Below are 46,356 nucleotides of genomic sequence, written 5' to 3'. Positions count from 1 at the left end.
ACGGCGATGCGCGCTTTGTGGAAGCCGATCTTCTTCGACAGCCGCACGCCCCAGTCCTTAAGCGAACTGAACGTTTTGGTGGCCGCCATCATCACGGTGGCAGCGTTGACCAGGTGGGTGCGGGTCAGCCGGTTGCCCATTTTGCTGATCGAACCTCGGAAGAGGCTTTCACCCGACTGATAGATGCGTGGCGTGAGACCGAGATAGGCGGCGACGTCATCAGCGCGACGGAAGCGCTCGGGCTGCTCGATCGCGGTAAAGAACGACAAGGCCGTGATCGCCCCGACGCCAGGGATTTCCATGAAGCGGCGGCATACCGGGTTCTGTCGGGCCAGCATCTCGAGTTCGGCCTCCATCCGCTCGGCATCTTCGTGAAGACGGGCGCACAGATCGAGGATCGGCAGGATCCGCGGGCGCAGATTGATGTCGTCATTATCCTGGATCTGCAGGAGCTGCTCGATCACCCTCTCACGGAAAGTGGCGGGCACCTTAGCGCCTGCCTCGACACGGCCGCCGTAGACACGCAACAGCCCACGTACCATCGCCTCGTTGGCAATCCGCTGCTGAACCATGATCACCGACCCTGTCTATGAAGGCAAATCGATGCAGGGGCTGATCGACCTGGTGCGGAAGGGTTTCTTCCCCAAGGGATCACGAGTGCTGTACGCCCATCTCGGCGGCGCGCCGGCAATCAACGGCTATAGCTACACCTTCCGCAACGGCTGATCCGCGCCGTGGAAAGGCCGGGCGCGAAAGGCGTCTGGCCGCCGGCCCAGGCCGTTCGCTCGCCTCTCCGGAGATCTTGGGAAGGATGCACGGGATCATGCTCGCAAGCACAGTTCTTCTCATCCTGGCCGCAACGACGCCTTCGCCGGCGTCGGCTCGTTCCGCCGATCCCTATCGGACGGCTGCCGGAGCGCTCGTCGAAGGCGAGCAGTTTCGCTGCGCGAAAGCGTCGATTGACAAAGACTATGACCGTATCGTCGAAGATATCATCACGCTGACCGAGGTGCCCGCGCCACCATTTGGCGAGCAGGCCCGCGCCGCGTTGAATGGCATCGGAATTATCCGCATCGAAACCAGAAGGGGGTCGAAAACGATGATCCGTAACATCAGCGGCAGGCGGTTGCCGGTTATCGAAGGAGGCTCATGATGCGCGTCTTAATGTCTGCCGTGGCGCTGGTCGCTTGTGCGGCGCATGCACAGGATTTGATCAACCCGGCGCCAAGGGCGCAGGTCGAACCGTTCACGGAAACGCGATATGGCCAGACGATCGACGATCCCTATCGCTGGATGGAGGATCCCGCACGCAAGGGCGAGATGGTCGATTATGTCCGTGCGCAATCCCGGCAGACGGTCGCTAAGCTTGGGGCGCTCCCGCAGCGCGCCGAGCTGGCGAAGCTGGTAGACGAAGCCGCCCGGGCCGGAACGAGGATCTCGAATATCCGCATGGCCGGCGATCACCTGTTCTGGCGGCAGCTCGATCCGGCCGACCGGGTGCCCAAGCTCATGGTGCGGTCGGCTGCCGGCACGCGCCTGCTTTACGACCCCGCCCAGGAAAGCACCGATGCCGCCGGGCCGGCCGCGATCAACAGCTACAATGTCTCTCCCGACGGAAAGACCGTGGCACTGCATATCTCGTTCGGCGGCGCGGAGATCGGCGCCATCCGCTTCCTTGACAGTGACACGGGGCGCGAGAAACTCGCTCGCCTCGCACCGGTGTGGGGCGAGTTCACCGCACAATGGCTGACCCCGACCATGCTGACCTTCACGCGTATGGCGGAAAAGCGGCCGGGCGCCGACGATCTGGCGGGGATGGTCGCCGTCGCCGGCACGCCAGGCGGACGCTTCACCCCGATCCTGGGGCCCCAGGTGCCGAAAGGACCCGATTTCTCGCCATCGGCATTTCCCCTGATCGCAACGTCGGAAGTCAGCCAATGGGTGGTCGCACTCGCCGACAATGCCGGCGGCAACCCTCTCGTCTTCGTGGCGCGCCGCAGCGATCTTGCCACGGGCAGGCTCGCCTGGCGCAGGATCGCTACCGCGTCAGACAGGATCGACGAAGTCGCAGCCCTCGGTGACGCCATCTACATGATCTCGATGCGCGATGCCTCCGACGGACAGGTCGTTCGGCTCTCCGGCGCCGGTGGTGCGCGCCAGATCCTACCCACGCCGACGGGCTATGTGCTGTCGGGCATCGTGGCGGCACGCGACGGCATCTATTTTCGCGGGCGGCGCGACGGCGTGTCGCATCTCTTCTGGATGGCAGGGGGCAGAGCGCCGGCCAGGGAGATTCCGCTCCCGTTCGAAGCCAACCTCACGCGGCTCGCGGCCTCCGCCGATGGTGCCGCCGCAACATTCGCGCTCGCAGGATGGACGACCGCGCCACGCGGCTATGTCGTTCGCGGCGGCAAGCTGTCGCCGCTGAATGTCGATAGTGGAACCTGGTCCGAAGCCGCGAAGCTGGTCGTCCGGCGTGAAAGTGCGCGCAGTGCGGACGGAACAAGCGTGCCCATGGTCATCATCGACCATGGCCAAAAGGGCAAGGTGCGTCCCACGCTCATCGAAGCCTATGGCAGCTATGGCGATTCGACCACGGTGCCCGGCTATGACCCCTATTATCTCGCCTGGAGCGCGCGCGGAAACACGATGGTCTATTGCGGCACGCGCGGCGGAAGCGAGCGCGGACGCGCGTGGCACGATGGGGGCCGCAAGGAGAACAAGGCCAACGCCCAGGCCGACCTGATCGCCTGCGGCGAACGGATCGTGCAGCTCGGCATTGCTGACCCGAAGCGGCTCGCCATCACCGGTACCAGTGCCGGCGGACTGCTGGTGCCGATGGCGGCGCAAAAGCGGCCCGAACTTTTCGCGGCGCTTGTCTCCCGCGTCGCCATCCTGAACGCCACCCGTCTCGAAGTCGCGGAAAACGGGGCGAACAATTTTGGTGAGATGGGCGATCCGCGAACCGAAGCAGGCTGGCGTGCGCTTGCCGCGCAGGATTCCTATCTCAATCTCGCCCATGCGCGCGATCTGCCGGACACGCTATTGACCATCGGTCTCAACGATCATCGCGTCGCCCCCTGGATGAGCGCGAAATTCGCTGCACGGGCACAGGAGAAATTTGGTGACAAGCGGCTGATCCTGGTGCGGGCCGAAACCGAAGGCGGGCACGGCATCGGCTCGGCACGGGATCTCCAGGTCCAGGAGTTCGCCGACATCTACGCCTTCCTCGAACATCGCATGGCGACAGAGAAACCAGACTCGATCGAGGAATCGGCGAAGTGAAGCGAAACAGCGCGTGGGCCTGTCTCGGCCTGCTCGGGATAGCGTTGCTTGCGTCGCCGAACGCGACCGTAGCGGCCCCCGCACCGGCAAGCCATGCGGCCGTCCCTCATATCGTCGTGCTCGCCACCGGAGGCACGATCGCGAGCGGATCGGAGCGTGCGCTTTCGGGCGAGGAGCTGGTCGAGCAACTCCATCTCGACCGACAGGTGCGGGTGGAGGTGAAGGACGTCGCCAATGGCGGGTTGAGCAACCTGACCCGAGCGGACTGGTCGGCGTTGGTGACGGCGATCCGCGCCAGCTTCGCCGATCCGGGCGTAACCGGCGTCGTCGTCACCCATGGCACCGACACGATGGAGGAGACCGGGTTTCTCCTCGATCTGGTGATCGACGGACCGCGCCCAATCCCGCCAAGGCGAGGATGCTGACGATGGTCGCTCTCGCTGCCGGGGTACCGGTCGATCAGGCCCTGTTCGATGCATTCTGACCAAATGATGGGGGAGGTTCGGAAGGAACCAGGCATGCACCGTGCGACGGCATGTAAAGGCGCTGCTTCGGCTTTGGCCGCGCTGATAGCGCTTATATCCGCGCCTCTCGCAGCGAGGCCGCTGACGATCGACGACGTCGTCATGCTCAGCAGGATCGGCGCGCCGGTGGTGTCGGCGGACGGCCGCTGGCTCGTCTGGGCACAACGCGAAACCGACCTCGCCGCGAACAAGGGCCGCTACGACCTGTGGAAACTCGATCTGTCGCGGCGCGATGCCAGGCCGACCACGCTTGCGGCCGCCCCCGAGACCAACGAGAAGAATCCGCAGATCGTCGGCGAAACCGTCTATTTCAGCTCTGACAGCGGCGGCGAAGATGCGGTTTGGGCGGTGCCGATAACCGGTGGCACGCCGCATCGGGTGACCGATTTCATGGGCGGCATGAACGGGTTCAAGGTGGCGCCGACCGGCGACCGGATCTTGATCTGGGCCGATCGCAAAGCCGGCGCTCCGACACTAGAACCGGCCTTGGAAAAGAAGAGCCCCTATGCCGGCGATGCGCGCGTCTATGATCAGCTGTTCGTCCGACACTGGGATGCGTGGAGCAATCACGAGCGTCAGCAGCTCTTCGTCGTGCCGTTCGCCGGGGGAGCGGCGCCGGGTAATGGCCGCGCCATCGTCGGCGGCCTCGTCGGCGATACGCCCTCAAGGCCGTTCGGCGACAGCGAGGAACTGGCCTGGAGCCCGGACGGCCGCACCGTCTATTTCGCGATGCGCGAAGCGGGCCGGATCGAAGCGCTTTCCACCAATCTGGACATCTTTGCGGCGCCCGCCGATGGCAGCCGGGCACCGATCAACCTGACGGCCGGCAACAAGGCCACCGATACTCAGCCGAGCGTATCACCCGACGGACGCAAACTCGCCTGGCTCGCCATGCGTCGTCCCGGCTATGAAGCGGATCGCCAGGTGCTGACGGTACGCGACCTTGCAACAGGTCAGACGACGTCGCTCACCGAGCGGTGGGATCGCTCGATCGGCTCGATCGCCTGGGCGCACGATTCCGCGTCGCTCTACGTCACAGCGGGGGACACGCAGGAAACTCCGCTCTGGCGAGTCGATGCGCGAAGTGGCGCGGTCACCCGCCTGACGGGCGATGGCACCGTCGCCGCGGTCGCGGTCACGCGGTCGGGCGCGATCGTGTCGATGAACAGCCTGACGGCGCCGGACGATTTCTATCGCATAACCGACAGAAGGGCGGCACCGCAGCGGTTGACCGCCGTCAACGCCGGCAGACTCGCTGGCATCGATCTGCCGCAGGTCACCAAATTCCATTTCAACGGTGCCCAGGGCGATACCGTTTGGGGCTATGCGGTGAAGCCTCATGATGCGGCGGCCAAGGTGCCGATCGCCTATGTCGTCCATGGCGGCCCGCAGAGCACGAGCAACAACAGCTGGTCCTATCGCTGGAATCCGGCGTTGTTCGCAGGCGCCGGATATGGACTGGTCGCAGTCGATTTCCACGGGTCGACCGGCTATGGTCAGGCATTCACCGACAGCATCCGAAATAATTGGGGCGGCTGGCCGCTCGACGATCTGCAGAAGGGGCTTGCCGCCGCGGCGCAGCAATTTTCGTGGCTCGACGAGAAGAATGTATGCGCGCTGGGGCCCTCCTTTGGCGGCTATATGATGAACTGGATCGAGGGGCGTTGGCCGGATCGATTCAAATGCATCGTGCAGCATGACGGGATCTTCGACATGCGCGCCGTGGCCTATGAGACGGAAGAGCTGTGGTTTCCCGAATGGGATTATGGCGGCGTGGCCTATCATGAGGATCCGGCTGCATTCGAGAAATGGAACCCGGTGAACCATGTCGACAAGTGGAAAACTCCGCAGCTCGTGATCACCGGGGAAAAGGATTACCGCATCCCCTACAGCCAGGGGATCGCGGCATTCACGGCTCTTCAGCGGCGGAACATCCCGTCGCGCCTGCTCGTGTTTCCCAACGAGAACCACTGGGTGCTTACGCCCCAGAATTCGCGCCGGTGGTATGGTGAAGTGATCGGCTGGCTCGATCGCTGGACCGGTAAAGCGGCCCGCTAGGCATGTTGTCTGGAATCGCACGGGCCAGGAGCGCGGGAAGCCGCAAGAACAGGCGGGATAAGTCAATGAGCGTTCGAATGACGGACCTGGGCACCGCCCTGCCCACGATGATGTGTCGGCTGTGAATGTCGTGCGTGCCGCGGGCGGGGAGCTCACGCTGCGTGCGATCGTGCTGGGCGGTCTTATCACGCTCCTCTTCACGGCGGCTAACGTCTATCTCGGGCTGAAGGTGGGCCTTACCTTTGCGACGTCGATCCCGGCGGCGGTCGTCGCGATGGCGGTGCTCCGCTATCTGCCAGGCGCCAACATCCTCGAGAATAACATCGTCCAGACCATCGCCAGCGCGGCAGGCACGCTCGCGGCGATCATCTTCGTGCTTCCCGGCCTCGTGATCATCGGCTGGTGGCACGGCTTCCCCTATGTCACGACGGCCGCGATCACGATGCTCGGCGGTATATTGGGCGTCCTGTTCTCGGTGCCACTGCGACGGGCGCTGGTCGTGAATAGCGACCTGCCTTACCCGGAGGGAGTTGCCGCCGCCGAGGTGCTGAAGGTCGGTTCGGCTACCGAAGCGGGTGCCGAAGAGAGCCGCCATGGCCTCCGCCTCCTCGTCAACGCGAGCCTCGCATCGACGGGCTTCGCGATCCTCACCCAGACCAGATTGGTGGCCGGCGAAGCCGCCAACTGGTTCCGGGTCGGCGCGGGCGCCACCGGCATCTCCGGCGGGCTGTCTTTTGCCCTGTTAGGGGTCGGGCACCTCGTCGGTCTTTCGGTCGGGCTCGCACAGCTTCTGGGTCTGGTCACGGCGTGGTGGATCCTGCTGCCGATCCTCACCGCCCAGCAGCCCATGGCCGGCGATCTGGCGAGTTGGGTGACGACGGTCTTCCGTCAGGACATCCGCTTCTTCGGGGCCGGCGTGATCGGCGTGGGCGCGCTGTGGACGCTCATCAGGATCGCGCGGCCTGTCCTTGGCGGTATAGCCTCCGCCTTCGCCGCCAATCGGGCACGCGCCAGCGGCGCGACATTGCCACTGGAAGAGCGGGACATGCCGATCACCGTCGTCCTCGGCGGCGCGGCCGCCTTGATGATCCCGATCGCCTGGCTGCTCTGGTCGCTGCTCGCCGGCGGCCCGCTGGAGGGCTCCGCGATGCTTCTGGTTGCGGGCGCGCTGATCTTCGTCCTTGTCCTGGGGCTGTTGATCGCCGCCGTCTGTGGCTACATGGCGGGCCTCATCGGCGCATCTAACTCGCCGATCTCGGCGGTGGGCATCCTGGCGGTGCTGGCCGCGGCGCTGATGCTCGCGGGCCTGTTCGGCCGGGACAACCCGCCGGACACCCAACAGGCGCTCATCGCCTATGCGCTCATCGTCACCGGGGTCGTCTTCGGCGTCGCGACGATCTCCAACGACAATCTTCAGGATCTGAAGACCGGCCAGCTCGTCGGTGCAACGCCGTGGCGGCAACAGGTGGCGCTCGTCATCGGCGTGATCTTCGGTAGCCTGATCGTGGCTCCGGTGCTCGACCTCCTCAACACCGCCTTCGGCTTCGTCGGTGCGCCAAATGCGGGCCCGAATGCCCTGTCGGCGCCGCAGGCGGGGCTGATCTCCGCATTGGCGCAGGGCGGGCTGGGCGGGAATCTGAACTGGCCAATGATCCAATATGGCGCCGCCGCCGGCGTTGGCTTCGTGCTGCTGGACGAAGCCTTGGGGCGGGCAAAGCTGCTGCGTTTCCCGCCGCTCGCCGTGGGGATCGGCATCTACCTGCCCATGACGGTGATCATGCCCGTGGTCATCGGCTCGATCGTGGGTTGGTTCTACGACCGGCGGGCGGGGCGCACTCCAAATCCCGACATGGCGAAGCGCATGGGCATTTTGACGGCCACCGGCATGATCGTGGGCGAGAGCCTTTGGGGTGTCGCCTTCGCCGGGATCATTGCTTTCAGCGGATCGGGCGACCCGCTCGCGATCATGCCGCCGGCATTCTCCAGCGCCGCGCTGGCGATCGGCCTGCTGCTGTTCGCCGGCACCGCTCTCGCTCTCTATCGGAAAACGATACGATGCAGTTGTTGAAGAACCGGCCGCCGGCGGGATTGAGCCGCATGATGCTCGCCGAAGCTGCACCCCGCCGGCTGTTCGGGATCATCTTGCTCGCGCTCTTCGGCTGCCTGATCGCCGGTGCGCCCGTTCATGCGTCGTCGATTGCGAGCCATGGCGCCGACTCGAAGGTCGCGGAGGGCAAGCCGATAGGAACGCGTAGGCTCGACAGAGCCGATGTCGAGCCCTGGCTGGACGGCTTCATGTCGCTCGCTCTCCCCCGCAGCGATATCGCCGGTGCGACCGTCGCGATCGTCAGCAATGGCCAGATCGTCCTGACCAAGGGCTATGGCTATGCGGACGTCGCGCAGCGCTTGCCCGTCGATGCCGACCGCCATCTTTTCCGGATCGCCTCGATCTCCAAGCTGTTCACCTGGACCGCGGTTATGCAGCAGGTCGAGGCGGGAAAGATCGATCTCGATGCCGATATCAATCGCTACCTGGATTTCAGAATCCCGCCCTATCGGGGCAAGCCGCTCACGATGCGCAACCTGATGACCCATACAGCGGGTTTCGAACTCGTGATGCGCGATCTGTTCAGCGCCCGGGCAAATGGGACCGATCTTGGCGCCACTGTGAAGCGCTGGGTGCCGAGCCGGATCTACGCGCCGGGAACGACACCGACCTATTCGAACTATGCGACAGCCTTGGCTGGCTACATCGTCGAGCGCGTTTCGGGTGAGCCCTTCGACGATTATATCGAGCGTCACATCCTTCGGCCGCTCCAGATGACGCGATCAACGATTCGTCAGCCGATACCGGCGCAACTGGCGAAAGATCTCTCCAAAGCCTATTTGTCGGGCGCGGGCAGCTCATTTCCCTACGAATATTCACTCCATCGCCCGGCCGGTGCGATGGCATCGACCGCGCCGGATATCGCTCGTTTCATGATGGCGCATCTGAATGATGGCGCGTTGGGAGCAGATCGCATCCTGCGGCCTGAAACCGCCCGGATGATGCACAGGGCGACATATCCGCTGCTACCACCGCTGCACGGCATGGGCCTCGGCTTTTATCAGCATGACATCAACGGCCACCGGGTCATCATGCATGATGGCGACACCCGCTTTTTCCATAGCCAGCTCAACCTCTTTATCGACGATCATGTTGGGATCTTCGTTTCATTCAACAGCACGGGCCGAGATGGCGCGGCGGACATTCTGCGCGCTACCTTGTTCAAAGCTTTCGCCGATCGCTACTTCCCGGCCGTTGAAATCGATCGTCGGATCGATCGCGAGACGGCCCTTCGGCATGCTCGGGCGATGGTCGGTCGCTATGAGTTGAGCGATCGTTCGGCCAGCAATTTTCTTGCGATCAACGGTTTCAGGCACCAGACCGTCGTCGATGTCGATGACAACGGCAATCTGGTGATCGCCGACCTTACCGGTCCCGACGGCGTGCCGAAGCAATGGCGTGAAATAGCACCGTTCGTCTGGCGCGACCTGCACGGCAGGGAGCGGCTGGCGGCACAGATGGTCGATGGTCGACCCAGCCGCTTCAGCGTCGATGACTATGCGCCGATGGTCGTCTGGGACCGGTTGCCATGGTGGAAATCGACGCTCTGGCTAGGCCCGCTTTCGCAAGGCGCGTTCGCCGTTCTGCTGCTGATGATCGTGGCCTTGCCGGCGATCGGTGTGGGGCGTCGTTATTTCGGCATCCCGGCGGTGCTGGCTGCGACGGACCGACGCGTCTATTTCTGTCTCTGGCTGGCCGCGCTTGCTGGTGTGATCGTGCCCACCATATGGCTGAGGATAATTGAGCCGGTGATGACCTTCACGGCAGACCCTGATACGATCGACATCCAGGTCATTGCAACGTCGACGCTGACGCTCGCCGCTTATGCCGGTGGTGTACTCCTCGCCTCGGTCAATGGCTGGCTGGCCTTTAAAAATCGAGGCCTTGTTTCCAGGCTTTGGAGCCTCTTGCTCATCTTCTCCTTCGGCACGCTCTTCTGGATTTCATGGGTGTTCAAGCTGTTGAGCTTCCAAACCGACTTTTAGACTGGCCTCCATCAAAGTGCCGGCCCTTCTTGTGGGTGGTGTCTTTCCGGGTCATGACGTTGAGGGTCAGGCGGCCCATGCTCGATGTCGTGTTGAAGGCCTGGGTGACGCGAGGCGACAAGTTTTGAATGCCTCCTCAGACCGTGGGCACGGTGCCCCGTCGATCACATATTCGGAGCCGGTGATACTGGCCGCGCGATCGGAAACGAGGAAAGCTATCAAGCTGGCGACCTCGTCGGGCGTCGAGGGCCGACCGATTGGGATTCCGCCTAGCGACTCCATGATCCGCTGCTTGCCCACCTCCGCGTCACCGCCATGTTGTGCACCCAGTCGCTCTGCTAATCGCATCGCGGCTTCGGTCTCGATCCAGCCCGGGGAAACCCGCACAACCCGGACGCCTTTGGGCGAAACCTGTTTCGACAGGCTTTTGCTGTAGGTCGACAAGGCTGCCTTGGCGGCAGCGTAGGCGGTCGTCGCCTCCGGTAAAGGAAGTTCGCGCTGGATCGAGGTGACATGGATGACGACACCATCCCCGCGCGACACCATTTCAGGAACTAACGCGCGATCGAGCCGAACCGCTGGCATGAGGTTGAGACTGAGCTCTCTGCACCACTCATCATCGCCGAGTGCGGCGAATCCTCCCGGCGGTGCGGTGGAGCCGCCCAGCATATGTACGATGATGTCCACGCGACCCAGCCGTTCGCGCGCCGCGTCGGCGAGGGCCGAGCATCCCTCGGACGTGGCCAGGTCGGTCGCGAAGAAAATATCGTCGCTGAACGGATCGGGTTTCGTCCGGGCAGTGGTCAAAACCTCGGCGCCGAGTTCCCGAAACAAACGGACCGTTGCGGCGCCCGCGCCACGTGTACCGGACGTGATCAGCGCACGCTTCACTGCCAAGGTGAGAAAGGGGATCATATCATGATCTCCAGCTGCGCGATCTTTCCGCCAGCGAGATCGAAGAAATAGCGCAGGTCGACCGGGCTCCCGGGGAAGTCACCCACGAGGTGGCTCGTGACGACTATACGCTCCTCTTCGGTTGCGATGGCCACGGGTTCGACCGTGTAGGTATATTTTCTCGAGGACGCCGCCTTCCAATCCCGGATCGCCTTCGACCCAATGTAAGTGTTGCCCTCGTCCTTCACGACCGCGCTCTCGATGAAGCACCGCGAAACCGCTTCGGCGCTTCCTCCGATGTCCGCGTCAAAATATTCCGCGATGATCCTGGGCAGTTCGATATCCATCATTCTTCTCCGTCATACCAATCAGATGCTCCAAATTAGGCATGGACCCTTGTGCTGATAATCGGGATAAAGCGGGATGAAGTATTGCGGTAAGCTGGATAGTGTCTCGTCATAATCTTATTGAGTTGGATGCCGTGCTCTCGGTTGCCCGGAGCGCCTCCTTCCGTGCGGCAGCCCTTGAACTGGGGATGTCGACCACAGCCCTGAGCAACGCCATAGGCAAGCTGGAGCGGCAGCTTGGCGTCCGGCTATTCAATCGCACCACGCGCAGCGTCTCCCTCACAGATGCAGGCCGCAACTTCGTCGAACAGATTGGACCGGCTGTCCAAGACATCCATAATGCCATGGATATGGTTCGGTCGCAGCAGGAGACGCCATCAGGCGTCTTGCGCATCAACGCATTCGCTACAGCCGCACGCGAGATTCTCTCACCGCTCCTTCTGAAGTTCGTGCGACGCTATCCGAAGGTTCACATCGACCTGGTTACGGAGGGGCGGTTGGTGGACGTCGTGGCCGATGGCTTCGACCTGGGGCTACGTAGCGCCGATCTCATTCCCAGCGATATGATCGCAATACCGCTGGGTCGGCCGCGAAGCTATGCCGTGGTTGCTTCACCGGCGTACCTCGAGCGTTTCGAGACGCCGCGCGATCCATCCGATCTGCTCAATCATTCATGCATTCGCGTGAGGTTGCCCAATGGTGGACGTTATCGCTGGCAATTCGAAAAGGCCGGCCAGCCGGTCCAGATCGATGTTCAGGGACCGATCACGCTCGACGAAGCCAGCCTCTCACGCATTGCCGTCCTTGACGGGGTCGGCATCGGCTTCTTCATGGAGTCCGATGTGCGGGAAGATATCGAAGCGGGTCGGCTCGTACGCCTGCTGCAAGATTGGACGCCGCCGCTCGCGCCATTGAGCCTCTATTATCCCAATCGACGAAATCCCTCGGCTGCATTCAGGGCCTTCATCGAACTTGCTCGTCGCTATGATCATTCGGAAGTAATGTGATGCATAAGCAAAACGATAGGAAAACCAGTAAGTTGCAGTCGCAGTGTCCGGCAAATGATGGCGGTGGCGATCAGCGGCTTTGGATCGCCGCATCTACCGGCGCCAGAGGGTCGAGATCTGCAGGCGGCGTAGCGCGGGGTCTCATCCCGCGGCCGAGGCGTGAATGTCGCCGCCCGTAGAAGATATACACCAGCGCGCCGCAGCCGACATAGCCCAATAGCAGTCCCGCTGGCAGCAGGTCCCCATTTATCGCCTTTTCGACAAGGTCGAGCGCGAGGGGCGCGACCATGACAAGGCACATCACGATACCGGCCACGGGAACGATGCCGATCCAGCGGCCCGCGATACGGACGCCCCCGAACGGTACCCGGAAGGGCCGCGGCAGGTCGGGCTCGGCGTTATGCAGCCACATGACCGAAAAGCACACGATCGCGAACGAGGTGGCCGTGCCCAGGCTGATGAGGTCGCCGAGCAGCGTGATTGGCAGCAAACCGGCGGCCAGCGCCATGCCGCACGCTATCACGATCGTGCCCAGCCAGGGCGTCTGGAAGCGCGGGTGTAGCGCGCTGAACATTGGCGGCAGCAGCCCGTCGCGCGCCATCGCGTAGAAGATGCGCGACTGTGCGTAGCAGGTCGAGAGCAGGATCGATGTCAGCCCGATGACCGCGCCGATCTTCACGAACAGAAGCAGCCAGGGTTTGCCGATGACATCGACCGCGACGGCCAGCGGATCGGCCACGCCGAGCTCCCGATAGGGAACGACGCCAGTGAGCACCACAGCTACCGCGATATATAGTAGCGTACAGGCGCATAGCGACCCAAGCACGCCGAACGGGATGTCGCGCTGCGGATTGCGGGCCTCGGCTGCAGCCGTCGAGACGGTCTCGAAACCAAGATAGGCGAAGAAGATGACCGATGCCGCGCGGAACACGCCGGGCCAGCCATAAGCAAAGCCGCCTTCGTTTTCGGGCATGAACGGCGTCCAGTTCGTCGGCAGCACCGCGCTGGCCCCGAAGACGACGAAGGCGAGGAGGACGATGATCTTGAGCGCGACGATACTCGTGTTGATCGCAGCGGACTGCCGCACGCCGAAAATCAGCGGGGTCGCCATGAGGAGCACGGCCCCGCTGGCCAGCAGATTGACGCCGCCGCCGGTGACCAGATCATAGCCTCCCGGCGCCACGATCGTCTGTACGAAGGGTGTGGCGATGCCAGTGGGAACCGTCACGCCGAAAGTCGTGAACAGACTGACCAGATAGCCCGAAAAACCCACCGCGACGGTCGCGCCCGCGACCGCATATTCGAGCACCAGCAGCCAGCCTATCGCCCAGGCGACGAGCTCGCCCAGCGTGGCATAGGCATAAACATAGGCTGATCCGGTGACCGGCATGGACGACGCCAGTTCGGCATAACATAGCCCGGCGAACGCGCAGGCCGTGCCGGCCACCAGGAAGGAAATCAGCACGGCAGGGCCTGCAAAATGCGCCGCTGCTGCGCCCGTCATTACATAGATACCGGCACCGATGATCGATCCGATGCCCAGCATCAGCAAGTTGATCGGTCCCAGCGACTTCGACAGGCCCTGACCATGCGCGTCTTCCCTGATCTGAGCGATCGGCTTGCGGATCGACAGCGAACGAATGCGCGCGCTCATAGAGCAGAGACCTCTGGATCGGTGAGAGTCCGTTGCAGCCAGTCGGCCGAATCGGCGATCGCCTGCTGTGCGACGGGAGCGATCGACATCGCTTCCAGGAAGCTGTGGGTCGCGCCGGCGTAGATCTTTACCTCGACCGCATTGCCCATGGCGGCCATCCGTTCGGCAACCGCCCGGTCACCATCGGCCAGCGGATCACGGCCGGCGATGATATGCAGGGACGGCGGCAGATCGTGCAATTCGGCCAAGGCGGGCAAGGCCAGCGGATCGTCGCGGCGCGCGCCCGGCTCAAAATATTCGTCGAGAAAGCCGGCCAGTTCCTCGGATGTCAGCATCTGCCCGGGGCCGCCGTCGCGCTGCTGGGATGCGGTGTCGAAATCGGCGTCGAAGAAGCCGTAATTGAGGAGCATCGCGGCAATCGGATGCTTGCTCCCGCGATCGCGCAGGGCGAGGCAGGTCGAGAGCGCCAGATTGGCGCCTGCGGAGTCGCCGCCGATCGCGATACGAGCAGTGTCGAGGCCAAGGGCCGGCGCGACCTGGAAAATCCAGTCCACTACCGCCAGCACCTCGTTCAGCGCGGTGGGAAAACGCGCCTCCGGCGACAGCGAATAATCGATCCCGATCACGACCAGATCGGCCGCTGCGGCATATTCGCGCATCAGCCGGTCATGCGTGTCGAGGCTGAAGAACACGAAGCCGCCGCCGTGCAAGTAGATCAGCGCGGGGCGGGCGCCTTCACCCTCTCCCGCAAGCAGGCGGGCGCGCACCGCGCGGTCGCCGAACGGAACCGACAGCTCCTCACAGCGCGCCATCGCAGGCCCGCCGCTGCGCCAGGGTACGCGGATTTCCTCGGCTATGGCCCGGCGTTCCGGATATGGACGTGCGGCGAGATCGGGATAACGCGCAGACCCGTCGATCACCGCCTCCACGAAGCGTGCGATCTCCGGATCGATCGGTTCGACCTGATCGCCATGCCGATCGGAATTCATGCTGGGTCGTCTCCTGGAGCGGGCACGACCATAGTGCCGCACCGGGCAGTCTATCACCCGCTTGGGCCGCGACTCGCGGCGGAGGACCATTCGCCCGCGCTATCGGGCCAATTCGGGCTCGGAAACTGTGACGCCGCTATTTAAGGGCCTGTAACGATCCCGGAGCAGCGACTGCCGCGTCACCGGCGATATCTCCTGCCCCTCGAGCAAGACCACAGCTGGTGCGGTGGACGCTTCGAGCGGATCGCCGTCCCACATGACAAGATCTGCCGCAGCCCCCACCGTCAGCGTTCCGGCTTGCGCGCCGAGCGCCATGATTCGGGCGGGCGCGGTGGTGATCGCCGCGAGCGCGTCGGCATAGGGCAAGCCCGAGGCGACTGCATAACCCGCGCCTTCGCGCATCGAGGGGGCTGCGTTCCAGCTGCGGTGAACGCCTTGCGCCGAAACGCTGATAGCGATCGTAACGCCGGCTTCCGCAAGCAGCGCGGCATTGTCACGTCGCGCGCCGATCTTGTCATAGACGGCGGGCAGATCTTCGAGCGGATCGAGGATGACCGGGATGCGCGCCGCAGCGAGCTCGCTCGCCGCGCCCCAGGCCTCAGCGCCGCCGAAGATGATCACCCGGATCCTCTCGTCGCGCGCCAGCGAGATCGCCTGGCGGATGTCTGACAGACGGTCGGTCTGGATCACAAGCGGGATGGCGCCCGCGAGGACCGGGCCCAGCGCTTCGACATCGAGATGGTTGAGCAACTGGTCGCGCGGTCCACTGCTCCGTGGCGTGGCGCGATAGGCGCGCGCCTCGGCCAATGCGTTACGCAGCAGCTGCCAGGCGGCACTGCGCGATCCGCCTACGCCAGCGGCAGAACCGCCGCCGATCGTCGCGAACATGGCCGCTCGTCGTCGCTCGATGACAGCATCGGCCGGCGAGATTCGGATTATCGCACCAGCGCCGTCGAACGGCGCGCCCGACGAGCCATCGGGGAAGACCAGAGCGTGCGCCAATCCGTCGGCGCGTGCCTGCTGAACGGTCAGGGCATTGGCGTTCAGGCCATAGCCGACGTCGAAGGCGGGGCCGAGCGGCCCCTTGGATACGCTGCCGCTACGCTCATCGTCGATGCCGCCAATTTCATCCAGACCGACCTGCGTCGCTGCGTCGATGAGCCCAGGCGTGACGATCCTGCCCTTGCCGTCGATGATCCGCGCGCCGGCGGGCGGGGATCCGTTCGACACGATCGAAACGATGCGACCGTCAGTGACCGTGATCATCGCATTGCGGACAGGAGCCCTGGCCGTCATCGTCCACGCGGTGACGCCAGTGATGGCGAGAGTCTCGGCCGGCGACGCCGTGATGGGCAGCAGGCCAGCGGCGATGAGGATCAGGCGCTTCATCGTGTGGCTCCCAGAACGCTACGTCCGAGCTCGAAATCGGAGGGCCGAACGGGAGCCGCGCGATCGAAGGCGAGCGCGCCGTCGATATAGACCCGATCGGCGAAGCTGTAGACGCTGAACGGATCGCCCGACCACAGAACGACATCGGCATTATAGCCAGGGGCGAGCGTGCCGATCCGGTTTTCGAGACCGAGCGCCTTCGCCGGGTTGCTGGTCAACCAGCGGATGACATGCTCGGGCGGCAGCGCCAGCCCGGCCCGCCGTCCGGCCGCGGCGGCCTTTGCCGCCTCGATGTTCAGATGTTCGGATAATATTGGAATGTCGCTGTGCATCATGACGCAACCATTTGCGGCGTCGACGAAGGCGGCGTTCTCGCGGATTCCGTCCGCGGCCTCGCCCTTGAATCCCCACCAGTCCGACCACACCGCCACGCATACGCCGTTCGCCGCGAGCAGGGGAGCGATCTTGTAGGCTTCGCTCGCATGATGGAAGGTGCTGATACGAAAGCCGAACTCGTGCGACAGGTCGATCATTCGGGCCATATCGTCGGCGCGATAACAATGGACATGGACGATCAGCTTACCGTCGACGAGGTCCATTATCGCCTCGTCCTCGATATCTTCGCGCGGGTGACGCCCGGGCGGGCCTCCACGGCCACGGCCTTTGTCGTCACGGCCCATCGCCTCGTTCCGCCGGTTGCGATGCTCCACAGCCTCGCGCAGATCGTCGCGCATGATCTCGAACTGGCCCTGCCGACTGTTCGGCGCGCGGCCCAACGGGCCGAAGTGCGACTTGGGATTGCCGCCACACGCCAGCTTCATTCCCTGCGGCGCGCCCGGGAATTTCATGTCGGCGACAGTGGTCGCAGGGATCGGCTTCACGACAACCGACCGGCCACCGAAGATGACGCTGGAGCCCGGCAGTATCTGTAGCGCGGTGATCCCGCCGGCCAGAGCGTGACGAAAGCCGGGATCGCCGGGGCGTACCGCATGCTCGATCCATGTGCCGGCAGCGTTCGGGCTGCTGGTCTCGGTCACATCGGACGCTTCATTGTCCGCCGATGTCTGGGGCAAGGTGTAGGTGCCGAAATGGGTGTGTGGATCGATGAGTCCGGGGGTGATCCAACGCCCGCCGGCGTCGATCACCTCAGCGTCGGCCGGGCGCTTCAGGTCATGTCCGATCGCCGCGACCTTACCGTCCGCAATCAGCAGTTCCGCGCGATCGAAGCGCTTGTCGGCGCCGTCGAGGATCGTGGCGTTGACGAACAGCACCGGCCGGTTCGGCCGCGCACGATAAGTGCCGGGATAGGCGTCCGCGGAAGATGGCTGTGGTTCGGGCTGCCGAGGCGACGCGGCTGTCGTCGCGGCAAGCAGCCCCATGGCGAAGACTGCACCTGCGCCGAGTTTCAACCGCCCACCGAACACCATCGCCGCGACCCCCGCCAGAAGCTTCGAATGCTAACAGCTACGCTTCGGGAAGCGCGGGTCAAGGGGCCGGAAATCATCGCAATGGGGTCAGACCGGAGGTCTGCCCGCTCGCGGTCATCGACGTTCAGCGCGGCTGATACTGGCTTGGCAGCACGCCGAAGGCGCGATGGAAGACGGTAGTAAACGCACTGGGGCTGTCATAGCCGACATCGAACGCCACCGTCGTCACCGACTGCCCTTCCGACAGCAGGGTGAGCGCGCGCATCAGGCGGACCTGCTGGCGCCAGATCGCCAGGCTCATTCCCATCTCGGCACGGAAGGCGCGCGTAAACGACCGGCGGCCCATGCCTGCAAGGCTGGCGAGTTCGTTCAGGTCGTGCTGGCCCGCCGGGTCGGCAATGATCATCCGGCATACGCGCAACAGCCGATAGTCGTGCGGCATAGGCACTTGAAAATGCGCGAGTGGCGTATTGCCAAGCTCGACCTTCAGCAACTCGATCAACAGCTGGTTGCGGGCCGAATTCTCGTAGAAGCCGCCGAGCTTCGACACTTCGACGATCAACGCACGCAGCAGATCGGTCACCTCCAGGACGCGGCAGTCGCGCGATGCAGGCCGCACGTCGGAGAGATAGAGTGTCCGCAGCGAGACCGGCCCGCGGCAGGCGACCTCATGTGCGACATTGGCGGGGATCCAGATCGCACGCTGCGGCGGGATCACGAAATTGGCCCGCGCCGTCGTCACCGACATCACCCCGGCCGAAGCATAAAGAATCTGGTCGCGCCCATGCTGATGGGTCGGGTCGACGAAGCCTGCTTCATATTCGTCTTCGAGGCCGATGACCGACCGGTCGGATTCGTCGAACTCGATCGTGGTCTTCATGGCCCATCTCCGACAGAGGTGCGCAAAATGTGCTTCCACGGGCAAATCAGCATCTCTGCGGGCAAAGGTCAATGTCGGACGACGAAATGCGGATCGTCCATTGCGGAGGGAGGCCGGGATCTCCGGCCCGGTCAGGGCTTCTTGCGGGTGGCGAGGAAGTCCGCGGCGGTGGTCGGCCCGCTGGCGAACGTGTCGCTATGCTCGGCGATGAAGCGCCGGAACTGCAGGAAGAAGTCTGCGCCGGACGGCAGCTTCATCTCGTCCCACGCCTTGTCGAGCGCCGCCGACTTCTCGGGCGGGGTCTTGGCAGGCTGGATGAACAGGAAGTCCCAATCCGCACCGTCGCTGTGGATATAGAGCTGGCGGGGCGGGAGGCCGGCGCGCCGGTTCGCCTCGTCGTAACGCGCAATCTCCTCGAGGAAGGCTTCGTGCTGGCCGGGGGCGACACGGTAGATCTCGACCAGCACCTTGCCGACCTGTGGCCGCTCGGGCGGTGGGACGGGAGCGGCGAGAGCCGGAACGGATGCGCACAGGAGCAGCGCCGCGAGAAGCGTCTTCATCAGATGGCCTCCAGGGAAAGAAGGGCCTGCGAATGTCGCCGGCCCTTCGATATCAGAACTTTTTCGTGACGGTGCCGATGACCTGGCGTCCCGCGCCATAGGTACAGTTGGATAAGCTTGCGCAACGCGCGACAAAGCGCTTGTCGAACAAGTTCGACGCATTGACCGCCAGACGCCAGCCGGGCGTGTCGTAGTGGACGATCGCATCGAAGGTGGTCGAAGCGTCGCCATACAACACGGTGGGGTTGAACGCATCCGGCAGGCTGCCCGCGCTACTGCTCGAATAACGCGCACCCGCGCCGAAGCCGAGACCGCCCAGCGCGCCGCGCTGAAGCGTGTAGTCGACGAACAACGACGCCTTGTGCTTGGGAGTCGTGACGAGCCGGGCGCCAATGGCGGCCGGGTTGGCGTCCTTGGTGACTTCGGTGTCGTTGTAGCTGTAGCTCGCGTTGATCGACAGCTGTTCGCGGATGCGTGCGACCAGTTCTAGTTCTCCGCCCGACGACTTTACCGCACCGGTCTGCGTGCCGAACACCGGAACGATCGAGGTGCCCGTGGTGACGACGTTGGTCTGCTTGATGTCGAACAGCGCCGCGGTTGCAAAGATCTTCACATCGCCGGCGGTGACGTTGTATTTAATACCGCCTTCCACCTGGCGGCCCGAACTGGGCTTGAACGGCGCAAGCGTCGTGCTGTCCGTGCCGATCACCGGTTCGAACGACTTGGCATAACCGATATAGGGCGCAAAGCCGTTGTCGAACACATAGTTCGCGCCGACACGCCAGGTGAACTTGTGCTGCTTGGTCTCGGTTCCGCCATTGCGATCGTCGATCTTCACCCAGTCATAGCGTCCGCCGGCCAGGATGTAGAGATTGCCGAAGCCGAACTGGTCCTGGACATAGACGCCGGTCTGCTTGAGCTTGATGTTGCTGAACGGAACGGACAACGCCGGATTGACGATCGGCGCGGTGCTGTAGACCGGGTTGAAGATATCGATCGGAGTCGCAACGGCGAAGCCGAAGGCCGAGACGTTGGTGACATTGCGATAGTCGACGCCGGCCAGGAAATTGTGCGAGATCGCGCCTGTGTCGACCTTGGCGGCCAGACGGTTGTCGATAGCTAAGCTCTTCACCTTCTCGTCATAAGGGAAGCTGAACCGGCCAAGGGTGCGGTTGTCGGCGCCGAGTCCGCCGCCGCCGTAAATCACGCGCGATTCCTCGTGATAACGGCTGAACTTGGCGTTCGACTGGAGTGAGATTCCTTCGGCCAGTTCGTGTGAGGCGTCCCAGCCCACCGCCCACTGCCGACGGACGAACTTGTTGAAGTCGGGCTCGCCGAAATTGGCGCGATGGTCGATCTGGCCGAGCGGATTGGGCAACAGCGTGCCGACCGCCGGCAGGAAGCCGTTGGTGTCGCCGTTCACCTCGTCATACTGGTAATAGCCCAGGCCGGTTATCTCGGTGCGATCGCCCAGCTTCCACGTGAATGTGGGCGAGGCCAGGATGCGCTGCGAATCGACACCTCTGCGTTCGGCATTGCGGTCGAGCCCCAGGCCGGTGAAACGCACCGCGAGGTCATCGGTGACCGCGCCGGTGACCGTGCCCGACACCGACTTATAGTCGTACATGCCGTATTTGGCCTGGATCTCACCGCCGAAATCTTCGCTCGCCCGCCGGCTGACCTGATTATAGATGCCGCCGGGAGGAGCCGAACCGTAAAGCACCGAAGCCGGACCCTTCAGAACCTCGAAGGATTCGAACGCATAGAGGTCGACGCCGACGCTCTGGATCGAGGTCGACACCGGCGCCGCAAGGCCATCGATGAACTGGCGTGGGGTAAAGCCGCGCACCGAAATGAAGTCGTAGCGCAGATCGGGGCCGTAATTCTCACCCGTGACGCCCGACACATAGCGGACCGCCTGCTGCGCATCGATGAAGTTGAGCAGGTCGATCTGGTCGCGCGTGACGACCGACACCGACTGCGGCGTGCGGATCAGCGGAATGTCGGACTTCGAAGCGGTAAGGCTCCCTTCCGGGACATAGTTGCGGGCAGTGACGATGATCACGTCCTCGCCGCCTACCGATGTCACGGCGGTTTCGTTCGATGTGCTCTGAATGGCGTTCTGTGCCCATGCGGCGCCGCTGCAAGATGCGATCAACGCGCCCGCACATAGCAGCTGAACCTTCGAACGAAGCTTGATCTGACCCTTTTGCATATTGCCCCCCTTTTGGATGCGGCGAATTCCCCGAAAGCCCCTCCACACGGAACTATCATTATTTTGTCGTCGTCATGACTTTAATCCGTCCCGCTTCCGCCGGACCCCGCTAATGGGCCAACTTTACTTTCCGATGGGCGGTAACGGTATCGACGCCCTGGGATCGGGGGTGCCGGGGGGAAGATCATCCCGATACCAGGGCCGTCCAAACCTGCGCTGGTGCGGCCAGAGCTCGTCCAGCGTCTCCGCATCATAGAGTCGGCCACCGAGCATCACCTGCCGGATCGAAAGACTATTGCGGATGTCCGCGCGCGGATCGCGGTCCAGAACAAGCATATCGGCGACCTTGCCGCTTTCCAGGCTACCGAAATCGGCCTCGCGGCCGATCGCGCGGGCCGAGCCGATCGTGCCGGCACGGAGCGCTTCCATCGGCGTCATTCCGCCCATCACATGGGCTGCCATCTCCCAGTGGAAGCCGATCCCGGGCAGTTCGCCATGACTGCCCATGCCAACCAGACCGCCGTCGCGCACGACGCTCGCCGCGCCTGCGGCATAGGCCGGGAACATCGCGTCCGAAAGTTCGCGCCAGTCGCGCTTGCGCGTCTTCATGTCGACGATGAAGCGCGGCGCGAAGCGGTTGAGCTTGGGATCGGCATTGGGATGCTGCTCGACGATGAAATGGTCCTGTCCGCCGCCGTTCACCATCAGCGTCGTGTTATAGCCAACGCCGCTGCGCGCGATGAAGCGGACGAGGTCACTGTAAAGCGGCGTGGCCGGCAGTGCATGTTCCGAGGTGGAGAACCCGTCCTGGATCTGGGTGAGATCGAGCTTGTCGCTACCGGCGCCTTCGGTCGCGACCATCAGCCCGTGTTCACTGGCGCTCTGCGCGATCCATTGGCGGACGCGTCGGCTGCCGGTGCGATAGAGCTTGATGTTCGACAGCCGGTAATGATCGCGGTAGCGGTCAAGCACACTATCGACCTGCGCCTTGTCGGTGAACTCGTTGAATGAGAACAGCGCCGGCCCGGTAGAACGGATACGCGATCCCGTGATCAGCCCGGCGTCGAGCAGATCCTGATAGGCCAGCATGTCGATGCTCAGCGTCGAGGGGTCGAACGCCGTTGTCACGCCATAAGCGAGATTGGCGGCGACGCCCCAGCTGTCGAGGTCGAGCTGCTGCCGGCGGATATCGGCAATATGGTCGTGCGCATCGATGAAACCCGGCAGGATCCATTTGCCCGAAACATCCCGGATCTCGATTCCAGCGGCTATCGCCAGACTGCCGCGCGGCCCGATACCGACGATGCGGCCATCGGTGACGAGGATATCTGCATCGTGCACCGCCTCGTCCCGGCGCATCGTCAGAGCGGTGCCGCCACGCAGCAGGATCGAGCCGGATGCCACCGCGCGCGGCACGGCGACCACGGCCTGATCCTTCAGTGCGGGCCCAGCCTCTGCGCCGCGTGGCCTGACGCCGGCGGCGTCGAGTGCGATGTCGGCGAGCGGTCGGCGGAACCAGGTCGATCCGATCGCCCAGCCGATCACCTTGCCGTCCGCGCTCCACTGCAGGAAGTCGGCACCGACATCGGTCAAGCGGCGGTGGCGTGCCGGCGGACGGGCGATGTCGAAGGTCTTCCCCGCGGCAGCGGCAGGCATTTCGAGCAGGTGAAGCTGCTGCGCAACCTGTGCGAGCAGCCATTTCCCGTCGGGGCTGAGCCGCAGATCGTCGACCGACGCGCGGCCGGAGAGGAAATAATAGCCGGGACCGGTGACCTGGGCCAGCAAGGTCCGGCCGCTGCCGTCGAGCGCGACGAGGTTGAGGCCGTCATCGAACAGCACGGCGACGCGCGACGGGTCAGGGCCGAAGTGCGGGACGCCGCCAAGCACGCCCTTGGCAATTCGCCGCGCGGCGCCGCCGGCGACAGGCAGCACTATCAACTCGGCATCGCGCAGCGGCCCATATTCCATGTAGCGGTGCAGGCGAACGTCGTTGCTCGAACGAACCGCGACGATCGAGCGCCCGTCGGGCGTAAAGACCGGGCTGGTGTAATAGGGACCGGCGTCGGTGAGCCGCCTCGGTGGCTCGCTGCCGTCGGCGGCGACCGTCCAGAGTTGCCCGCCTTCGCGTGCCGTCCAGCGGGTATAGACGATCGTCGCGCCATCGGGTGACCAGCTCGGGTCGAACTCGCCGAAGGCGTCGCTCGTCAGCCGGCGCGGGGCGGCACTTTGGCCTAGCGGCATCACATAGATTTGCCCGAGCGCGGAGAAGGCCAGGCGGGCGCCGTCGGGCGACTGCGCCGGCTGCTGGATGATCCGCGCACGGACCGGCCCCTGCTCCTCGCGGATCGCCACGCGGTTGAGCGGCCCGAGCGGCACGCGCACGTCGGCAGTGAAGGCGATCGGCGCCTTGCCGCCGTCGAGGGCGATGCGCGACAGCTTGCCGCCATCATTGACCACCAGCGCCTTGCTGTCGGGCGTGAAGGCATAATGTGGGGCAAGGTCGCGCCAAGGCGCGCCGTCCAGCTCGTCATGCTGGCCGAGCGACGCCAGCCAGCGATCCGCATGTGTTTCCAGATCGAGCAGCCGCAGCCACATCTGCGCTCCATAGCGGGTCGCGTAGACGAGGTGGCGCCCGTCGGGCGACGGCAGCGGCCGGAAGAAGGTGCCGAGAACGAGATCTGGCCGATAGCTGCGCGGCGGCGCGACGATCGTATCGGTGACGCCGCTGCGCAGATCGCGACGGCGGATGACGAAGCCGGGCGGCTGGGAATCTCGATCGCCGACCTGCGCCGCATAATAGAGCCAACGCCCATCCCGCGACGCCGCAGCGCCGACGTTGCTGGCTCCGTCCTTGCCACCGATCGGCGCGAGTATCGTCAGCTCGCCGGTCGCGGCATCGACCGAAAGCAGCTCGAACGCGGCATGGTCGGCCCGGTAGCGGGAAACGAAGATTGATCGGCCGTCCGCGCTCCACGAGGGCGAGGTGAAGTGTGCCTCTTCCTCAATCTCCGTGATCGGTCGTGCATCGCTGCCATCGGCGGCCGACGTCCAGACATTTTCGTTTCCCGAACGATCGGAGAGGAAGACGATTCGATGGCCGTCGGGCGAAAATACGGGCTGCGAGTCGAACGCCATGCCGGTCGCGATCGGCCGCGCCCGCCCGCCCTGGGCGTCGACCATGTAGAGATCGCCGAGCAGTTCGAACATGATCCGCCGTCCGTCAGGCGAAAGGTCGGGCGACATCCAGCTGCCCTCGTCCGTTCGGAAGGACAGCATGCGATCGGGACGCAGCGGAAGCCCCTTGCCCTGCGGTATGACGGCCGGGATCTCCGCATTGGACGTCTGCCTGGACGGGGCGACGGGGATCTCGGCCTTGTCGTCATGCCCAAGGGAGGGCGCCGGGCTCGCAAGCAGCAGGAAGGCCAGCGTTCCCGTCAGCCCGGCTGTCCAACGTCTCACCACCATTATCGAACGCCCCGTTTTGTCGGAAACGAAATGCTATCAGCTGCGGTCACGCCGTCGCGGGGCAAAGGGCCGAAGATCATCGCGACAGGGACAGATCGGAGGTTATCTGCCGTGCGTGCCGCTTCATGGCTTCGGCGGCAAGCCGGTAGCGACCCGAAGTCGCTAGGGCCTGACCATAGTCATGGCTGTTACCGGCGGTCATCCTGGTATGACGATGATGCCACTATGGGAGCGCGGGCCAGCCGTACACGCCATGAAATCGGCTGCGTCGGGCCAGATATCGATACAAATGGGGGACGGCATCGGCCCGTGTCGGGCACATCCGACGTAGCCACGCGAAGGCTCAGCTACCAATTGCACATTCGGCTTGCTTCCGGGCGCGCACGCACCGGACTGGGCTCTGGCGATACTCGCGAGGGGCTAGGGCGAGCGCTTTTGCGCGGGGGCGGCTGTGGACCACCGGGCGGTTGCGCCCGGTGATCCGATCAGCAGGCCTAGAACCAGGTTCGGATGCCGATGACGAAGGCGAGGCCACCCACATCTTCGCCCGCCGCCCGGGCGAAGTCGGCGGTGCGACCTATGCTGCGTTCATAGTCGATGCCGAGATAGGGCGCGAACTCCGGCACCACCTCGTAACGAAGGCGAAGCCCCGCTTCTATCGACGACAAGCCCGCGCCGACGCCGATCGACGGCACGTCCTGCGCGGCGAGGCTGAACTCGACGCGTGGCTGGAGGATCAGCCGGTTGGTGATGCGCTGGTCATATTCCGCCTCGATCCGCGCGGTGAGGTCGCCGCGGTCGGAGAGAAAGGCGGCGACATCGACTTCAAACCAATAAGGCGCCAGACCCTGGATGCCGACCGCAAGGTGCGCGCGATCGGGCCGGGGCCTGAGGTCGTAGCGGATGCCGGCCTGGAGATTGAACCAAGGATCCAAAGCGCGGCTCCACAGCGCCTGGATTTCGGCCGATTCGAGCGCCGTGCCGAAGCCGCCCTCGCCCTCGGTCTTCAGCCACAGGCGGTCATAGTCGCCGCCAAACCAGGCGTCGCCCTCCCACGCATAACCGTCATGACCATCCTGTGCCCGATATTCGAGCCGATCGATCAACATCTTGCTGCCGCGGAACGTCCCGTGTTCGGCATAGATGGCGCGGCGCACCGGGCTCATGACGCCGGCGCCCCACACCGCGTCGGCGGCATGTTCCGGGCCGCTGAGGGCGGCGGCTGAGGGACCCGTGCGGGGCGGGGCGGCAGGAGCAGGAGCCGAGGCCGCAGCCGCAGCCGGCGTGCAGTGACCCATGGCCGCATGCTCGGGTGGGCAGGCGGGATCGGTTGCGGCAGGTGGCGTCGTCGGGGCGGGCGTGCAATGCCCCATCGCCGCATGTTCCGCCGGACATTGGGGATCCCCCTGCGGAGTAGCTGCGGGTTGCGGCGCCGGTGCGGGAGCCGCTGTGCAGTGCCCCATGGCGGCATGCTCGGCTGAGCAGTCGGAGGCTGCGGCAGTCGCCGGCGGCGGCGTCGGGGCGGGCGTGCAATGGCCCATCGCCGCATGCTCCGGTGCGCAGGCTGCAGCCTGGGCAGGCGGCGTGGCGGACACGGCATGGTCCGCATGCGGATCGGCGGTTCCAGCCTGCTGTGCCCCGGCGGGGGCGGCGAAGGAAAAGGCGATGGCGATGGCGAGGTTGCGGATCATGCCGCGCCTCCTTCCGTCATCGGACGGACCTTCACGACGTTCATCATCCCGGCGTGCATGTGATAGAGCAGGTGGCAGTGGAAGGCCCAGTCGCCGGGTGCATCCGCGGTAAGATCGAAGCTCGCCTTGCCGCCCGGCATGACGTTCACGGTATGCTTGATCGGGTGGCCGTGATCCTTGCCGGTCACAAGCTCGAAGAAATGCCCGTGGATATGGATCGGGTGGTTCATCATCGAATTATTGATGAGGTTCACGCGCACCCGCTCGTTGAGTTCGAAGCGGATCGGTTCAAAGCCTTCGTTCATCTTCTTGCCGTCGAACGACCACATGAAACGTTCCATATTGCCGGTCAGATGGATGTCGACGCTGCGCGCAGGCGGCCGCTTGTCTGAGAAAGGCACAAGCGGCGCGAGGTCGTGATAGGTCAGCACGCGGTGCGGCTCCTTTTCGAGCCCCAGCGGGCGATCACCGGTCCGGTCGACCGGCATCGGCGCGATCATGTCGACGCCGACGCCGACCTTGACGCTTGCTGGAACCGTCGATTTGTCGCGCATGCTGTGGTTCATCGCTGCAGCGGGTTGGCCCGGCGTGCAATGGCCCATGGCGGCATGTTCGGGCGCGCAGCTATCGCCACCGCCCATCCCGCCCATTCCCATGTCGCGCATCGACAGGGTCGGGCGTTCGCGCAGCACAGGGACGGCGGCGACCATGCCGAGCCGCGGCGCGAGCGTCGCCCGCGCCATGCCCGAGCGGTCGATCGCCTCGGCGACGAGCGTGAAAGCCTGGTCGGCGGTCGGGGTGACGATGATGTCATAGGTCTCGGCGACCGAGATCTGGAACTCGTCGGTCTCGACCGGACGGACCGGCTGGCCGTCGGCTTCGACCACCGTCATCGGCAGGCCGGGGATGCGAACGTTGAAGATCGTCATCGCCGAGGCATTGATAAAGCGCAGCCGCACCCGCTCGCCCGGCTTGAAAAGTCCGGTCCAGTTTTCGGACGGGCCATGGCCGTTGATGAGGAAGCTGTAGGTCGTGCCGTTGATGTCGGCGATATCGGCGGGGTCCATCCGCATGCCGCCCCATTCGGCACGTTCGGCCGCGCTCATCGTGCCGTCGGTCAGGGTCTGCTTTTGCCGGTTGAAATAGGCGCCCTTCTGCTTGAGCTTCAGGATCAGCTGATGGGGATGATTGAAGGTCCAGTCGGACAGCACGATCACATGCTCACGGTCGTACGCCGCGGGCTCCGTGCCGGCCGGATCGATGACCAGCGGGCCATAATGCCCCAGCTGCTCCTGCAGGCCCGAATGCGAATGATACCAGTAGGTGCCTGCCTGTTTGATCGGGAATTCATAGGTGAAGGTCTTGCCGGGCTTGATGCCGGGGAAGCTGATCCCCGGCACGCCGTCCATGTGGAAGGGCAGGATCAGCCCGTGCCAATGGATCGATGTATCTTCGTCGAGGGTGTTTTCGACATGGAGGCGTACATTCTGCCCTTCGCGCAGGCGGATGAGCGGGGCGGGGAGCACGCCGTTCATCGTGATTGCGTGGCCGGTGCGCCCGCCGACCTTGAACATGTCGTAGGCGATCCGGAGGCGGATATCCTCGCCAGTGAGCGTCGGCATGTCGGCGCGCAGACCGCTGGATCCGGTCTGTGCCCAGGCCGGGAATTTCGCATTGAGGCCCATGCCTGCCAGGCCAAGGGCGCCGGCGCGCAGCAAATTGCGTCGCCTGATCATGATAGTCATTATAATTTCCTGTCTCGTCGACCTGTGCGGCGTGAACGAGCTATCGGCCTGCGGCTGTCAGCCCCGATACACCCCGCATTTCGCGACCACCAGCGGCGGCCACAGTTTCGATTCGATCAGGACAGGCGCGGAGGGGGCGTATCGCGCTCGAGCAATATGCCGGCGAGCGACGGAACTGCTGGAATCTGCGTTGCGGTGGCGCGCGATGCCGTGCGTGGCGCGAGCCGGGTCATGCCAACCTCGACTGCGGTCGAGCAGGTGCCCATGCACTGGAACAGCTTGGTCGGCACGTGCTGGCTGCCCGTGCCTTCCTGCTCGCAATGGCTGACGGTCTGGCCGGCGCTTGGCTGGGGTGCGCAGGCGGCCGCCATGGTAAGCGGCGCGAGGAGCATCCCGCACAGGAGCGCAAAGGCCAGGAGCCACCGGAGGCGACGGCCAGCGAAGACGCTGTCGGCTATGATAGACCCCGGTTGGATGATCGTTGCTACCTTATTGCAGGAGATGCCGTAGCTAACCGAACTGATCTCAAAAGCAACAGCGAAGCGCATCGCAGGCGGCCGGGGCGGTCTACCGGCCCGGGGATTTTATCTGTTCTGGCGAAGATGAGGAAGACTGATGAAAGGCGGAGGCGGGACGTCGTGGCCGGGTCGCCTATGCCGCCATCTGCAGACCGGCGCATTTGCTGATCAGGCGTCCGCCCTGCCACAATTCCCAGGGCTGGGTGTCGCGCCGCTGATTTGCGGCGCTGATCGCGGCGTCATCGCTGTCGGCCATGATCGCGTCAACGTCTTCGATATGGCCGTGCCAGTCCATTATGTAGACGCGATAACCGATCATCTTGCGCTCCCTTTCATGGCTCCGGCGGTGACCGTTAACCATGTGCCGTACCTATGGTTGGAGACCGATTCGGGCAATTAACGAAAGGTCCAACGTAGTATTACGAGGGCACCCTACTTAAGTCGTAAGACAATGGTATGACGGACTATTCCTTTGCCTCGCCGGCTGGCTTCGATCGCCGTCGCGGCGGCGAAGCCAGGAAGGGCGACGAGGCCGGAGCGGGCGAAGACCGCGAGAACATATCCCACACCGCGATGAACAGCGCCGCGATCACAGGCCCGATCACCAGGCCGTTGAAACCGATCGCTTCAAGCCCGCCGAGGGTGGTGATCAGCACGACATAATCCGGAATGCGGGCGTCGCGGCCGACCAGGATGGGCCGCAGGACATTGTCGACCATACCGATCACGAACAGGCCGCAGAAAATCAGCACGGCCCCCTGCCAGATTGCGCCGGTGACGAGCAGATATGTGGCGACCGGAACCCAGACGAGCCCGGTGCCCACCGCCGGCAGCAGCGACAGGAAGCCCATCAGCACGCCCCACAGCAGCGCGGCATGGATGCCGAGCGCCCAGAAGACGACCCCGCCGATCGCGCCCTGGACGATCGCGACGATGATGCTGCCCTTGATCGTCGCGCGTATCACCGCGGCGAAGGTGACGAACAAGGTCGCCCGCCGCGCGGGATCGAGCGGGATGGCCGATTCAATGCGCGCCGCCAGCGGCTTACCGTCGCGCAGCAGGAAGAACGTCAGGTAGAGCATCACGCCGAGCCCGACGATGAAGCCGAAGGCGCTCTGGCCGATGCTGAAGGCGCGGGCGGTCAAATCCTGAAAGCTGGCGGCGATGCCGGCGGTCAATCTGGCGCGAACCGCCTCGAAGTCGGTCAGGCCGACGCGTTCGAGCGAAGCGCTGAGCCAGGTGGGCAGGCTGGCCTGGAAGCGCAGGAAGTACGCGCCGGGGTCGATCGCGCCGCTGCGCAGCAGGGCATAGACGCCGCTTACCTCCTGCAACAGGAAGGCGGTGAGCAGGATCGCCGGGAGGATCACCAGCGTCATGATCACCAGCAGGGTGAGCAGCGCGGCGAGATTGCGCCGCCCCGGCATCCTGAGCAGCAGCCGTTCGTTGAGCGGCGCGAACAATATCGCCGCGATGATCGCCCACAACACCGCCCCGAACAGCGGCAGCACGACCCAGGCGAGGGCCAGCGACACCACGACCACCACTATTAGAAAGCTCGTGTTTTCCAGTCGGCGCACGCGCATTCCCCTGACAGCTTCTCCTCGGGGTAGACATGGCTGCCGGGGCTTGCAAGCGGGCGGCCGCGGAACCGGTGGACCGCGAGCAGACGGCGCGCATTCCCGGCTCCGCATCGCCGGTATTATATTGGCTTCAAGCTGTGGTAGCTGCGCCTGATGAGCAAATCCCCTCCCGCCGCCGATTGCGCCGCCGATGAGCGCCCCGGCAGCCGCCGTCGCGAGATCCTGGAGATCGCGGCGCAGCTATTTGCCAGAAAGGGATATCGCGGAACCTCGATGCGCGATATCGGCGAGCAGGCCGGCGTGCTGGGCGGTTCATTATACCACCATATCAAGTCGAAGGACGCGCTGTTCGTCGAGCTCCACGATGCCGCGCTCGACGGGGCGGCGGAGAAGATCGCCGCGGCGATCGATGCGCAGGACGATCCCTGGGCAAAGCTCCGCGCGGCCTGCACCGTTCTGCTTGAGATTCAGCTCGATCCCGACTCGCTGACGCTGCCGATGATGAATGATTTCCGGGAGGTGCCCGATCACATCAGGCAGCAGCTGATCGCGCGGCGCGACCGCTTTGAAGAGCTGTTCCGGTCGCTCGTGGATTCGCTGCCCCTGCCGGGGCATATCGACCGGTCCGTCTACCGCAATCTGCTGCTGTCGCAATTGAACGTCACGGCGGACTGGTATCATCCCGGTCGCTTGAGTCCGGCGGAAGTCGCGGCACAGATCGTCGCGGTTTTCCAGCACGAATAGGCCCGGCGGCTGAGTGGTCTGAGCATGGCGCGCGGGAGGCTTTGCGCTGTAACAGATGTTTGGTATGAGCCGGAAAATTTCGAGGAATCACCATGCAGAGCTATAGCCCGCCGATCGAGGATTACCGGTTTCTCCTGACGGAGGTGCTGGGGTTTGACGGTACCATGGATGAGCTCGGCATGGAGGTGGATGCCGATCTGGCTATAGCCGTGCTCGAGGAAGCCGGCCGGATGTGCGCGGACCGTCTCCACCCGCTCAACCGTGAGGGCGATGAACATGGCAGCCGGCTGGTCGATGGCGCGGTGCAGACGCCGCCCGGCTTCGCGGACGCCTATCGCGATTTCGTCGCCGCCGGCTGGCCGTCAATGGCGGCCGATCCGGCGCATGGCGGGCAGGGGCTTCCGCTGATCCTGCAACTCTGGCTGGACGAGATGATATCGGCCACGAACCTGTCCTTCGGCCTGTTCCCCGGCCTGACTCGCGGCGCATGCGAAGCCATCGCGGCGCATGCGAGCGACGAGCTCAAGGCGATATGGCTCGGACGGATGGTGAGCGGCGAATGGACCGGCGCCATGGCGCTGACCGAAGGCGGCGCGGGGAGCGATCTTGCGCTGATCAAGACCAGGGCCGAGCCGAACGGCGACGGGAGCCATGCCGTTTCCGGGAGCAAGATCTTCATCTCCTCGGGGGACCATGATTTCGGCGGGAACATCATCCATCTCGTTCTGGCCCGCCTTCCCGATGCCCCGGCAGGGGTGAAGGGAATAAGCCTGTTCCTCGTTCCCAAATATCTCCCCGACGCGGACGGCGGCTTCACCCTGCGCAACGGCATGTCGGTCGGCGCGCTCGAAAAGAAGATGGGAATCCACGCCCAGCCGACCTGCCTCATGAACTATGACGGCGCGACCGGCTGGCTGGTCGGCGAAGCGAACCGGGGGCTGGCCGCGATGTTCACGATGATGAACGCGGAACGGCTCATGGTCGGGATTCAGGGACTGGGCGTCGCCGGCGCGGCCTATCAGCAGGCGGTCGGCTATGCTCGCGAGCGGCTTCAGGGGCGGAGCGCCGATGGCGCGCGCAGCCCGGTTGCGATCATCGAACATGCCGATGTGCGGCGCATGCTCCTCACCATCCGCGCCTTCGTGGAGGCCGGGCGTGCGCTGGGCGGCTGGACCGCGCTTCAGCTCGATCGGTCGAGGAGCCATCCGGATGCCGGGGAACGTGCGAAGGCCGACGCGCTCGTCGCGCTGCTGACGCCGGTGATCAAGGCATCCTTTACCGACCTCGGCTTCGAGAGCGCGGTGCAGGCGCAGCAGGTGTTCGGCGGTCATGGCTACATCCGCGAATGGGGCATGGAGCAATATGTCCGCGATGCGCGCATCGCCCAGATTTACGAAGGAACCAACGGAATCCAGGCGCTGGACCTCGTCGGGCGCAAGCTGCCGCTGGCCGGCGGTGCGGTCGTCGCGGGATTTTTCGATCTCGTCGCGTCCGATCTGGCCCGCTGTCCGGGGTTGCTGATCGCCGCGCGGACCGATGCGGCGCTGACCCTTTTGCGCGAGGCGACGGTATCGTTGCGGAATGCGGACGCCGACGCGAACGGGGCAGCTGCGGTCGATTATCTGCGCCTGTTCGCGCTCGTTGCGCTGGGCTGGATGTGGACCCGGATGGCCGCCGCGGCGGAAAAGGGCGATTCGCCGCTCCATGCGTCGAAGCTGCAGGTTGCGGAATTCTTCGCCCTGCGGGTGCTGCCGCAATCGCAGGGCCTCGCCGCCAGCATCGCGGCCGGGCAAGACCCGATCATGGCGCTTGCACCGGACGCCTTTTGAGGTTCGTCGGGATCGGCGTCGTCTGTCGGGCCACGTCGATGTTCGAAATGCCCGTTTGCGGCACCGGATGGCCGGACGGACGCAAACTGCTGTCGCCGGGAGGGCAATGCAGCGCGGATCGCCAGGATGCGCCATTCCAGCCTTGAAACCATAAGCGACGCTGTCCATCTGCTGCCTGGTTCAACCCCGGGAGCAGATGGATAAAAGCATGACGACGACGACCGAAGCCGCGCCTGAAACCCGTTCGTTCGAGGCCGATGTCTCAAAGCTCCTGCATCTGATGGTGCACTCGGTTTATTCGGACAAGGACGTCTTCCTGCGCGAGCTGGTCTCCAACGCGGCGGATGCGTGTGAGAAGCTGCGCTACGAATCTTTGAGCAATGCGAGCTTGCTTGGAGAGGACGGGCAGCCGCGCATCACGGTCACCCTCGACCCCGAGGCGCGCCAGCTGACGATCGAGGACAATGGCATCGGCATGAGCGAGGCCGAACTCGCCGACGCGCTAGGTACGATCGCGCGTTCGGGAACCAAGGCGTTCATGGACCGGATCGCCGGCGCGAAGGAGGCGGAGGGCAGCCATCTCATCGGCCAGTTCGGTGTCGGCTTCTATTCGGCTTTCATGGTCGCGGACCGGGTCGAGGTGCTATCGCGCCGCGCGGGCTCAAACCAGGCGGCTTCATGGTCGTCGGATGGGCTTGGAACCTATGTGATCCAGACGGTCGATCTGGCCACCGCGCCGACGCGCGGCACCCGCGTGCTGCTCCACCTCAAGGAGGACGCATCTTCCTACACCGAAAGCTCCACGGTCGAGCGCACGATCAAGAGCCAGTCGGGCCATGTGCCTGTCCCGATCCTTCTCAAGGATAAGCCGGACGCCGAAGCGAAGCAGATTGCCGATGGGGCGGCGCTGTGGACCAAGCCCAAGAGCGAGATCACCGTAGAGGAGTATAAGGACTTTTACCGCAGCGCCGCTGGCCAGTTCGATGAGCCGGCGCTGACGCTCCACTATCGCGCGGAGGGCCGGCACGAATATACGGTGTTGGCCTTCATCCCGGAGACCAAGCCTTTCGACCTGTTCGACCCGGATCGCGCCGGACGAATGAAGCTCTACGTCCGCCGTGTTTTCATCACCGACGAGGCCCAGATCCTGCCGCGTTATCTCCGCTTCGTTCGCGGGCTCGTCGACTCGAACGATCTGCCGCTCAACGTCTCGCGCGAGATGATTCAGGAGAGCCCGGTCCTCGCCGCGATCCAGAAAGGGGTTTCCAACCGGCTTCTGTCCGAACTGGAGAAACTCGCGACCGGCGATACGGAGCGCTACCTGAAGCTCTGGGACACCTTCGGCCCGGTCATCAAGGAAGGCCTTTACGAGGATTATGCCCGGCGCGAGACGCTGCTAGGCCTCGCGCGTTTCAAGACGACCGGGTCGGCCGGAGAATGGCGCTCGCTCAAGGATTATGTCGCGGGGCTCAAGGACAACCAGACCGCGATCTATTACGCAACGGGCACCGACCTTGATCGGCTCGCGACGTCGCCCCAGCTCGAGGGCTTTCGCGCGCGCGGGATCGAGGTGCTGCTGCTCGCCGACCAGGTGGACAGCTTCTGGGTCACCTCCGGGATCGATTATGAAGGCAAGCCGTTCAAGTCGGTCACCCAGGGGCTCGCCGACCTGAGCCTGATTCCGCTTCCCGAAGGCGAGACGCCCGGCGCCGCCGCTTCCGACGACGTCAGCAGCTTCATCGCCTTCGTGAAGGAGACGCTGGGCGACGCGGTTTCCGACGTCCGGGCATCCGACCGGCTTACCGAGAGCGCCGTTTGCCTGGTCGCGCCCGAGCATGCCATGGACCGCCAGCTCGAGAAGCTGCTGGCCGGCGCGGGCCGGCTCGATATGGCGTCCAAGCCGGTGCTAGAGATCAACCCGCGCCATGACCTGGTTGAAAAGCTGAGCGCCGCCGGCACCGACGCGGAGCTTCGCGCCGATGCGGCGCACCTGCTGTTCGACGAGGCCAGGATCGCCGACGGCGAGTTGCCGGTCGATCCGCGCGCCTTCGCGCAGCGCCTCTCGCGGGTGCTCGCGCGGGGCCTTGCCTGACGAGGGGAGGGGTATGATGCGCCGCATGGTCTTGATCACGGCCGCGCTGGTAGGTGCGCTGGCGCTCGTTCCTGCTTGGCGCGACCATCAGCCCGATCCGCCAGCGGCCAATGGCGCGGCGTTCGCCGCGAGCGGCGAGCCGGTCCCGCTCGACCGGCTGAGCGTGGCGCCGCTCGTCAAGCGCGTCTCGCCAGCGGTCGTCAACATAGCGGTCGCCTATCCGTCACCCTATGCCCAAAACCCGCTGCTGCGTGACCCCTATTTCCGGCGGTTCATGGGCGTTCCCGACGCGGCGGTACAGCCACGGCTGTCGGCCGGTTCCGGCGTCATCATCGATGCTGCCAAGGGACTGGTCCTCACCAACAACCATGTTGTCGGACAAGGATCGGCGATCCTCGTCGTCCTGCAGGACAAGCGGCAATTCCAGGCCGAACTGGTCGGCACCAGCCCCGGCGCCGATCTCGCGGTCCTCAGAATCCCGCCGCGTCAACTGGTCGCGGCGCCGCTGGCCACGACGGACAGTGCGCAGGTCGGCGACTATGTCGTCGCCATCGGCAACCCGTTCGGGCTCGGTCAGACCGTCACCGCCGGGATCGTCAGCGCGCTTGGCCGCGGCCTGACACCGGAAAGCGGCATCGGGCTGATCCAGACCGACGCGCCGATCAACCCGGGCAATTCCGGCGGGCCGCTGATCAACATGCGTGGCGAGGTCATCGGCATCAATACCGCGATTTTGGCCCCTGGCGGCGAGGGTAATATCGGAATCGGCTTCGCCGTTCCAGCGAGCGTGGTCAAAACCGTGCTCGCGCAGGCGCAGCGTGTTATCTGATCGCGCGCCGGGTTGGGCCAGCTTACGTCTGGAAACGGATTATCCGAAATCCCGAATATAGCCATGCTGTTTGAGGCCCGCGGCCGATCGTCCTCCTCTGCGCCGATTCTCGACCTGCCAACCCTGCGGGTACAGCCGGTCCGGTGAGATCCGCGCTTTTCGCCGCCGTGAGGAAACGAGCAGGAGCCTTCATGTGGGAATGTCTGGTGCCGGCTGCAGGGATCGAACCCGCGACCCCCTGATTACAAATCAGGTGCTCTACCAACTGAGCTAAGCCGGCACGTGGCGCTCTCATGCGTCAGGGAATGCCGAAGGTCCAGCCCTCGACTCCGGCAATTTCGTCGGTCATCAGTCGGGGATGCCAGAGATGGGCGTCGTCGGCAGCGCGGGCGAGCCATGCGGCGGTCAGGATCGCATCGGTGCTGTGGTCATCATAACGGGCAAGCGCGGGTGGGTCGAAAATGCCGTAGCCCGCGAGGCCGACGCGCAGTCGTTCGGCATCGCGCATCTTGCTGCCGCCCCTCAAGCCCGCCTGGCGCGCGGCAATGGTGGTGTAGATTTCGACGATCACTGGTCCGCTCGCGGGCACCGGATCGAAGGGCCAGATCGGCACGCGGCCTTCGAGGCGGTGGAGCAGGCGCATCGCGGTCAGGCTCGACTTACCGACCTGCGCCGCGCCGACCAGATTGAAGCTGCTCGTCGCGGGGGCGTGGCCGTCGCGAGTCAGCCGTTCGACGATGCGATGGCGGCCGTTGCCGGGGCCGAACAGATCGCCCTGCCGCCCACCATGGCGACGGAAGTGGCGACTGGCTTCGTCATGGTCGACCAGCGCTCCCGCGCCGAGATGCGGTTCGCCGGCGCAGATGTCGTCAACAAGCCGCCACAGGCCGCGCGCATCGGCGGGGCTTTGCGCCCAGCCGGGAAAATAGGCGCCGGCATCGAGAAAAGGCAGCGCCGCCGAAAAGTCTATGCCGACCAGCATGTCGGCGTTCGCCGCCGCGTGATCGAGTAGCCAGTCGAGCACCGCTTCGCGCGACCAGCTCCGTTCGATCAGGTGCGGCGTCCGGCCGATGCCCTCGCTGATCGCGACTGCTATCCCCTTCTGCCGCTCGCCCTTCGCGCCGGACCAGTCGATGCAGGCGAAGCGTCCGAAGCGGCGCGTCACGCCTTTTTTCAGGGGCGCTTCCTGGCGAGGCTCACTCGCCGCGACGTTCGGCACGCAGCCTGTCCCAATGGGCGAGCCGTTCGGAGATCTTGGCCTCGAACCCGCGTGGCGACGGGGTGTAATAGCTCTGCGCGTCCATCTCCTCGGGCCAGTAATCGTCGCCCGAAAAGCCGTCCTCGGCGTCGTGATCATAGGCATAGCCCTTGCCGTAGCCGATATCCTTCATCAGCTTGGTCGGGGCGTTGAGGATATTCTTCGGCGGGCTGAGCGAGCCGGTGTCTTTGGCCGAGCGGAAGGCCGCTTTTTGCGCGACATAAGCGGCGTTGGATTTGGGCGCGGTGGCGAGATAGAGGCACGCCTGCACGATCGCCAGCTCACCCTCGGGCGAGCCCAAAAAATCATAGGCGTCCTTGGCGGCGAGGCATTGCACCAGCGCCTGCGGATCGGCGAGTCCGATATCTTCCGAAGCGAAGCGCACCAGCCGGCGGAGCACGTAGAGCGGCTCCTCGCCTGCGGTCAGCATACGCGCGAGATAGTAAAGCGCCGCCTGCGGATCCGATCCGCGCAGCGATTTATGCAGCGCCGAGATGATATTGTAGTGGCCCTCGCGATCCTTGTCGTACACGGCCAGCCGGCGGTGGAGCAGCTTGGCCAGTTCGCCGGGCTCAAGATCATGATCGATCGCGATCGAGAATAATGTCTCGACCTGGTTGAGCAGGAAGCGGCCGTCGCCATCGGCCGAGGCGACCAGCGCCTCCCGCGCGGTTCCGGTCAGCGGCAGCGGGCGGCCTTCGACGTCTTCGGCGCGGCCGATCATCTTCGTCAGCGCGGTGGCGTCGAGCCGGTTGAGGATGAGAACCTGCGCCCGGCTGAGCAGGGCGGCGTTGAGCTCGAAGGACGGATTTTCGGTGGTCGCGCCGACCAGTACGACAGTGCCGTCCTCGACATAGGGCAGAAAGCTGTCCTGCTGCGCGCGATTGAAACGATGGATTTCGTCGACGAAGAGCAGGGTGCGCGTGCCCAGCCGGGCATGTTCGCGCGCCTCCGCGAATATCTTCTTGAGATCGGCGACCCCGGAGAACACCGCCGAGACCGGGGCGAAGCGCAGGCCGACCGCATCGGCGAGAAGCCGTGCGATCGTCGTCTTACCAGTGCCGGGCGGTCCCCATAGGACCAGCGAGGACAGGCGCCCCGCCGCGACCATCCGCCCGATCGCGCCTTCGGGCCCGGTCAGATGCTCCTGACCGATGACCTGATCGAGCCTCTGCGGGCGCAGCTTTTCAGCCAGCGGCGCGGCGTCGGCGGGCAGGGCGGCGGTGGGATCGGGCGCAAAGAGGTCGGCCATATCCCCGATATAGGGCGCGGATCGCGAGGCGCACAGAGGAAGAAAGCTACCCTTTGCAAAAACTCTTTCAAGATATATCTTAGAGCTATCGAGAGTGATTCGATATGTAGACTGAAATTGGAGAATAGATTGTTTGGTTTTCACAAATCTCATCGCGACCATGGCCATCGCCACGGGTTTCACGCGATGCGCGGCCGCCACGGCGGCGGCTTTGGCGGCGGCTTCGCCGACGCATTCGAGGATGGCTTCGGCGAAGGCCGGGGCGGACGCGGGCGGGGCGGTGGCCGCCGCCGTATGTTCGACGGCGCGGAACTCCGCCTGATCCTGCTCACCCTGATCGGCGAGCAGCCACGCCACGGCTATGACCTGATCAAGGCGATCGAGGAACGGTCGGGCGGCGCCTATGCTCCCAGTCCTGGCGTCGTCTATCCGACGATCACGATGCTGGAAGATATGGGCCATATCGCCGAGCAGGCGGCTGAGGGTTCGAAGCGGCTTTTCGCGATCACCGATGCCGGCAAGCTTGAAATTGGCGAGCAGGCCGAGTTGATCGAGGCGCTGTTCGCGCGGCTTGGCGCACTGGGCGAGCAGCGCGGCGACGAGGACCGTTCGCCGGTCAAGCGCGCGATGATCAACCTCGCCATGGCGCTGCGCACGCGCATGACCCGTGACCGCAACCCCGACCTCGCGCATGACATCGCGGCGCTGCTCGACGAGACCGCGCGCAAGATCGAGAGGCTGTGATGGTTTCCGCCGTGGCTTCGGTGCCGACCGCGAGCGGGGGCAGATATCTGCAGCAGCTCTGCAAGCATTGGTCGCACAATCTCGTGGTCGAGTTCTCGGCCGAACATGGGACGGTGGTCTTCCCAAAGGACGCGCGGGGCGCGGATCATCCGGGCGACGCGCTCGTCACCTTCGACGCTGACGGCAAGACGCTGGAGGTCCGTATCGACGCGACCTCGGACGCGCAGCTCGAAGGCCTGAAGGGGGCGGTGGCGAGACATCTGGACCGCTTTGCCTTCCGGGAGGCGCCGCTGCCGTTCGACTGGCGGGGCGTCTGACAAACACGCCGTGCCCCGGTCTCCGCCGGCGCGACGCCAGTCTTAGGGCACGGGGCTCTGGCGCACGACGCGCACGCCGGCGCGGTGTTGGCGCACAATCCGGACATAGGAGTCGACCAGTTCCTGATTGACCTGGTCCCAGCCATAGCGTTCGCTCGACTTGAGCCCGGCCTCACCGACCTTGCGGCGTAATTCGGCATTTTCGCAATATTGCTGAAGCGCGTCGGCGAAGGCGTGGGTGCGGCCCGGCTGGATCAGCCGGCCGGTGACGCCATCGTCGATCAGGCTCTCGCTGCCGGTCGCGCGCGCCGCGACGACGGGCAGCTGCGCCGCCATCGCCTCCAGCGTGACATTGCCGAATGTCTCGGTGACGGACGGGTTGAATAGCATGTCCATCGAAGCGACCGCGCGGCCGAGATCCTCGCCCGCCTGGAAGCCGGCGAACACGGCGTCAGGCAGGCGCTTTTCGAACCAGTCGCGCGCCGGACCCTCGCCGACGACGAGCACCCTATGGCGGATCTGGCGGCGCTTGAGCTGGTCGATCGCGTCGGCGAAGACGTCGAGGCCCTTCTCCATGACGAGGCGGCCGACGAAGCCGATCACGACATCGTCGGGCGCAATGCCCATCGACGCGCGCCATTCCTCGTTGCGGCGGGCGGGCTGAAAAATAGTCCGGTCGATGCCGCGCGACCAGATGCCGACATCATAGCTCATCCGCTGTTCGCGCAGCAGCTGCGCCATCGATTCCGATGGCGCGAAGATCGCGTCACAGCGGCGATAGAAGCGGCGCAGCATCGCCTCGACCAGCGGTTCGAGAAAGGCGAGGCCATAATAGCGAAAATAGGTTTCGAAGCGGGTATGGACCGACGCGACCACGGGCAGCTTGCGCCGCAACGCCAGGCTGATCGCGCGATGGCCGAGTATCTCGGGGCTGGCGACATGCAGGATGTTGGGATCGAACCGCGTGATGTCGCGCCGCACCCGCGCCGGAATGCCGATCGGAAAATGATATTCGGCGCGCCCCGGCACCGGCAGCGACGGGATGTGCACAAGATCGCCGGTCGGCGGAAAGGCCGGCTGTGCCACGGTCGGCGAATAGATGCGGACCGCCGCACCCTGGCTCAGCAGATAGCCGACGAGGCGGTTCAGCGCCTGGTTCGCGCCGTCGCGGACATAGTTGTAGTTGCCCGTAAACAAGGCGACGCGAAGCTGTGATGCATCCATGCGCAGGCCTCTAGCGCTTTGATCCCGAAAGGCCAACCGGAACAGCGGCGCAGGCGAAATGTTCAGGCCCGAAAGGATGTCGCAAAATGTCGAACCATCATCGCAAAGGTCAGAAGATTTCCTGGACATGGGGCGCGAACAGCGTTCGCGGCCATGTCGTCGAGCGGTTCGAGCGGCGGGTGCAACGGACGATCGAAGGCGCGAAGATCGTACGGCACGGCACGCCGGAAAATCCCGCCTATCTGGTGAAGACGGATGAGGGCAAGATCGCACTGAAGCGCGGCTCCGAACTCGCCGCCGAGTGAACAGGGGAACGTATATGGATCAACTCTTTACGAAGATCGCGGCCAAGATGGCGACGGCGGTCGGCCAGCCACTGGCGTTCGTAATCGCCTTCGTGGCGATCATATTGTGGGCCGTCACGGGACCAATGTTCGGCTATTCGGACACCTGGCAGCTTATCGTCAACACATCGACGACGATCATAACCTTCCTGATGGTGTTCCTGATCCAGAATGCCCAGAATCGCGATGCCGCCGCTATGCAGGCCAAGCTTGACGAGCTGATCCGAGCGATCGAACCGGCACGGAACAGCTATATCGGCATCGAGCATCTGACCGAGAAGGAACTGGAGAAGATCCGGTCCGAGATTGAGGAAGAATGCATCCCGGGCAAAAACGGCAAACCGCATCACACCGATAGCATCGCCCACCTTATCAGGCGGAGGTAGACGATTCGTCGCCCGGTGGAGGCGCGGGCCGGCAAAACGCTTAGTGAGAGGTAGCGAAATCGTGGCTGCCCCGGCGCCGCCGGGGCGACGCGTGACGACCGATCAGACCGACGTCGTTTCCGCCATCCAGCCCTTCAGGTCCTCGACCGCACGTTCGGCGAACATCGCCTTGCGGTCGGCCTTGCGCTTGCGGCCGCCACGTGCGCCCTCGACGGGTGGGAACAAGCCGAAATTGACGTTCATCGGCTGATAGCTCTCGGCGTCTGCGCCGCCGGTGATGTGGCCGAGCAGCGCGCCCAGCGCAGTGGTGAGTGGCGGCGGCGCGACCGGCTTGCCGAGCAATTCGGCGGCGAGGAAGCGGCCGGCGAGCAGGCCGATCGCGGCGGATTCGACATAGCCTTCGCAGCCGGTGATCTGCCCTGCGAAGCGGATATGCGGGCGACTCTTCAGGGTCAGTGCCGCATCGAGCAATTTCGGGCTCTGGATGAAGGTGTTGCGGTGCAGGCCGCCCAGCCGCGCGAACTCGGCTTTTTCGAGCCCCGGGATGGTGCGGAAGATGCGGGTTTGTTCGCCGTGCTTCAGCTTGGTCTGGAACCCCACGATGTTCCATAGCGTGCCCAGCGCATTGTCCTGACGTAGCTGCACCACCGCATAGGGCCAGCGCCCGGTGCGCGGGTTGTCGAGCCCGACCGGCTTCATCGGGCCGTAGCGCAGCGTATCGACCCCGCGTTCGGCCATCACCTCGATCGGCATGCAGCCGTCGAAATAGGGCGTGTCCTTCTCCCAGTCCTTGAACTCGCCCTTCTCTCCGTCGAGCAGCGCCTGATGAAAGGCGAGATACTGCTCCTTGTCCATCGGGCAGTTGATGTAATCCTTCGTCTCGCCCTTATCCCAGCGCGAGGCCATCCAGGCGACGTCCATGTCGATCGAATGATGATGGACGATCGGCGCGATCGCATCGAAGAAGGCGAGGGCGTCGGCGCCGGTCGCATCGCCGATCGACCCCGCCAGCGCCGCGGCTGTGAGCGGGCCGGTGGCGACAATGGTCGGTCCCGTATCGGGCAGCGCATCGATCCGTTCGCGCACCAGATCGATATTCGGATGATCGGTGATCGCCCGGGTGACGCCCTCGGCATAGCCCTCGCGATCGACCGCCAGCGCCGATCCGGCGGGCACGCGATGCGCGTCGGCGGTCTTCAGGATCAGCGATCCCAAGGCGCGCATCTCGGCGTGGAGCAGGCCGACGGCGTTGTTGGGGTCGTCCGACCGGAAGCTGTTCGAGCAGACCAGTTCGGCGAGACTGTCGGTCTGGTGCGCGGGCGTTGCCTCTATGCCGCGCATTTCGGACAGGCGGACACGAATGCCGGCTTCCGCCAGCTGCCACGCCGCTTCGGAGCCGGCGAGTCCGCCGCCGATCACATGCACCTGATAATCCATGCCGGCGCTCTAGGGCGGGGCGTCGCGCATCGCAACGCCGCGCAGCTATTTAGGCGCGGCGACCTCAGCCACCGCTATCGGGGTGATCGCCGGCGGCGCGGATTGGATATGGGTTTCGTCGGTTGCGATGGACGCATTGCAGTTATGCCGCGTCAGGAAATGAGCGCGGATTTCGGTTGCCTGTGCGAAGCTCAACCCCTTGGCGGCCAGCGTGCGGGCGAAGGTCGAGATTTCCGTCCGCCGCGCATCGTCATTGGCTAGGAATTGCGGACAGACGAAGCCGGCGTCCATCTGACGCAAGGTCGTCGCAAGGCCAACGGGCCGGGCGTCCGCGATGGCCGGAGCGATCATGGTCGCCACCACCGCCGACAGGCCAAATCGCATCATGTTCATGGCTCAGGCTCCGTGCAGTTCCCGGCGCAGATAACCATCTGAGAGCGCGGGAGTTGCGCTGGTCGAAAAATTTAAGGAGCAGGCGATCCGCCGCTCAGTCGCCAATCATCTCGACATGATCAAGGCCGAGCCATTCGGCCATCAGCGCGAGTTCCCCAGTGAGTTCGGCGGCGGTGTCGGGCGGGGCGTCGGGCTCGAGGTGGCGGGACTGGACCAGCAGCCGGCTGCGCTGCCGGTCGGCCTTCAGGTCGACCCGCGCCACCAGCCGGTCGCCCAGCAGGAAGGGGAGGACATAATAGCCATATTGGCGCCTGTCGGCCGGTGTGTAGATTTCGATCCGGTAGCGGAAGCCGAACAACCGTTCGGTGCGCGCACGCTCCCATATCAGCGGATCGAAGGGAGCGAGCAGGGCGCGTCCGGTGATCCGGCGGGGCAGGCGGGCGTCGCGATGGAGCCAGGCCGGATGCCGCCAGCCCTTTACGGTGACAGGCAGCAGCACGCCGTCCTCCGCCAGCGCGGCGATTGCCACCTTGCTGTCGGCGACGCCGGTGCGGAAATAGTCGCGCAGGTCGGTTTCGGTGGCGATGCCGAGCGCGCGGGCGGCGCGTTCGATCAAGGCGCAGTGCGCCGTCGCCTTGTCGGGGGTAGGCAGCGCGAGGATGCCGGCGGGGATCACCCGCTCGGTCAGGTCGTAAACCCGCTCGAAGCTGTTGCGGCGGGTCGAGGTGGTGATGTGGCCGGCCCAGAACAGCCATTCGAGCTTGCGCTTGCTGTCGCCCCATTCCCACCAGCCGCTACGGCTCTTGCCTTCCTCGAAATCGGAGGCGGCGAGCGGCCCTTCCTGGCGAAGGCGGTCGAGCACGGTATCGACCTCGGCGCGTCGCTCGGTCGCGAACGGGCGGAGCGCGGTCCAGCCGCGTTCGCCGCGATCGGCCTCGTCCATCCGCCAGCGCAGCAGGGGATGGAGATCGAGCGGCAGCAGCGACGCCTCATGCGCCCAATATTCGAACATCCGCCGCGCCCGTTTCGGGCCCCAGGCGGCGCGGTCTAGCAGGTCGCGGTCGTAATTGCCGAGTCGCGAGAAGGCGGGGAGATAATGCGCCCGCGACACGACATTGACGCTGTCGATCTGATGGAGCGCCAGCCGTTCGATTTCCCGCCTCAGATGCGTCTGCCCCACCGTAGCGGGCCGCGACACGCCGAACCCCTGCGCGGCGAGCGCGATGCGGCGGGCCTGAAGAAGTGACAGCGTTTCGGTCAAGTCCGTCCCATGCGAGCCGCGGCCCAGGCATAATCCTCGGCGGCCTTGCGGTCGGCCGCATTCTTGAAGGCGGCCTGAGGATCGGGTGCGGAGCCGAGCGCGTGGAGGACGATCCATAACGCGAAACGGCGCCCTGAATCGCGCTCGGTGCCGAACGCGATGGCGACACGTTCGCGCCCGGCCTCAATCGCTTCCTCGTCGAGTTCGTCGAGGTCTTCGGTGCCGAAATAGTGGTGGAGCAGGGCTTCGAGATCCATGATGCTATCGTTGGCGGCGCTTCTTCGCTGGCGCAAGCTCGATCCACACGGGGGCGTGATCGCTGGTCTTTTCCCAGCCGCGGACATGGCTGTCCACCTCGGCGCGGATCAGCCGGCCGGCGAGAGGTGGGCTGAGCAGGACATGGTCGATCCGCAGCCCCGCGTCGCGGACGAAGGCGTTCCGGAAATAATCCCAGAAAGTATAGATCGTCTCGTCGGGATGGAGCGTGCGCAGCGCGTCGGTCCAGCCCTGATCGAGCAGCCGGAAATAGGCGGCGCGGATCTCGGGCGCGAATAGCGCGTCGTCAAGCCAGCGTTCGGGTTTGTAGACGTCGCGCTCGGTTGGCATGACGTTGAAGTCGCCCATCAGGATCGCGGGAACACCGCTTTCGATCAGCGTCGCTGCGTGCAGGATCAGCCGCTCGAACCAGGCGAGCTTATAGTCGAATTTTGGCCCCGGACGCGGATTGCCGTTGGGCAGATAGAGTCCGCCGATCAGCACGCCGTTTACCGCCGCCTCGATATAGCGGCTGTGCAGATCGAGCGGATCGCCGGGTAGGCCGCGCCGTGTCTCCACCGGCGTGCCGACCCGGCTCAGCATCGCGACGCCGTTCCAGCTTTTCTGGCCGTGCCAGATCGCCTCATAGCCGGCGGCCTCGATCGCGGCGGCGGGAAATTTTTCTTGTGGGGCCTTGAGCTCCTGCAGGCAGACGATGTCGGGCTCCGCTTCGTCCAGCCAGCGCAGCAGGACGGGCAGGCGGCCATTGACCCCGTTCACATTATAGGTGGCGATCTTCATCGCAGGGCAATGGACGAACACCCATCTACGTTCCTTGTCGGGACATTTTTCGCTGCTAGAACATTGTCCTGTCGCAAAGGAGATCAGGCTGATGCTCGAACATCTTCCCGGCTGGCTTGGTGGCATGCTGCGCAATGTCCGCGCGGGGCATTCAAAGCTCGTGATCGTGCAGCCGGAGCTGAATATCGGCGACGCGGTCATCGACATGTCGAGCCCGGCTTTTGCCTATGGCGCGCGACTGCCGGTGCGCTTCACCGCCGATGGCGACGGCGTTTCGCCGCCACTGCTGTGGGGCGAAGCGCCGGCAGGCACGGCGAGCCTCGCATTGATCGTCGAGGACCCCGATGCGCCGGCGCTGCAGCCGCTCGTCCATGCGCTTGTCTGGAACCTTCCCGCCGACGAACGGAGCCTTGCCGAGGCTGGTATCTCACGCGACGGGGCGGGGAGCGCGGACGGCCGCGACGTTGGGCGCAACAGCTTCTTCGCCGAGGGTTGGCTGCCGCCCGATCCGCCGACCGGGCACGGGTCGCACGATTATGTATTCCAGCTGTTCGCGCTGAACGAAACGCTAGATATCGGCGCGAACCCGGGCCGGTCGGGATTGATCAGGGCGCTGACGGGCCGGGTGATCGGCGCGGGGATGCTGGTCGGCACCTATTCACGCGGCGAGGAAGCGCCATTGTCGGGTAAGCGAATCGCGGGCGCCTCGCCGGCGTAGAGTTTGTTTCAGCGAAGCTGAAACGGCGGTACCGGCCCGCTCCCCCACCCAACCTCCCGATCCAGCGTAATATATCGGGAGGTTGGGTGGGGGAGCGGGCCGGTACCGCTTCCACGTAAGTGAAACAAACTGTAGATTGCGGCCGATCACCC

At 64.8% G+C, this 46,356-nt stretch carries 42 protein-coding genes and 1 tRNA gene; 17 read left to right on the top strand and 26 right to left on the bottom strand.

Annotated elements, in window-relative coordinates:
- The coding region (locus tag WP12_RS13455; RefSeq protein ID WP_235399135.1) for a transposase at positions 1 to 572 on the bottom strand (572 nt) is incomplete at its 3' end.
- Here WP12_RS13455 and WP12_RS24885 point away from each other — a divergent pair.
- The 6 genes from WP12_RS24885 to WP12_RS13430 all read left to right on the top strand — a co-directional run bounded on the left by WP12_RS24885 (position 571) and on the right by WP12_RS13430 (position 7,935).
- A complete protein-coding gene (locus WP12_RS24885) occupies positions 571 to 726 on the top strand; it encodes a hypothetical protein (RefSeq protein ID WP_200894527.1) in 156 nt (51 codons plus the stop codon). The genes WP12_RS13455 and WP12_RS24885 overlap by 2 nt on opposite strands.
- A gap of 85 nt (positions 727 to 811) precedes the next feature.
- Positions 812 to 1,153, top strand: coding sequence for a hypothetical protein (locus WP12_RS13450; RefSeq protein WP_046194190.1), 342 nt, complete (start codon positions 812 to 814; stop codon positions 1,151 to 1,153).
- Positions 1,153 to 3,285, top strand: a complete 2,133-nt coding sequence (locus tag WP12_RS13445; RefSeq protein WP_235399134.1) for a prolyl oligopeptidase family serine peptidase — start codon at positions 1,153 to 1,155, stop codon at positions 3,283 to 3,285. The genes WP12_RS13450 and WP12_RS13445 overlap by 1 nt, the downstream gene beginning before the upstream one ends.
- Positions 3,282 to 3,710 carry an asparaginase domain-containing protein gene (locus WP12_RS13440; RefSeq protein WP_052730377.1) on the top strand — a complete coding sequence of 143 codons (429 nt, stop codon included), beginning with the start codon at positions 3,282 to 3,284 and terminating at the stop codon, positions 3,708 to 3,710. The genes WP12_RS13445 and WP12_RS13440 overlap by 4 nt, the downstream gene beginning before the upstream one ends.
- Before the next feature lie 93 nt (positions 3,711 to 3,803).
- Positions 3,804 to 5,867, top strand: coding sequence for a S9 family peptidase (locus WP12_RS13435; RefSeq protein WP_046194188.1), 2,064 nt, complete (start codon positions 3,804 to 3,806; stop codon positions 5,865 to 5,867).
- Between the two features lie 121 nt (positions 5,868 to 5,988).
- Entirely contained in the window at positions 5,989 to 7,935 is a 1,947-nt protein-coding gene (locus WP12_RS13430) for an OPT family oligopeptide transporter (protein WP_046194187.1), read from the top strand.
- Here WP12_RS13430 and WP12_RS25870 read toward each other — a convergent pair.
- Positions 7,905 to 8,297: a hypothetical protein gene (locus WP12_RS25870; protein ID WP_235399137.1), complete on the bottom strand. Its 393-nt coding sequence runs from the start codon at positions 8,295 to 8,297 to the stop codon at positions 7,905 to 7,907. The genes WP12_RS13430 and WP12_RS25870 overlap by 31 nt on opposite strands.
- Between WP12_RS25870 and WP12_RS13425 the strand changes: the two genes are divergently transcribed.
- Complete coding sequence (locus tag WP12_RS13425; RefSeq protein WP_235399136.1) at positions 8,190 to 9,959, top strand: serine hydrolase domain-containing protein; 1,770 nt, start codon at positions 8,190 to 8,192, stop codon at positions 9,957 to 9,959. The two genes, WP12_RS25870 and WP12_RS13425, sit on opposite strands and share 108 nt — an antisense overlap.
- 66 nt (positions 9,960 to 10,025) lie before the next feature.
- Here WP12_RS13425 and WP12_RS13420 read toward each other — a convergent pair whose 3' ends face one another.
- Positions 10,026 to 10,874 (bottom strand): SDR family oxidoreductase, encoded by an 849-nt coding sequence (locus WP12_RS13420; protein WP_084691146.1) that lies wholly within the window; start codon positions 10,872 to 10,874, stop codon positions 10,026 to 10,028.
- A complete protein-coding gene (locus WP12_RS13415) occupies positions 10,871 to 11,200 on the bottom strand; it encodes a nuclear transport factor 2 family protein (protein WP_046194186.1) in 330 nt (109 codons plus the stop codon). Before WP12_RS13415 ends, WP12_RS13420 begins: the two co-directional genes overlap by 4 nt.
- A 101-nt stretch (positions 11,201 to 11,301) precedes the next feature.
- Here WP12_RS13415 and WP12_RS13410 point away from each other — a divergent pair, with 101 nt between their 5' ends.
- Entirely contained in the window at positions 11,302 to 12,207 is a 906-nt protein-coding gene (locus tag WP12_RS13410; RefSeq protein WP_046194185.1) for a LysR family transcriptional regulator, read from the top strand.
- 70 nt (positions 12,208 to 12,277) lie between these two features.
- On the opposite strand, the gene WP12_RS13405 is transcribed toward WP12_RS13410, so the two are convergent.
- The 13 genes from WP12_RS13405 to WP12_RS13345 all read right to left on the bottom strand — a co-directional run bounded on the left by WP12_RS13405 (position 12,278) and on the right by WP12_RS13345 (position 30,323).
- Positions 12,278 to 13,861, bottom strand: a complete 1,584-nt coding sequence (locus WP12_RS13405; protein WP_046194184.1) for an amino acid permease — start codon at positions 13,859 to 13,861, stop codon at positions 12,278 to 12,280.
- Positions 13,858 to 14,850, bottom strand: coding sequence for an alpha/beta hydrolase (locus tag WP12_RS13400; RefSeq protein ID WP_046194183.1), 993 nt, complete (start codon positions 14,848 to 14,850; stop codon positions 13,858 to 13,860). Before WP12_RS13400 ends, WP12_RS13405 begins: the two co-directional genes overlap by 4 nt.
- Positions 14,851 to 14,949: 99 nt before the next feature.
- The gene (locus tag WP12_RS13395) at positions 14,950 to 16,239 is read right to left on the bottom strand and encodes an amidohydrolase family protein (protein WP_046194182.1); all 1,290 of its coding nucleotides are present in this window, start codon (positions 16,237 to 16,239) and stop codon (positions 14,950 to 14,952) included.
- Positions 16,236 to 17,666, bottom strand: coding sequence for an amidohydrolase family protein (locus tag WP12_RS13390; protein ID WP_052730375.1), 1,431 nt, complete (start codon positions 17,664 to 17,666; stop codon positions 16,236 to 16,238). Before WP12_RS13390 ends, WP12_RS13395 begins: the two co-directional genes overlap by 4 nt.
- 124 nt (positions 17,667 to 17,790) lie before the next feature.
- On the bottom strand, positions 17,791 to 18,546 hold the full coding sequence (locus WP12_RS13385) for an AraC family transcriptional regulator (RefSeq protein ID WP_046194181.1): 756 nt from the start codon (positions 18,544 to 18,546) through the stop codon (positions 17,791 to 17,793).
- Between the two features lie 131 nt (positions 18,547 to 18,677).
- Positions 18,678 to 19,106, bottom strand: coding sequence for a hypothetical protein (locus WP12_RS13380; protein ID WP_046194180.1), 429 nt, complete (start codon positions 19,104 to 19,106; stop codon positions 18,678 to 18,680).
- 52 nt (positions 19,107 to 19,158) lie between these two features.
- Positions 19,159 to 21,321 (bottom strand): TonB-dependent siderophore receptor, encoded by a 2,163-nt coding sequence (locus WP12_RS13375; RefSeq protein ID WP_046194179.1) that lies wholly within the window; start codon positions 21,319 to 21,321, stop codon positions 19,159 to 19,161.
- A gap of 123 nt (positions 21,322 to 21,444) precedes the next feature.
- Positions 21,445 to 24,780, bottom strand: a complete 3,336-nt coding sequence (locus WP12_RS13370; RefSeq protein ID WP_160299223.1) for an amidohydrolase family protein — start codon at positions 24,778 to 24,780, stop codon at positions 21,445 to 21,447.
- Between the two features lie 500 nt (positions 24,781 to 25,280).
- Positions 25,281 to 26,477: a copper resistance protein B gene (locus WP12_RS24175; protein ID WP_084691145.1), complete on the bottom strand. Its 1,197-nt coding sequence runs from the start codon at positions 26,475 to 26,477 to the stop codon at positions 25,281 to 25,283.
- Complete coding sequence (locus WP12_RS13360) at positions 26,474 to 28,222, bottom strand: copper resistance system multicopper oxidase (protein WP_046194177.1); 1,749 nt, start codon at positions 28,220 to 28,222, stop codon at positions 26,474 to 26,476. Before WP12_RS13360 ends, WP12_RS24175 begins: the two co-directional genes overlap by 4 nt.
- Before the next feature lie 116 nt (positions 28,223 to 28,338).
- Positions 28,339 to 28,614, bottom strand: coding sequence for a hypothetical protein (locus WP12_RS25865; protein WP_235399133.1), 276 nt, complete (start codon positions 28,612 to 28,614; stop codon positions 28,339 to 28,341).
- 259 nt (positions 28,615 to 28,873) lie between these two features.
- Positions 28,874 to 29,059 (bottom strand): hypothetical protein, encoded by a 186-nt coding sequence (locus WP12_RS13350; protein ID WP_152663993.1) that lies wholly within the window; start codon positions 29,057 to 29,059, stop codon positions 28,874 to 28,876.
- A gap of 145 nt (positions 29,060 to 29,204) precedes the next feature.
- A complete protein-coding gene (locus tag WP12_RS13345; RefSeq protein ID WP_046194174.1) occupies positions 29,205 to 30,323 on the bottom strand; it encodes an AI-2E family transporter in 1,119 nt (372 codons plus the stop codon).
- 150 nt (positions 30,324 to 30,473) lie between these two features.
- Between WP12_RS13345 and WP12_RS13340 the strand changes: the two genes are divergently transcribed.
- The 4 genes from WP12_RS13340 (at position 30,474) to WP12_RS13325 (ending at position 35,814) form a co-directional block, all read left to right on the top strand.
- The gene (locus WP12_RS13340) at positions 30,474 to 31,064 is read left to right on the top strand and encodes a TetR/AcrR family transcriptional regulator (protein WP_046194173.1); all 591 of its coding nucleotides are present in this window, start codon (positions 30,474 to 30,476) and stop codon (positions 31,062 to 31,064) included.
- Positions 31,065 to 31,156: 92 nt separating this feature from the next.
- Entirely contained in the window at positions 31,157 to 32,893 is a 1,737-nt protein-coding gene (locus WP12_RS13335) for an acyl-CoA dehydrogenase family protein (protein ID WP_046194172.1), read from the top strand.
- A 208-nt stretch (positions 32,894 to 33,101) separates the two neighbouring features.
- Entirely contained in the window at positions 33,102 to 34,985 is a 1,884-nt protein-coding gene (gene htpG / locus WP12_RS13330; RefSeq protein ID WP_046194192.1) for a molecular chaperone HtpG, read from the top strand.
- A gap of 25 nt (positions 34,986 to 35,010) precedes the next feature.
- A complete protein-coding gene (locus WP12_RS13325; protein WP_084691148.1) occupies positions 35,011 to 35,814 on the top strand; it encodes a trypsin-like peptidase domain-containing protein in 804 nt (267 codons plus the stop codon).
- Between the two features lie 204 nt (positions 35,815 to 36,018).
- On the opposite strand, the gene WP12_RS13320 is transcribed toward WP12_RS13325, so the two are convergent.
- From WP12_RS13320 to WP12_RS13310, 3 genes are all read right to left on the bottom strand, one after another.
- Positions 36,019 to 36,094: transfer RNA gene (locus WP12_RS13320), tRNA-Thr, on the bottom strand.
- Between the two features lie 18 nt (positions 36,095 to 36,112).
- Complete coding sequence (locus WP12_RS13315) at positions 36,113 to 36,979, bottom strand: hypothetical protein (protein ID WP_046194191.1); 867 nt, start codon at positions 36,977 to 36,979, stop codon at positions 36,113 to 36,115.
- Between the two features lie 31 nt (positions 36,980 to 37,010).
- Positions 37,011 to 38,324, bottom strand: a complete 1,314-nt coding sequence (locus tag WP12_RS13310; protein WP_046194170.1) for a replication-associated recombination protein A — start codon at positions 38,322 to 38,324, stop codon at positions 37,011 to 37,013.
- Between the two features lie 186 nt (positions 38,325 to 38,510).
- On the opposite strand from WP12_RS13310, the gene WP12_RS13305 reads away from it, so the two are divergent.
- Positions 38,511 to 39,068: a PadR family transcriptional regulator gene (locus WP12_RS13305; protein WP_235399132.1), complete on the top strand. Its 558-nt coding sequence runs from the start codon at positions 38,511 to 38,513 to the stop codon at positions 39,066 to 39,068.
- Complete coding sequence (locus WP12_RS13300; protein WP_046194168.1) at positions 39,068 to 39,385, top strand: DUF2218 domain-containing protein; 318 nt, start codon at positions 39,068 to 39,070, stop codon at positions 39,383 to 39,385. Before WP12_RS13305 ends, WP12_RS13300 begins: the two co-directional genes overlap by 1 nt.
- Positions 39,386 to 39,427: 42 nt before the next feature.
- Here WP12_RS13300 and WP12_RS13295 read toward each other — a convergent pair whose 3' ends face one another.
- Positions 39,428 to 40,609 carry a glycosyltransferase family 4 protein gene (locus WP12_RS13295; RefSeq protein ID WP_046194167.1) on the bottom strand — a complete coding sequence of 394 codons (1,182 nt, stop codon included), beginning with the start codon at positions 40,607 to 40,609 and terminating at the stop codon, positions 39,428 to 39,430.
- Positions 40,610 to 40,695: 86 nt separating this feature from the next.
- Between WP12_RS13295 and WP12_RS13290 the strand changes: the two genes are divergently transcribed.
- Positions 40,696 to 40,914 carry a DUF2945 domain-containing protein gene (locus WP12_RS13290; protein ID WP_046194166.1) on the top strand — a complete coding sequence of 73 codons (219 nt, stop codon included), beginning with the start codon at positions 40,696 to 40,698 and terminating at the stop codon, positions 40,912 to 40,914.
- A 14-nt stretch (positions 40,915 to 40,928) separates the two neighbouring features.
- Complete coding sequence (locus WP12_RS13285) at positions 40,929 to 41,339, top strand: low affinity iron permease family protein (protein WP_046194165.1); 411 nt, start codon at positions 40,929 to 40,931, stop codon at positions 41,337 to 41,339.
- Between the two features lie 102 nt (positions 41,340 to 41,441).
- On the opposite strand, the gene trmFO is transcribed toward WP12_RS13285, so the two are convergent.
- From trmFO to xth, 5 genes are all read right to left on the bottom strand, one after another.
- Positions 41,442 to 42,776 carry a methylenetetrahydrofolate--tRNA-(uracil(54)-C(5))-methyltransferase (FADH(2)-oxidizing) TrmFO gene (trmFO, locus tag WP12_RS13280; protein ID WP_046194164.1) on the bottom strand — a complete coding sequence of 445 codons (1,335 nt, stop codon included), beginning with the start codon at positions 42,774 to 42,776 and terminating at the stop codon, positions 41,442 to 41,444.
- 45 nt (positions 42,777 to 42,821) lie between these two features.
- Positions 42,822 to 43,169 (bottom strand): hypothetical protein, encoded by a 348-nt coding sequence (locus tag WP12_RS13275; RefSeq protein ID WP_046194163.1) that lies wholly within the window; start codon positions 43,167 to 43,169, stop codon positions 42,822 to 42,824.
- A 94-nt stretch (positions 43,170 to 43,263) separates the two neighbouring features.
- Positions 43,264 to 44,430 carry a winged helix-turn-helix domain-containing protein gene (locus tag WP12_RS13270; protein WP_046194162.1) on the bottom strand — a complete coding sequence of 389 codons (1,167 nt, stop codon included), beginning with the start codon at positions 44,428 to 44,430 and terminating at the stop codon, positions 43,264 to 43,266.
- Positions 44,427 to 44,687, bottom strand: coding sequence for a hypothetical protein (locus WP12_RS13265; RefSeq protein WP_046194161.1), 261 nt, complete (start codon positions 44,685 to 44,687; stop codon positions 44,427 to 44,429). Before WP12_RS13265 ends, WP12_RS13270 begins: the two co-directional genes overlap by 4 nt.
- A 4-nt stretch (positions 44,688 to 44,691) precedes the next feature.
- The gene (xth, locus tag WP12_RS13260) at positions 44,692 to 45,486 is read right to left on the bottom strand and encodes an exodeoxyribonuclease III (RefSeq protein ID WP_046194160.1); all 795 of its coding nucleotides are present in this window, start codon (positions 45,484 to 45,486) and stop codon (positions 44,692 to 44,694) included.
- 91 nt (positions 45,487 to 45,577) lie between these two features.
- On the opposite strand from xth, the gene WP12_RS13255 reads away from it, so the two are divergent.
- The gene (locus WP12_RS13255) at positions 45,578 to 46,204 is read left to right on the top strand and encodes a YbhB/YbcL family Raf kinase inhibitor-like protein (protein ID WP_046194159.1); all 627 of its coding nucleotides are present in this window, start codon (positions 45,578 to 45,580) and stop codon (positions 46,202 to 46,204) included.
- Positions 46,205 to 46,356: the final 152 nt, after the last annotated feature.

Origin of the sequence: Sphingomonas sp. SRS2 (assembly GCF_000971055.1) — a bacterium.
Taxonomy (GTDB): Bacteria; Pseudomonadota; Alphaproteobacteria; order Sphingomonadales; family Sphingomonadaceae; genus Rhizorhabdus.
This window is presented reverse-complemented; position numbering and strand designations above follow the sequence as displayed.

Coding starts and splice junctions, on each gene's coding strand:
- WP12_RS13400 (WP_046194183.1), bottom strand. CDS start 14,850: ATGAATTCCGATCGGCATGGCGATCAGGTCGAACCGATCGATCCGGAG.
- WP12_RS13450 (WP_046194190.1), top strand. CDS start 812: ATGCACGGGATCATGCTCGCAAGCACAGTTCTTCTCATCCTGGCCGCA.
- WP12_RS13420 (WP_084691146.1), bottom strand. CDS start 10,874: ATGATCCCCTTTCTCACCTTGGCAGTGAAGCGTGCGCTGATCACGTCC.
- WP12_RS13360 (WP_046194177.1), bottom strand. CDS start 28,222: ATGACTATCATGATCAGGCGACGCAATTTGCTGCGCGCCGGCGCCCTT.
- WP12_RS25870 (WP_235399137.1), bottom strand. CDS start 8,297: ATGGCGGTCGGCATCGACGGGCAAGCGCTGCGCGACGTCCGCATAGCC.
- WP12_RS13295 (WP_046194167.1), bottom strand. CDS start 40,609: ATGGATGCATCACAGCTTCGCGTCGCCTTGTTTACGGGCAACTACAAC.
- xth (WP_046194160.1), bottom strand. CDS start 45,486: ATGAAGATCGCCACCTATAATGTGAACGGGGTCAATGGCCGCCTGCCC.
- WP12_RS13340 (WP_046194173.1), top strand. CDS start 30,474: ATGAGCAAATCCCCTCCCGCCGCCGATTGCGCCGCCGATGAGCGCCCC.
- WP12_RS13325 (WP_084691148.1), top strand. CDS start 35,011: ATGGTCTTGATCACGGCCGCGCTGGTAGGTGCGCTGGCGCTCGTTCCT.
- trmFO (WP_046194164.1), bottom strand. CDS start 42,776: ATGGATTATCAGGTGCATGTGATCGGCGGCGGACTCGCCGGCTCCGAA.
- WP12_RS13275 (WP_046194163.1), bottom strand. CDS start 43,169: ATGAACATGATGCGATTTGGCCTGTCGGCGGTGGTGGCGACCATGATC.
- WP12_RS24885 (WP_200894527.1), top strand. CDS start 571: ATGATCACCGACCCTGTCTATGAAGGCAAATCGATGCAGGGGCTGATC.
- WP12_RS24175 (WP_084691145.1), bottom strand. CDS start 26,477: ATGATCCGCAACCTCGCCATCGCCATCGCCTTTTCCTTCGCCGCCCCC.
- WP12_RS13290 (WP_046194166.1), top strand. CDS start 40,696: ATGTCGAACCATCATCGCAAAGGTCAGAAGATTTCCTGGACATGGGGC.
- WP12_RS13350 (WP_152663993.1), bottom strand. CDS start 29,059: ATGATCGGTTATCGCGTCTACATAATGGACTGGCACGGCCATATCGAA.
- WP12_RS13305 (WP_235399132.1), top strand. CDS start 38,511: ATGCGCGGCCGCCACGGCGGCGGCTTTGGCGGCGGCTTCGCCGACGCA.
- WP12_RS13435 (WP_046194188.1), top strand. CDS start 3,804: ATGCACCGTGCGACGGCATGTAAAGGCGCTGCTTCGGCTTTGGCCGCG.
- WP12_RS13335 (WP_046194172.1), top strand. CDS start 31,157: ATGCAGAGCTATAGCCCGCCGATCGAGGATTACCGGTTTCTCCTGACG.
- WP12_RS13395 (WP_046194182.1), bottom strand. CDS start 16,239: ATGAAGCGCCTGATCCTCATCGCCGCTGGCCTGCTGCCCATCACGGCG.
- WP12_RS13300 (WP_046194168.1), top strand. CDS start 39,068: ATGGTTTCCGCCGTGGCTTCGGTGCCGACCGCGAGCGGGGGCAGATAT.
- WP12_RS25865 (WP_235399133.1), bottom strand. CDS start 28,614: ATGCTCCTCGCGCCGCTTACCATGGCGGCCGCCTGCGCACCCCAGCCA.
- WP12_RS13345 (WP_046194174.1), bottom strand. CDS start 30,323: ATGCGCGTGCGCCGACTGGAAAACACGAGCTTTCTAATAGTGGTGGTC.
- WP12_RS13390 (WP_052730375.1), bottom strand. CDS start 17,666: ATGGTGTTCGGTGGGCGGTTGAAACTCGGCGCAGGTGCAGTCTTCGCC.
- WP12_RS13405 (WP_046194184.1), bottom strand. CDS start 13,861: ATGAGCGCGCGCATTCGTTCGCTGTCGATCCGCAAGCCGATCGCTCAG.
- WP12_RS13375 (WP_046194179.1), bottom strand. CDS start 21,321: ATGCAAAAGGGTCAGATCAAGCTTCGTTCGAAGGTTCAGCTGCTATGT.
- WP12_RS13285 (WP_046194165.1), top strand. CDS start 40,929: ATGGATCAACTCTTTACGAAGATCGCGGCCAAGATGGCGACGGCGGTC.
- WP12_RS13380 (WP_046194180.1), bottom strand. CDS start 19,106: ATGAAGACGCTTCTCGCGGCGCTGCTCCTGTGCGCATCCGTTCCGGCT.
- WP12_RS13310 (WP_046194170.1), bottom strand. CDS start 38,324: ATGGCCGACCTCTTTGCGCCCGATCCCACCGCCGCCCTGCCCGCCGAC.
- htpG (WP_046194192.1), top strand. CDS start 33,102: ATGACGACGACGACCGAAGCCGCGCCTGAAACCCGTTCGTTCGAGGCC.
- WP12_RS13445 (WP_235399134.1), top strand. CDS start 1,153: ATGCGCGTCTTAATGTCTGCCGTGGCGCTGGTCGCTTGTGCGGCGCAT.
- WP12_RS13385 (WP_046194181.1), bottom strand. CDS start 18,546: ATGAAGACCACGATCGAGTTCGACGAATCCGACCGGTCGGTCATCGGC.
- WP12_RS13415 (WP_046194186.1), bottom strand. CDS start 11,200: ATGGATATCGAACTGCCCAGGATCATCGCGGAATATTTTGACGCGGAC.
- WP12_RS13265 (WP_046194161.1), bottom strand. CDS start 44,687: ATGGATCTCGAAGCCCTGCTCCACCACTATTTCGGCACCGAAGACCTC.
- WP12_RS13255 (WP_046194159.1), top strand. CDS start 45,578: ATGCTCGAACATCTTCCCGGCTGGCTTGGTGGCATGCTGCGCAATGTC.